The following is a 43,147-nucleotide window of genomic DNA, read 5'->3' on the forward strand; positions in this document are numbered from 1 at the left end:
GGTTTTTACCGTACAGACCTACAACCCATTTTTCATCGTTGGTGTGAATGTCGATGCCTATGTCCAGGATGTCCTGCTCATCAATGTAACCGAAGTTGTCATCGGTGTAGGCAGATTCGTCACGGTAGGCGTACTGGATGCGAGAGGAGGCGTAACCCCAGTCACCCAAGTCCATGTCGTGGGACAGGCCGATGCTGTAGGTCAGCTCAGCGGCACGTGGAATGTCCAGAGACTTATCGATGCTGTCAACCTGGTCGTCACCGTTCAGGTCATAGATAACTTCGTCGTATTCAGAGTCGGTGTAGCCAACAGAGGCTGTCAGGATCAGGTTGTCTGTCAGCCCGTAGGTAGCGTCGATCTCGATCCCCATCAAAGTGGCGTCGGCGGTATTATCGATTCGTTGCTCTACACCGCTAGTATCGCTGGGAATATTGATTTCACGCTGCATGTCCTGAATGTCGGTATAGAAGATGGCTGCATTTAAGCGGCCACGGTCACCCAGGCTCATCTTGTAGCCTAGTTCGTAGGTGTTGACAGTTTCTTCATCAAACGGGCCAGGAGTAACGCTTGTATCTTCCGAGGTGTTTCGCAGGTTATAGCCGCCAGAGCGGTAACCACGGGACCAGCTACCGTAGATGCGGGCATCCATTTCCAGCTCGTACATGAAGCCCAGCTTGGGTGACCAGCTGTTCCAGGTCTCGTCGTCGTCGAAATCAAACTGACAGGTGCCATCAATAATGTTGCATTGGTTTCCAGTAGTAACCCCTGCAATATCGACATTTGCACTTAGATTGGCCACCTGAGCTTCTTTTTCCTCTTTGGTGAAACGAACGCCTGCGGTGAGGGTCCATTGGTCTGTCAGTGCGTAGTCGGCTGCAACGAAAGTGCCCAGAGAAGTAACTTCGTAGTCGCCGCCACCATACTGTTGAACGGCACCACCCCCGAGCAAGCGGTGTTCATCATAGGCGATTTCATTGTTGAAATAGTAAAGACCGGTGGTCAATGTCCATTTCTCGCCAAAAGTACCGGTGTAACGCAGCTCGTTACTGTATTGCTCGGCTTCCATGTCCGCAATAGAGTGAAACAGGAAGGCTGATGACGAATCGATGTCGGTGATGGAGTAGGAGCTAAACTCGCGCCAGCCGAAGATGTTGGTGATGGTACCGTCACCAAAGGCCACGTCTTTATTGAGGGTGGCGCTGAACAGGTTGCTGCGGGTTTCCAGCAGGCCCTCTTCATCGATGGCAAATTTGTGAGAGTTACGGTCGTAGTTGGAGTTTGCACTAGGCACTCCGCGGCCGTTGGTGTGACTTTGACTTGGGGTGCCCTGACCTTCACTTTCCTGATACTCATAGCGCAGAGTCAGGTTGGTGGTGTCATTGATATCCCAGCTTACTACCGGGCGAACCATAAAGGTATCGGTTTTGCCAAAGGCGTCGCCGTCGTATTCGTTTTTGAACCAGCCGTCATCGCGGTTGGTGTACAAACTCAGCTTGGCAGCTACGTTGTCGGTCAAGCCGCCGCTGATGCTGCCCATCAGGTATTTATTGGCTTCTTCGCCGCCAACTTCGTAGATGCCGCGCACGCTGGCTTCAAAGTCTTGAGTCGGGGTTTTGGTGTTAACAAGAACCGCACCGCCGGTTACGTTACGGCCAAACAGGATACCTTGTGGACCGCGCAGCACTTCAATGCTTTCCAGGTCAAACATATCCAAGACAACACCGCCGTTGGTGCCCATATAAACGCCATCGATAAAGACGCCTACAGTTGGGTCGATGGACGGGATGGAGCTGTTGATGCCCAAGCCACGGATTGAGAAGTTGGCGATACCGCGTGTGGTGCCGGCGTCGTCCATGGCAACGTTAGGCATGCCAACAGCCAGGCTACCCAGATCGCGAACTTTCAGTGCGTCCAGCTGGTCAGCGCCATAGGCGGTGATGGCGAGAGGGGTATCTTGGGAATTTTCTGCACGCTTACGGGCAGTAACGACAATCTCTTCCAGCAAAGCGCTTGAGCCCGGACGAGCGACGTCCTGAGCCATTGCTGAGTAGCTGGTGAATGCTGCTGTTGCGCTCAGAACTGCGGCGCTGATTTGCAGCGAAAGGGGTTTTTGATTCAGTTTTTTTGGGCGAGCCATCGGTAGTCTCTCCTATCCATTATGGTTATGGTGTTTTTATTAATAAATTTTTATCGTGGTACTACGCTATCTTTAAACGGAAGCTATGGTAGGGGGCGGGGGGTGTGTTAGGTTATTCTTATCCGGCCAATCGGCTTATCAATTGGCGCCAATGTTTGCTTTGCCTCTGTTGTGTAAAGAATCCATTTCCAGAAAGAGTTTTGCCTTTTTTTTAGTTAACCTTATGATTTTAAAGGAAAATATATTTTTTGGGGCGGGGCGTTCGGGAGAGTAGGCCGTATAGGTCAGGTTGCTTTAAATGAATAGGGTAATTACCTATAATTGGCTATTTCGAGGTGTCATACCTCCGAGATTTTGTCTCTCTCCGGTGCATACAGTTGTGACTGAGTGGTCATGGCCCAAACATAAGATGTAACTATGTCTGAACCTACAGTAATTGGCAGTTGGCTCACGTTGTTTGCTGCTGCACTGGACAGCTATGGCGTGGACAGCCAGGCTTTTTTACTGACCCGCGGGATAGATTTTGAACGTGCCTGCGATCCTGCCCAACGTATTCCGATTATTACCATGAACGATTTATGGGATGAGGCGGTGGTCGAGACCGGTGCTGAGGATTTCGGTTTAACCGCTGGAGCCCTGATGACCCCCAATACGCTGAGCGCTCTGGGGGTGGCGATGTGGAGCGCCTGCACGATCAAAGAGCAGTTGGAGTGCTTTATTCGCAATATGCATCTGGTGGCGAATGTCAGTCAAATGGAAATCGTTGAGCAGGACGGTGTGTTGATTTCAACCACCTACTTTTATCACGATGCCCGCGGTCGGAGTATTATCACGGATAGTTCGCAGGATGCGATTTGTGCCTCTTTACACACGTTGCGTCGAACGCTCTATAAAAGAAATTACAGCCCTCTGAAAGTAGAGCTTACCCGTTCCGTACCTGCGGATAAGGCTCGCTACGAATCATTTTTTGGTTGCGAAGTCGTGTTTAACCAGCCCGCTATTCGAGTTCACATCCGGATGGAGGATGCGATCGCTCCTATTCCGGGTGGTAGCCAATACGTTTCCAAAGCGGCTGAGCGGTTGTTGGAAGATTATGTGGCCCAGTCACAAGCACAACCCGATATAATTGGACAATTGCATCAGGCGCTTACACTGTTATTGCCACAGGGTAAGGCGACCATGGATCAGGTGGTAAAACAATTGCACACCAGCAAGCGAACTTTTCACCGCAAGCTGGAAGAGCAGGGCACCAGTTTCCGTGAACAAATGGAAGATTTTCGGCGTGAACTTGCTTTCCGCTACATGACTCAGGATGAACTGTCTGTGGGTGATATCAGTTTTCTTTTGGGTTTTTCCAGTAGCAGCAATTTTACCCGGGCTTTCAAGCGCTGGACAGGCAGTACACCACAGGATTTTCGCGCCCGGTTACTGGCTACGGATGACGGTGAAGCTGAGTTGAGTGAGGTGTAATCCGATTGGTTTGCGGTGCATCGAAAGCATTTGGTTCAATACCAAAAGAATCCAGAGATTTTTGAAGGATTTTCTCTACTTCACCCTGTTGTCTCATTTGTTCTAGTTCTTGGCACAGTTGGATTAGCTCCGGTTTTGCTTTTAAGGCCTCCCTGGATAGCGCCAAATGGTAATAGATGTCGAACACATTTCTAACGTGCAGAATCTGCTTTTCCAAACCTTTTTGATTTATTCGATAGTGGGTTGAGTAATTTTCGTAAAGTGCGAAATCCACTCTGCCGGCAAGAAGTACCCGCATCATTTGCGTTACGTTTTTGGTGCGCATGATCAGTGAAACGTCCATCCCGAGAATATTGCGCTGAAATTCGGGCAGGCGCGCCCCTGCCATTCGATAATTCAACATCTCCTGCATGGACTCAATTGGTAAATCTTTCAGTTTATCTGCCCGGGTAAACATTCCCACGGTCAAACTGAATATGGGGGGATGGGCAAATCTCAATGGTATCCGGAAATACAGAATCTGGCAGGGTCGGTGTTGTAAAAATAATGGCTCCTTCGATATTGCCTGCGGCCAGTTCGATGTGTTCCCGGGATGTCGGCATGGGTGTTAGTTGCAGACGATAGTCAGTATTAGCAAAGGCAGTTTGTAGAATGCCGGGAAGTATGCAGAGATGGTTCGGTGATGGAGTACAGTAAATGGGGGTACGTGCGGATCGTCAACCGCAATTTTTATGGTTGAGTTGGCGTAGCTGCAGAGGCTGAGCATGTATAAGACACTCAGCGTCAGATTTAAAAGTGGTTTGGCCATCATCCATAGTACTTATGATAGTAAGTTGCCAAGTACATATAGCTTAGGTGAGCAGCTCTCTATTGCAAGGTGGTAGCCGTCGGCGCCAAAGATATTTAAGGACAGCAGCGTGACTTGCTATCTCAACCCTACGTTAAGAGTGTACTGGTTTGGTCTATTGAGGCAGTTGCTGAAGCAGGAAGCGCACCATATTCTCACCCATGACTTTACGGATTTCTTCTTCGGTAAAGCCTGCTTTGAGCATTTCATCCGTGAGAATCGCCAGCTCTGATGTGTCGAAATGAGTACTGACGGAGCCATCAAAGTCTGAGCCCAGCGCTATATGATCGACACCGACGAGGTCAATGCCGTAGCGAATGGCTTTGACGATATTTTCTGGAATGTCGTCGCACACGGCGCCTTTCCAGTATCCGACACCGATCAGTCCGCCTTGTGAGGCAATGCGTTTCATAAGAGTATCGCTGATGTTGCGGGGGCTAGGGCAGTGGCCGTAAAACCCTGTGTGACTGACAATCAGCGGTTGAGTGGAGAGCGTTAGCACATCTTCCACCACTTGTGGAGAAGAGTGCGCAATGTCGATCATAATGCCGAGACGCTCCATTTCTACTATGGCGTCTTCTCCGAATTGAGTAAGGCCGGCATTGCTTTCTCCATGAAGGGAGCCGCCCAAATGATTATCAAAGAAATGCTGCAATCCCATCATGCGATAGCCCGCATTATAGAGTCGCTGAACGTTTTCCAGTTTGCCTTCGAGGGCGTGCGAGCCTTCGGTGCCCAGTAGTGCCCCAATCACCTGCTTGCCTTTGTTTCGCTGATCCAGGACGGATTGAAGATCGTTTGCCGTCAGAATCAGCTTGAGTTCATCCGGTGCGCTTTGGCTGATGTGTTGAATTTTTTCAGCTTCATACAGCGCGCGTTCGGTAAGATTATTCCATGTGCGAATCGGCCAGAGCTGGGCGATGGCCAGCAGTGTGATGTTGTCACTGCTGTCGGTGGCGTTATGGGTATAATTTTGGCCGCGGGGCGATTTGGTGACGCTGGTGAACATTTGCAGTGCGACATTGCCTTCGCGGAGGCGTGGCAGATCCACATGGCCGCGGTCAGAACGCTGCTGCAGGTCTCTGTTCCACAGGGTGCTATCGGCGTGGAGGTCACCAATGATCAGGCTGTCGTGCAGGGTCTGTGTGTGTTGTGAAATGGTGTAGGGCTTATGTTGTGTTACCCGGTTCAGTGAGTTTTCAATCTGAGCGGGTGCGATCAAAAAGAACGCCGTCACCATGCTCAGAAGAATAATAGCGGGCACGACAACTAAGGTGGTGGGAGAAGGTCGCATAATAAGCTCTTTTGTGTGTTTTAGTGTTTTGTTATTGGAGTTCGAAGCAGTTGAAATCAACGAGCCGGTTTATGGTTTGTGACGATCTCTGGCGATAGCATCTAGAGAGTCTTGTCCATAGGTTTGTGCAGGATCCCGGCTTCCATGAATGCGTCGCCGTGTACCTGGTATCCCAGCTTTTCATAAAATCCGAGAGCGCTTTCCTGGGCGTGCAGCCAGACACTTTTTAATCCCGCTCGACGAGCTTCCTCCTCCAGTGCCTCCATAATTTTGCGACCCCAACCGTATTGTCGACTGTTCTGCATGACGGCAACACGGCCAATGCGGCCGTGATCCTCCAGGTCAATGCGTCCGGTGGCGACAGGCTCTCTGTTTAACGTGATCAATGCGTGACAGCAGTGTTCGTCACGGTCATCCAGTTCCATCTCCGCGGGAACATTCTGTTCGACTACAAACACTTGATATCGAACTTTGTAGAGGTCTTCCTGATGCGTGGAAAAACTGGTGATTATCAATTCAATATTCATGAGAGCCTGTATTGGTAAACGCTGATGAGTTAAACATTGATGGGAAATGAGAGTTTAGCACTTCAATCCGCGGTCAGAACGGGTTGAATGGATTTGCGTAAAAACTCTGTGAATAATTGTGAACGCAATGATTGGGTCTTGCGATTACTTGCGAGGTAATACTCTTCCACTGCTGGCAGGCTATCTTCAAACAGGGTGATCAGTTGTCCGTTGTTCAGTTCCCTATGTATTTCCACCCGGTCGGCGAGGGCGATACCGTAGCCAGCTTTGACCGCATCCAGTACCAGAAAAGACTCTTCCAGTATCAGTTGCTTGTAATCTGAGAGTTCATTGGCGCCTGCGATTTCAAACCAGCGGGGCCAGTTGTTGTGCCTGTCACACAGCAACGGGTAGTCGAGTAAATCGAGAGGCTGTCGAATGGGATTGTTACCTGTCAGGAGTTTCGGGTTGCACACAGGCACATAGCGTTCTCTGAACAGTGGAATGATGTCGCGAGAGCTACTTTCGGGAGCCCCGTAGCATATGGCCACATCGACCTGGCTGTCGATCTGCTTGATGCGAGGGGCAATGCTGCGCAGCTGGATGTTGATCTCCGGATACTGTTGAGCAAAGTCACCAATGATGTCCAGCAACCAGGCTGAGGACGCTGAGGGCGTAGCTGCCAAAATCAGGTCGCCATTGATGGAATCCGGATCGAGATAGAGCGCGCCGGTGGTCAGCAGGTCGAGAGCCTGTTGAACTGACTGCAGCAAGCGCTGGCCTGCGTGGGTCAGGCTCAGGCGGTTATGGCTGCGATCGAACAGAGTAACCCCCAATAGCTCTTCCAGTTGCTTTACCTGACGACTGAGGGCGCCATGGGTAACGCCCAGTTCTTCTGCGGCGCGGCGCATATGACAGTGGCGCGCGGCCATTTCAAAGGCGCGCATGGCATTGAGTGGGAGGTTGCGACGATCAAGTTTCATTTTATATAGGGCTTTTAATAGGGCTTCGGAATGGTTCTTTTGCTCACTCTGGTTAGATTAACTCACCATGATGGTAAAAATATATCGATTGTGGTGATTTATTTGACCGCTACACTGAGGTTATTCCAATCAGTCAGTGGCGTTAATCATCCATGCGGGGATAAGCCATACTGTTGATTGATCCTATACCCACCGCTTTTGTCAGAAGGACGACAGCCATGACGCATATGATTTACCCCCAAACCAACCTGAATGCTACAGAGCAACTGATCATCGAACGCGGCGAAGGCGCTTACGTTTACGATAATCAGGGCAAGAAGTATCTGGAGGGGATGGCCGGTCTGTGGTGTACCTCTTTGGGCTATGCGCATCCCGAACTGATGGCCACAGTCAACGAGCAGTTGTCACGCCTCTCTTACAGCCACATGTTTGGTGGAAAGACTCATCCACAGGGTATGGAGCTGGCGGATACCTTGTCGGCGATGGTGCCGATGGACAATGCCCAGGTGTTTTTTGGTAATTCCGGCTCCGATGCCAACGATACCCACATCAAGTTGCTGCGTTACTACTTCAATGCCATCGGCAAGCCTGAAAAGCGCAAGATCATTACCCGTCAGCGCGCCTATCATGGTGTGACGGTAGCGGCGGGTTCCCTGACCAGTCTGCCGGTTAATCTGCAGTACTTCGATGCGCCGGAAGAAGCCTTGGGCATTCTGCGTACCGATCACCCTCATTACTACACCGGCCGTCAGGGCGATGAGACTGAGGCTCAATTTGTTGATCGCATCACCGCCAACCTGGAAGCACTGATTGTGCGCGAAGGCCCGGAAACCATCGCCGCCTTTATCGCGGAGCCTGTAACCGGTGCCAGTGGGGTGATCGTTCCGCCTGCAGGTTACTACGATAAGGTTCAGGCGATTCTGAATAAATACGACATTCTGTTCTGGGCCGATGAAGTGATCACCGGTTTTGGCCGTCTGGGTGAAGACTTTGGTTGTAACGCCATGGGCATTCAAAAGCCGGACATGATGAGTTTCGCCAAGCAGTTGTCTTCTGCCTATTACCCCATCAGCGCATCAGTGATTCGCGGTGACATGATGGAAGCCATTGTGGAGCAGAGCGGCAAAGTGGGGGCGTTCGGACACGGTTATACCTATTCCGGTCATCCGGTGGCCTGTGCAACCGCTTTGAAAGTGTTGGAAATCTACAAGCGCGACAAACTGTTTGATCATGCGGCGACACTGGGTGCGTATATGCAGAACAAGCTACAGCAATTTGCCGACCATCCTTTGATTGGGGAGGTTCGCGGCAAGGGCATGGTGGCAGCACTGGAAATGGTCGCCAACAAAACCACGGGTGAAAGTTTTGCTGATGGCTCTTTGGGCGCTTTCGCCATTGGGCGTCGCCAAGAGCATGGTTTAATTTTGCGTGCAGTCGCGGGCAACAGTCTGGCGGTGTGTCCTCCTCTGATTATTAATGAGGCGCATGTTGATGAGATTTGTTCCGTGTTGGGCAAAGTGTTGGACGAAACCCTGACCCATGCACACAAAAACAACCTGCTTAAAGGCTGAATTTGATTAAAGGCCGAGTGTGGTAAAGGAAAGAAAACAATGTTGAATTTAAAGCGCCCTGAATTATTGGCTGCTGCCTCCTATGTGAATGGCCAGTGGCTAACTGCTGGTGACGAGTTGATTGATGTTCTGAATCCGGCCACGCAAAAAGTGGTTGGCAGTGTTACGGCTGGCGGTGCGGCAGAAACCCGAATCGCTATTGAGGCGGCCGAAAAGGCTATGCCTTCTTGGGCAGCAAAACCCGCGAAAGAGCGTGCCCAAATCCTGCGGCAATGGTTTAACCTGATTATGGCGAATCAGGAAGATCTCGCCAAAATTCTCACCGCCGAACAGGGTAAAACTCTGGCAGAGTCTCGTGGAGAAATTGCCTACGGTGCAAGCTACATTGAATGGTTTGCTGAAGAAGCCAAGCGCATTGATGGCGATATTCTTCCGGCGCCCAGTGGCGACAAACGCATTATGGTGATCAAGCAGCCGGTGGGGGTGGTGGCGTCCATCACGCCATGGAACTTCCCTAATGCGATGATTACCCGCAAAGCGGCTCCGGCACTGGCCGCCGGTTGTACCTTTGTGGGCAAGCCCGCGACGGAAACGCCGTTATCCGCTTTGGCTCTTTGCGTGCTGGCGGAAGAGGCGGGTATTCCTGCCGGGGTCTTCAATATGGTAGTGGGACGTGACTCCCGCGCCATCGGGGGGGAGATGACGTCCAATCCGATCGTGCGCAAGCTGACGTTTACCGGCTCCACTCCTGTGGGCAAAATCCTGATGGCGCAGTGTGCGTCTACCGTAAAGAAAACCTCCATGGAACTGGGCGGCAACGCACCCTTTATCGTATTCGACGATGCGGATCTGGATGCAGCGGTGGAAGGCGCACTGGCTTCCAAGTACCGCAACTCCGGCCAGACCTGTGTCTGTACCAATCGCCTGTTGGTGCAAAGTGGTGTCTACGATGCCTTTGTAGAAAAACTGCATCACGCGGTTTCTCAATTTAGTCTGGGCAATGGTACAGAAGAGGGTGTGACTCACGGCCCCATGATCACCACCAAAGCCGTCAATGATGTGCAAGAATTAGTCAATGACGCCATTGAGAAAGGCGCACAACCGATCATTGGCGGCAAACCGTCTGAACTGGGTGCGTATTTTTACGAGCCGACTATCTTGACGCAGGCCACCACCGACATGCGTGTGTTCAAGGAAGAAATCTTTGGACCTGTAGCGCCAGTGTTTAAGTTCGAATCCGAAGCGGAAGCTATTGCCATGGCGAACGATACCGAATTTGGCTTGGCGTCCTACTTCTATACCAAAGACCTGGGCCGGATTTTCCGGATCGGTGAAGCGTTGGAGTACGGCATTGTCGGCATCAATGAAGGCATGGTCTCCAACGAGATGGCACCCTTTGGTGGTGTTAAGGAGTCGGGCAGTGGTCGTGAAGGTTCCAAGTACGGTATGGATGATTATTTAGAGATTAAGTATTTGTGTTTGGGTGGCCTACAGTGATTTATTGATGGGGCCTCGGGTCAGTTTAAACAACTCCAGCGTCACCATCACACCTGCGAAAATGACCACCACGCCTGCATACTGAAGTAAGGTTGCAGGCTCTCCCAAAATCCCAATAGCTAACAGTAGCGAGACGCCCGGTACAATCGCGCCAAAGAGTGCGCCTTTGCCGGGTCCTAATAAACTGACGGCCTGACTGTAAAAGACCAGGGCGAGGATAGAAGAGAAAACGCCCTGATAGACCGCTTGGCTGGCGAGGGTTTGCCATGAGGCGGTGAGCAGTTGGCTTGCGCCCAAGAACGGACTGTCGCTGAAGAGGAGGTACAGCGGCACACAGAGCAGCATCGATAGGGTTCCCACCACTGCGGTGGCGTGCAGCGGTTCGACTTGCCACTGGCGCAGCGACAGCGTGTAGCACGACCACAGAAAACCACCCAGTACAAACAGCGCATCGCCCTGCCAACTGGACACTTCTGTGTGAAAACTGTCGATGCCCACCAGTATCAAACCACACAACACCATCACGATCCCCAACAAGCGCATAGGGCTGAACGTCTCTTTGAACAGCAGGCATCCGCCCAGTGTTGAGCAAAGCAACATGGTGCTGGGAGTGATGAGGGCAAAGTGTCCGGCGCTGGAAAGTTGTAGTCCGATGTTGACGCTCATAAGGTAGGGCATGCCGGCCCCGCAGACCATGATCAGCAGCCCCAGCGGTGGAATGCCTTTGAAGCCTCGATGCAATAAAACGGGCAGCATCACCAGACCGGCTGTGACGTACCGCAGGATACTCACGTCGACGGCGGTGAGGGCGTCTTCATAACCGATTTTGGTGAAAATGGGGAAAGCCGCCCAGATCAGCACCGTGACGAAACCAAAGACAACCCCTTTGAGTGGGTGGGTGTTTTGCGTCACGGTGTGCTCCTGACGGTGTGCTTGGATTTCACCTGGCGGTACAAGTTTGACTAACTTAGACCGTAGGCCGCTTAGACAATTTAAGCGTCTGGCAGCAAACGGTTCAGCATGTCCTGGTAGATGTCGGTTAACAGGTTGAGCTCTTCGGCGTCGACACATTCATCCAGTTTGTGAATGGTGGCGTTGACGGGACCCAGTTCAACCACTTGCGCACCGGTGGGTGCAATAAAGCGACCGTCGGAGGTGCCGCCCGCGGTGGACAGTTCGGTTTCAAAGCCGGCGACGTGACGAATCGCTTCAACCGCGGCTTCGACCAATGGACCCTCAGAGGTAAGGAAGGGTAGGCCGCTCAGGCGCCAGTCGATATCGTAGTCAACGCCGTGTTTGTTGAGGATGGCTTCGGTGCGTTCGCGCAATTGTTCTTCAGTCACTTCGGTGGAAAAGCGGAAGTTAAAAATCACTTCTGCCTCACCGGGAATCACATTGGTGGCACCCGTGCCGGAGTTAATATTCGATACCTGAAAGCTGGTGGCAGGGAAGAAATCGTTGCCGTTGTCCCAGTGTTCGGCGGCCAGTTCGGCCAGTGCCGGGGCAAACTTGTGGATCGGGTTATCCGCCAAATATGGGTAAGCCACATGCCCTTGGGTGCCTTTGACGGTCAGCCAGCAGCCCAGTGAGCCGCGACGACCGTTCTTGATGGTGTCACCGGTTTTGTTGGTGCTGGACGGTTCGCCCACCACACACCAGGTAATTTTTTCATTGCGCTCTTCGAGCCATTCGATGACTTTGACGGTGCCGTTGTGGGCAGGGCCTTCTTCGTCACTGGTGATCAAAAACGCGATGCGACCGGTGTGATTGGGGTGCTCGGCGACGAAGCGTTCGCAGGCGACGACCATCGCAGCCAGGCTGCCTTTCATGTCGGCAGCACCGCGACCGTGCAGCATGCCGTCTTCAATCACGCCTTCAAACGGAGGGTATTTCCACTGCGCTTCAGGGCCGGTGGGCACCACATCAGTGTGGCCGGCAAAGGCCAGAATGGGGCCTTCGGTGCCACGAACAGCCCAAAAATTATCCACTTCGCCAAAGCGCAGGTTCTCAATATGAAAGCCGATAGCGCGCAGGCGGTCGGTCATCATGGGCTGGCAGCCTTCGTCTTCAGGAGTGACGGAGGGGCGACGAATCAGCTCACGGGCTAATTCCAGGGTGGGGGTCAGGGCAGTCATTGAAAATCGCTTATATCGAGTCGGATTGCAGTGATGAAGCTGAAAAGAACACAGTTCAACCAGAGAATGGCGGCATTTTAGCCTAAAGGGGCTGGAGCTGACAGAGGTATGATTCGGGGAGTTGCATCCTTCGACAGGCTCAGAATGAGCGGAGTTTGGTGAGAAGGCACAGGATTAACGGGGTTTGGGTGGGGATAATCCGTGGCGAAGCAGGCGCTTCACCACGGTTGCGCAAGTACTGCTATCAGTTATTCGCGTGCAGCTCTTCGTTCAGAGCAATGGCAGACTTGTTGGTTTTGCACTCAACCGCGCCATTCACGGAGTTGCGACGGAACAGCAGGTCAGATTTACCGGCCAGATCGCGGGCCTTAACGCTTTCAACCAGTTCGCCCTTGTCGTCCAGTACAGCGACTTTGGTGCCGGCGGTGATGTACAGACCAGCTTCTACGGTGCAGCGGTCGCCCAGAGGGATACCGATACCGGCGTTGGCGCCCAGCAGACACTCGTCACCGACAGAAATGATGATGTTGCCGCCACCGGACAAGGTGCCCATGGTGGAACAACCGCCACCCAGATCGGAACCTTTACCGACGAAAACGCCTGCAGAGATACGGCCTTCGATCATGCCTGGGCCTTCGGTGCCAGCGTTAAAGTTGACGAAGCCTTCGTGCATGATGGTGGTGCCTTCACCGATGTAAGCGCCCAGACGGACGCGAGCGGTGTGGGCAATACGGACACCGGCAGGAACTACGTAGTTGGTCATTTTCGGGAACTTGTCCACGCAGTCTACGTCCAGCAGCTCGCCATTCAGACGCGCTTGCAGTTGACGCCCAGGCAATTCAGCCAGATCTACAGCGCCCTGATTTGTCCAGGCAACGTTAGGCAGAGTACCAAACAGACCGTCCAGAACGGTGCCGTGTGGTTTCACCAGACGGTGGGAGATCAGATGCAGTTTCAGGTAGCCTTCGGGTACAGAACTTGGTGCGGCGTCTTCGGCCAGCAGAGCGGCAACTAGTGGGCGCTTGCTGCCTTGGAAAGATTTTACGATTGCAGCTTGCTCGGCGCTGCCGGCGGCTTCCAGGGCTGAGGCCAGGGCGTCCAGTTTGGCGCTGTCGAGGGCGATAGCCTGATTACCAGCTTCGTAACCGAGTGCGTCAGCAACGGCTTTGGCAACCGCAGGAGCAGGGTTCAGCAATGGCTGCGGGAAGAACACTTCCAGCCACTCGCCTTTGCTGTTTTGAGTGCCTACACCGAGGCCCAGTGCGAAAAGATCAGTCATAGTCGTATTCCAAGTGTTAAATAAAAGAGTGTTGAGTCGAACAATGTGAGCTGTAAATAGGGTTATGCGAACCGCTGTTCATAGTCGGCGGCTTTAAAGCCCACCGAAATGTCACCCGCCTGATCCAGCAGAGGGCGCTTGATCAGCGTCGGCTGATCCAGAATCACGTCGACCACGGTGGTGTCGTTCAGCTGTGCTCTGGCGTTCTCGTCAAGACCTTTCCAGGTGGTACTGCGTTTATTGATCAGATTCTCCCAGCCGAGGGCTGAAACCCAATCTACAACTTGCTGGCGATCCAGTCCGTCTTTGCGGAAGTCGTGAAAGGTGTAGTCGACATTCGTCTGATCAAGCCATTTACGGGCTTTTTTCACGGTGTCGCAGTTACTGATGCCATAGAGCGTGGTCATGATTCTCTCTGTGTGTACAGGCCCTTCCTTTCACCGCTACAGAGGCAGAGAAGTAAAGGCTGGTTGGATGGCGGATTTAAAGGCGGCAAAGCATACCAAAAAGCGGCGATTGAATCATCCGGCAGGTTCTTGGGCTGGCAGGTGGGTTTCTGGACTAAAAAGTATATAACGGCTTTCTTTTGGCGCTTTTTCTTCTATGCTTGTATGTTGTGTCGTATAGAATGCGGCTGTTGACTAAAGTCTGCGGTCATTGACCGTAATTGATGTCAGCAGCAACCATGTTTGCAACCGTTCATTGAGAGTTCAAGAGTTCAAAAGGGAGTTTGGACATGTCTGATTCTACCAACCTGACCTACCGTGTGGTGTTTTGGGGCGATGTCGCTGCGGGGCAGTCCCGTCGGGATGTGGCGCTAAAATTTGCTCATCGGTTTCGTATCCGGGAAACCCGGCAGCTTAAGCGGATTTTCTCTGGTCGTTTAATGACGCTAAAGAAGGATTTGAGTGAGGCTGAAGCGCAGCGCTATTGTCGAGCCATTACCGATCTCGGGGCGAAATGCAGGATGGAGCGTGAAACCCACGCGCTTACCGGTGTGAATTGGGGAGGCGACAGCGACCAGCCCGAGCCGAAAAGACCCCGCCATACGGCGTCTATTCACTTCGATACGCTGGGGTTTGGAATTGAAGACTTTATTCAGGTTCAGGCGGATGCCGATAGCGCGCCTGACGAGGGTGCTATCGAGGGTTCCCGTAACCCTTTCGGCGCTCGTGAAGTGACCGAAACCGAGCACCCACCGGTGAAATACTACGACGGACGTCCAGTCCGATAGGTTATCTCAAGGCTTCTTGTCTGAAGCCTTTCATTTAAGCTTTTTCCTTCAGGGCTTTTTCGCTATCTTCGGGTGTTTGCGGGCGGGATAGCACGTCCTGCAAATCTCACAGACGGTGCCATCGCAACCGCGGGCGCTGCAATACTCTCGCCCGTAAAAGATAATTTGCAGGTGCAGCTTGTTCCAGCTTTCGGCGGGAAACAGGCGTTTCAGGTCTTTTTCCGTCTGCTGAACATTCTTGCCGTTGGTGAGTCCCCATCGCTGTGCCAGACGGTGAATGTGGGTGTCTACCGGGAAGGCCGGAACCCCAAAAGCTTGGGCCACCACCACGCTGGCAGTCTTGTGGCCGACACCGGGCAGCTTCTCCAGGGCTTCCATATCGTTTGGCACTTCACCGTTATGCTCTTCCACCAGCATCTGGGACAAGACCGAGATGGCTTTGGACTTTTGCGGTGATAGTCCGCAGGGGCGAATGATGGCCTGAATGTCCTCAACGGACTGCATGGCCATATCGAAGGGGTTGTCGGCCAGTTCCCACAGCGCGGGTGTGACCTGATTGACCCGCTCATCGGTACATTGGGCTGACAGCAATACGGCCACCAACAGGGTGTACGGATCTTTGTGATCCAGCGGCACCGGCGTTTCCGGATAGAGCTCTTCGAGGCGCTGGTGGATGTAGCTTACGCGCTCGGCCTTGAGCAGGTTTCTGGCAGGGATGGATGTGCTGGACATGACGTGCTCAGTTGCCCTGATGGTTAGTCACAAAGTGCTTGATGCGCTCGGCGGCTTCGACGCATTCATCCACGGTTGCCACCAAAGCCATGCGCACATGGTTTTCGCCGGGGTTGACCCCGTTGGCCTCGCGGGCGATGTAGCGGCCAGGGAGAACGGTGATGTTTTGTTCGGCAAACAGTCGCTGGGCAAACTCCACATCGGTCATGTTGCCGGTCTTGGCCCAGAGGTAGAAGCTGGCATCGGGTCGTTCTACTTCCAGCGCGCCATCCAAAATTTTCAGAACGGCGTCGAATTTGGTGCGGTAGGCATCGCGATTGGCTTTGACGTGGGCTTCATCATTCCAGGCCGCGATGGAGGCCAGCTGATTGGTAACCGGCATGGCGCAGCCGTGATATGTGCGATACAGCAGGAATTTTTGCATGATGTCGGCATCACCGGCGACAAAGCCGGAGCGCAATCCCGGTAAGTTGGAGCGCTTGGAAAGCGAGTGGAAAACCATGCAGCGGCGGTAGTCATCCCGACCCAGTTCGGCGCAGGCTTGCAGCAAGCCGACCGGGGGCTGGTCTTCGTCAAAATAGAGTTCGGAGTAGCACTCGTCACTGGCAATGACGAAGTCGTATTGATCTGCCAGAGCGATCAGTTTTTTCAGTGTGTCTGTATCAATAACGGTGCCGGTGGGGTTGCCGGGGGAGCACAGGAACAGCAGTTGGCAGCGTTGCCAGACGTCGGCGGGTACAGCGTCGAAGTCAGGAAGATAGTCGTTTTCCCGGTCGCAATTGAGGAAATAAGGATCTGCACCGGCGAGAAACGCTGCGCCTTCGTAGATTTGATAAAACGGATTTGGGCTGACCACCAAGGGGTTTTGTGTGCGATCAATGACGGCCTGGGCAAAGGCAAACAGGGCTTCGCGAGTGCCATTGACGGGCAATACGTGGCGTTCGGCGTCGACACTGCCGCCGTTCAGTTTGAAGCGGCGTGTGAGCCACTGGGCGATGGTTTCGCGCAGTTCTGGCAGGCCTTTGGTTGAGGGGTAGTTCACTACCCGATCCAGATTGTCACTCAGTGACTGCAGCACAAAGGCGGGCGGCTCGTGCTTGGGCTCGCCAATGGACAGGGCGATATGAGCTTTGTCCGTGGGGGCGCTGACTTGCGCCTTGAGTGCATTCAGCTTTTCAAATGGGTAGGGCTGTAAACGGTCTAAATCGCGGTTCATGGGCTGTTCGGCCTTGTGTTTCGGGTGGAAGTTTCGGTCTGATTCAGTGAGGCTCTTTTTCAGTGAGACTTTTCTTCAGTGAGACTCTTCCACCTGTTGATCCAGTTGGGTACAAATTTCAGCTTGCAGTGTCTTGCACAGTTCGGGGTCGCTTAAAGGTTCGCCGTCCTCATCGGTAATGAAGAAGATATCCTCTACCCGCTCACCCAGTGTGGTGATTTTGGCGTTACTGAGCTGAATGTTGAATTGTAGGAAGATGCGCGCGATCAGAGCGAGCAGGCCTGGCCTGTCCGGTGAGATGACTTCCAAAATAGTGCTGTTGGTATTGATGTCGTTGCTGATGCTGGTGCGCGTGGGAATGGCAAAGCTTTTCAGGCGACGGGGGACCCGACGGCTGATGGTGTCGCTGTAGTCGTCCACTTGCGCGAGTTCCAGTTGCAGCTCTTTTTTGATGTGATCGCGGTATTTGGGGTCGTCTTTGATGGGCTGATTGTTTTCATCCAGCACGTAAAAGGTATCGATGGTGTAGCCGCCGCGCTCGGTATTGTGGATGCGCGCATCCTGAATCGACAGGTTGAGGTAGTCGAGGGTGGTGGCGACGGCGGCAAAGACATTGCTGCGGTCGCGGGTGCGAATAAAGATTTCGGTCGCGCCCTCGTATTTTCGGCTGGTGGTTTCCCTTACCAGAATCAAATCGTCGGTGCTGTTGTGATCAAGGATCGAGCTGCTTTGCCAGGCGATTTCCTTGGCGTTTTCACGCAGGAAATAGTCTTCATTGAGGTAGCTCCAGAGAGCTTCAACAGAATCCTTGGCGTAGCCATCTTCCAGCAGGAGTTGCAACGCCGTGTCCTGGGTTTCCGCAATCAGATCCTGACGGTCGATGGGGTTTTCCAGTCCGCGTCGCAGGGCGCGGCGGGTTTCGGAATACAGCTGGCGCATGAGGCTGGCGCGCCAGGTGGTCCACAGCGTGGGATTGGTGGCGTTAATGTCGGCGACTGTCAGTGCGTACAGATAATCCAGATGCAGCCGATCGCCCATTTCCGCTGCAAACTGATGAATAACATCGGGATCGGAAATGTCTTGTTTCTGTGAGACTGATGACATCAGCAGGTGTTTTTCCACCAGCCAGGATACCAGCCGCGCTTCGTGATTTTTCAGTCCGTGGCGAATGCAGAAATTTAAGGCATCCACTGCCCCCAGTTTTGAGTGATCGCCGCCGCGACCTTTGGCAATGTCGTGATATAGACCGGCCATGTACAGCAGTTCCGGTTTGGCTAGTTGCTGCATGCATTCATAAGCCACCGGGAATTTCTCCCGGCTTTCCGGATAGCGCAGCATGCGCAAGTTTTTGACTACGGACAGGGTGTGAGCATCGACGGTGTAGATGTGAAACAGGTCGTGCTGCATTTGCCCAATGATGTCGCCAAACTCTGGCAAATAACGTCCCAGAATGTTGTAGCGTTTCATGCGCTTCAGCTGGGTGACCAGGGCGTGTTCACAGTTCAGCAGGTCGACAAACAGCTTGGTATTGGTCGGGTCGTTGCGGAAGTTATCGTCAATCAGTTCACGGTGTTCGCGCAGCAGGCGTATGGTCTCCGGGCGCACGCCATTAATATTGGGGTTATTCCCCATAAGGACAAAAATTTCCAGCAGCGCTGAAGGTTCCTGCAAAAAGACGGCGTTGTGGGTAACTTCAATATAGTTGTCGCGTAGTTGGAAGCGGTCGTTGATGGGGGTGACGGTGGCCTGGTGGGAGGCGTTAAGCACCGCCTCATCAAGAAAGTTCAGCAAGACATCGTTAAGTTCGCCGAGCGACAGGACAACCCGATAATAGCGGTGCATAAATTGCTCCACCGCCAGACCGCTGTCGCAGTCCTGGTAGCCAAATTCTTTGGCCAGTTCCCGCTGGTGATCGAACAACAGGCGCTCTTCCGGGCGCTTGGCTATCTTGTGCAGGCCGTAGCGAACTTTCCAGAGGAATTCTTCACCGGACTGCAGCAGGGCGAATTCTTCCTCGGTGAAAAAATCCTTGCCCGCCAGTTGATTCAGAGTGCGCACCCCAAAATAGCGCTTGGCCACCCAGGCGATGGTCTGAATGTCCCGCAAGCCGCCAGGGGCGTTTTTAATATTGGGTTCAAGATTGTATTCGGTATTGTCGTACTTCTTGTGGCGGGCCTGTTGTTCTTCCTTTTTTGCCTGAAAGAACTCTTCAGCGGGCCACATGTTGTCTGGCTGGGTGAGTTTCTGCAGCTCCAGGCAGGGGCGGTAGCTGCCAACAATGGTGCGACATTCAAGCAAGTTAGTGACAACGGTGATGTCTTCTCGTGCGATCTCGGCGCACTGGGCCAGTGTGCGAACGCTGTGGCCGATATCCAGACCGATATCCCATAACAGCAGCAACAGGCTCTGGGCACTTTCCAAGTCTTCGGGGTGCTCCTGCTCCATCAATAGAAGTATGTCGATATCCGATTTGGGGTGCAGCTCTCCGCGTCCGTAACCGCCTACAGCAATCAGGCTGACCTGGTCGCTCCAGCTGAACTGGTACCAGGCGTAATGAAGGATGCAGTCTATGATCTGGGCACGCTCATAGATCAGGCTGCGAATGTCTTCCCCTTCTTCAAAGCGGGTGTCCAGTTGAACATTGGCGGCGTTGATGGCGTTTTTAAACAGGGGAATGATTTTGCCATTGGCCTGAGCCAGATCCTTCCGAAAACGGGATTGATCAAAGGAAAACAGCGGACGCTCAAAATAAGGGATTTCCATAAAAGGCTCTTAAGATTTGGTGCGCAATGACATCGAATTATGTGTGGTGATGCTGGGATTTGAGGCAGCCCCCGGGTGAGGGCTGTCTGGCCTGATGTTAAAGCCGTTCTTGTTCGGGCAGTACGGTTTAAAACGGCTCGTCCGGACGCTTGGTCAGTACTTCCACGCCATTGGAGGTGACTGCCAGCGTGTGTTCCCACTGGGCCGAGAGGCGCTTGTCTTTGGTTTCTACTGTCCAGCCATCTTTCAGCAGTTTGGTGGCGGCTTTGCCGGCATTGATCATGGGTTCGATGGTGAACGTCATGCCTTCTTTTAGTTCGAAGCCGGTGTTGGGCTTGCCGTAGTGCAGTACTTGCGGGTCTTCATGGAAGGTGTCACCAATGCCATGGCCACAGTATTCTCGCACGACGGAGTAGTAATTTTTCTCGGCGTGTTGTTGGATGGCGTGACCGATGTCGCCAAGGCGGCATCCGGGTCTAACCAGCTCAATACCCTTGTAGAGACATTCCTGAGTAATCTCGATCAGTCGCTGGGCGTGAGGGGCTGCCTCACCCACTGTATACATTTTACTGGTGTCGCCATACCAGCCTTCATAGATAACGGTGACGTCAATGTTGATTATGTCGCCGTTCTTCAGCACTTTCTTTTCGGACGGGATGCCGTGGCAGATGACGTGGTTGACCGAGGTGCAAACCGATTTGGGGAAGCCGTTGTAGTTCAGGCACGCCGGAATCGCTTTCTGCACGTTGACGATGTGCTCGTGGCAGAGGCGATCCAGTTCGGCGGTGGTGACGCCAGCAACAACGTGCTCACCAATCATCTCCAGCACCTCTGCGGCCATACGGCCAGCAACGCGCATTTTTTCAATCTGCTCGGGAGTTCTGATATTGACTGTCATAGATATCCAAAGGTTGTTCTGATAATAGCCGGGCGACCCGCCGCCGGTGGCTGGTGAGTCGGGGTAACAGCCCGCTTGATGGTCACGAAAGCCGCTATTGTAAACCAAGCGGGATATCTTCCATAGTCCACAGGTGGGGCGCAAAGTGATATGGGCTCAGTGGCAGAGCGATATGACCTGACTGTATGGAGACGGAGGGTCGCTCAATCTGTCGCGAAAGCCCGTGTTGAGGGGGTTTTGGCTTTCTTTGGTGTGGTGAATATGGTATAAAGCGCGCCCTGATGGCAAAGCAGCTCTTCGAGACTGGTTTGTCGTCAGGATAAACTACTTATATGAATGTCACACATATACCGGCACATCGTTCTGGGTGCTTCTTGTTTTTTCTTTGAAAATCAAGAGGTTGAGCGGTGGGGTATATGGAGGCTCAACCCAAGGAAACTCAGTTATGCCAAACGTAAGCATGCGCGATATGCTGCAAGCCGGTGTCCACTTCGGTCACCAAACCCGTTACTGGAACCCGAAAATGGGCCAGTACATCTTCGGCGCTCGCAACAAGATTCATATCATTAACCTGGAGCACACTGTTCCTGCGTTTAACGATGCTCTGCAAATTGTTCAGCAAATGGCCTCTCAAAAGAAGAAGGTCTTGTTTGTAGGTACCAAACGTGCCGCTTCCAAGATCATCAAAGAGCAGGCAGAGCGTTCAGGTCAGCCATTCGTTAGCCACCGCTGGTTGGGTGGTATGTTGACCAACTACAAAACCATCCGCGCTTCCATCCGTCGTTACCGTGAGCTGGACGCCCAGTCCGCCGATGGTACTTTCGACAAGCTGACCAAAAAAGAAGCCCTGATGCGCACCCGCATGAAAGACAAGCTGGAGCTGTCTATCGGTGGTATTAAAGATATGGGCGGCCTGCCTGACGCACTGTTCGTTGTTGATGTTGAGCACGAGCGTATTGCTATCCAGGAAGCCAACAAGCTGGGTATTCCAGTAATCGGTATCGTTGATACCAACAGTGATCCTGCCGGCATTGATTACGTTATTCCGGGTAACGACGATGCTATCCGTGCAGTTAAGCTGTACGTGACCGCCGTTGCTGATGCTTGTCTGGAAGGTGCTGCTAATGCGCAGAACGCTCCTAAAGCCGGTGAGTACGTAGAAGAGCAAAACGACCAGGCTGCAGCTGAGTAAGTCGCAGTTTGTCATATTGCCCGTTTAATGTGTTAAGCGGGCGGCAAAAAAGGGGGCGGGGCCCCCTTTTTTGGAATTGAATCGTCGAATTATCAAGAATTACTGAAAGAGGATATTGTCATGGCAGCTGTTTCTGCTTCTATGGTTAAAGAACTGCGTGAGCGTACCGGTCTCGGCATGATGGAGTGTAAAAAAGCTCTGAAAGAAGCCGACGGTAGCATCGATGTGGCTATTGAGAATCTGCGTAAGGCTTCTGGTCTGAAAGCTGAAAAGAAAGCCGGTCGTACGGCTGCTGACGGTGTTGTGGCAGTTAAAGTCGCTGAAGACGGTTCTTACGGTGTTGTGGTTGAAGTGAACTCCGAGACTGATTTTGCTGCTCGCGACGAAGGCTTCCTGGCGTTTGTAAATACAGCTGTTGAAGCTGCTTTTGCCGCCAAGAGTAACGATGTTGCGGCTCTGTTGGCAGATGGTCTGGAAGAAACCCGTCAGGCGCTGGTTCAGAAGATCGGTGAAAACATCGGTCTGCGTCGTGTAGAGGTTGTCGAAGGTGGTGTGTTGGGTGCTTACGTACACTCCAACAACCGTATCGCGGTTATTGCTCAGCTGGAAGGTGGTTCTGAGGAAGTGGCAAAAGACGTGGCTATGCACGTTGCTGCGGTTAACCCTCGCGTTGTAAATACTGCTGACATGCCTGAAGAAGAAGTGAACAAAGAAAAAGACATCATCAAGGCTCAGCCTGATATGGAAGGCAAGCCAGAGAATATTGTTGAAAAGATGATGGTTGGTCGTATCAACAAGTTCCTGAAAGAAAACAGCCTGACTGAGCAGCCGTTTGTGAAAAACCCTGAAGTTACTGTGGGTCAGTTGGCTAAAGATGCAAGTGCTACCATCACCAGCTTTGTGCGTTTCGAAGTGGGTGAAGGTATCCAGGTTGAAGAAGCTGACTTCGCTGCAGAGGTTGCTGCCCAGGTTGCTGCCAGCAAGCAGTAAGCTGACGGCCAGGGCTGCTTTATGATGCTGTGTTGTATCATGAGGCTATTAAAAAGGCGGGGGTGATACCTCCGCCTTTTTGCTGTTACACTTTCTGGAATTTATGCGAGCGTTGGTTCGGAGGATAGTTATCCCGGCTGGCGCTCAGCTGCATGCCTGTGAGTGGCGTGCACCAACTTTAACCTCTTAAGCTAACCCTATGTCGGAGATGGCGTTGATGGCGATGAACCCTGGGCGGGACAAGAAATACAAGCGTATTCTGTTGAAGTTAAGTGGTGAGGAGTTGATGGGGGCTGAGGGGTTCGGAATTGACCCCAAAGTTCTGGATAAAATGGCTCTTGAGATCGGACAGTTGGTCGGTATCGGAGTTCAGGTTGGGCTGGTTATTGGTGGTGGCAACCTGTTTCGCGGTGCCGCTCTGAGCAAAGCCGGTCTGGATCGGGTCACTGGTGACCATATGGGCATGCTGGCGACCGTTATGAATGCACTGGCGATGCGCGATGCGCTGGAGCGCAGCAATATTTCTTCCCGGGTGATGTCTGCTATCCCCATGAGTGGGGTTGTTGACCACTACGATCGCCGTAAAGCGCTGCGCTTTCTGGAGCAGGGCGAGGTCGTTATTTTCTCCGCCGGTACCGGCAATCCTTTCTTTACCACAGATTCGGCTGCTTGCCTGCGTGGCATTGAGGTTGAGGCCGATATCGTGCTGAAGGCCACCAAGGTAGATGGTGTCTACAGCGCTGACCCGATGAAAGATCCCTCGGCTACCCGCTATGAACGTCTGACCTATGATGAAGTTCTCGATAAAAAGCTGGGTGTCATGGATCTGACCGCCATTTGCCTGTGTCGTGAGCAGGATATGCCATTGCGGGTTTTCCGAATGGACAAGCCGGGCGCGCTGCTTAAAATTGTCAAAGGCGAAAACGAAGGTACCCTGATCGAAGAGGCTGTGCCAGTCAGCTAACCGATGAGTGTGTCGGTTGTATTGGGTATAATCAGGTAATAAATCAGTAAGTTTCAGAGGATGCGAGAGCATGATCGAAGATATTAAAAAAGATGCGCAAGAGCGTATGGGCAAAGCTGTTGATGCTTTGGGCAACAATTTCAACAAGATTCGTACGGGTCGTGCTCACCCGAGTATTCTGGATGGCGTCACTGTCAATTATTACGGTGCAGATACTCCTCTGTCTCAAGTGGCTAATATTTCCGTGCTGGATGCCCGTACTCTCTCGGTCAGCCCGTGGGAAAAGCAAATGACGCCCGAAATCGAAAAAGCCATCATGAAGTCCAGCCTGGGACTGAACCCAGTGACTACGGGCGACTTGATGCGCATTCCTATGCCACCTCTGACTGAAGAAACCCGTAAGGGCTACATTAAGCAGGCTCGCGGTGAGGCGGAAAATGCTCGCGTCTCAATTCGTAATATTCGTCGTGACGCGCTGGGTGACGTGAAGGATCTGCTGAAAGAGAAAGAAATCAGCGAAGACGATGATCGTCGTGCGCAGGATGATATACAGAAGATTACCGACAAGTTTGTGGCTCAGGTTGATACCGCTCTGGCTACAAAAGAAAAGGATCTGATGGAAATCTGATTCTGGCAGTCTGTTTCGGGCGGCCCACTCCTGTTTTGGCAGGGTGGGCCGTTTTGGGTTTACAGGGATGGTATTGCTGGCAGTTAATAACAACGAAAATGGTCTGAGGGCGAGCAGTGGCGGTGATTTCTCTATTGTGTCGCTTGCATTACCGCTGTCTCAGGGTAGGATTACCCCCTTTGCAGATTGACGGGTCGGGAGTTGGGAGTGAGTGGTAACGCATTGCGCCATATAGCCATCATTATGGATGGTAATAACCGCTGGGCAAAGCAGCAGGGCAAGCCCGGTCCGCAAGGGCATAAGGCGGGTGTTGAAAAGATCCGCGAAGTGATGGAATCCTGCCGTCGTCATGATATTGAAGTGTTGACTCTATTCGCCTTCAGTTCCGAAAACTGGAAGCGCCCGCCCCTGGAAGTGGAAGCTTTAATGACCCTGTTTCTCAGCTATCTCAAGCGAGAAGCGAAGAAGCTAAATAAAGAAGGGGTTAAGTTGAAAGTGATCGGTCGTCGTGACCGGTTTAGCCCTAAAATTCAGAAGGCCATAGCCGAAGCTGAGTCCCTGGCGCAGGAAGGTGCCACTACTCTGGTGATCGCTGCAGACTACGGCGGTCAGTGGGATATGGCCAATGCCGCCCGGCAACTGGCTGAAAAGGTCGCCGCAGGCGAAATGACCCCCGATGAAATCACCACTGACAGCATTCAGGACCATATCAGTATGTCCGATTTGCCGGCACCGGATCTGTTGATTCGCACCGGCGGTGAGCATCGTATCAGTAACTTCCTCTTGTGGCAGGCCGCTTACAGCGAGCTGTATTTCTGCGATCTCTATTGGCCTGATTTTGACGCCAAAGCACTGGATGACGCCGTCGCTGACTTTCATCAACGTCAGCGCCGTTTTGGCAAGACGTCTGAGCAGGTGTTGAAACAGGGAGAGGCGAGTGCTTAAGCAGCGAGTCATTACCGCAATCGGATTGGCCCTGCTGTTTTTGGGTGTTTTGTTTTTTCTCTCGATCACGGGTTTTGCTTTGGCTATCGCCGCCGTTGTGCTGCTGGCAGCATGGGAATGGGGCAATATGGTCGGTCTTAAAGCTCAGTGGCAACGGGTTGCCTACGCCCTTGGCGTGGCGGGCGCGATGGCGCTGGCTGGCGGGTATACAGAGTTTTTAGCGGGCGATGTTCTGAATGAGGCATCGGTGCGGACGGTATTATTGGTCGCATGCACCTGGTGGGCGGTGGCGTTGTTGTGGGTGCAAGGATACCCTTCCAGTTCGGTGCTGTGGGCGCACCCTGTCGTTAAAATCCTGATGGGTTTTCTGGTGCTTGTGCCAACCTGGCTGTCGCTGGTTTTCCTGCGCAGTGAGCCTTCAGGGGAATGGCTGATCCTGTTGGTGGTTCTGGTGGTTGTCTGTGCCGATATTGGCGCCTATTTCAGCGGCAAAACCTTTGGTAAGCGCAAGTTGGCTCCCGAAGTCAGCCCCGGCAAGTCCTGGGAAGGCTTTTGGGGTGGCTTTATCTGTTGCTTGTTGCTGGCGTTGATTGTGGGCTTTACCTTTGGCGGTGGCTGGATGCTGCTGGCGGTGATCGCGCCGACCGCCCTGGCATCGGTGCTGGGCGATCTGTTGGAAAGCATGGTGAAGCGCCAGCGCGGTCTGAAAGACAGCAGTCAGCTGCTGCCCGGCCATGGGGGTATTCTGGATCGCGTGGACAGCATCACCGCGGCAGCCCCGGTATTCGCTCTGGCCGTTTTGTTGAGTGGCTGGCAAGTGCAGTGAGCGCATGATTCTACCTGCTCTGACTGGCGATAATTACCGAGAGATTCTTTTTTGATGAAGCAAAACTTAACCGTCCTCGGGTCTACGGGCTCTATTGGGGTCAGCACGCTGGATGTCGTGTCTCGTCATCCTGAGCGCTATAGCGTCTATGCCCTGACGGCCAATACTCAGGCTGAAAATCTTGCGGAGCAATGCCTTCGCTATCACCCGCGGTTCGCAGTTATGCGCGATGAACAAGCGGCTGAGCAGCTGGAAGGCCTCCTGCGCGCAGCGCAATGCGAGACTGAGGTCTTGGCTGGAGAGTCTGGCCTGGTGCAGGTTTCGGCCGCGGCCGAGGTGGATGTACTGATGGCCGCCATTGTTGGCTCTGCGGGACTGGAGCCGACGCTGGCGGGCGTCCAGGCCGGAAAAAAAGTGTTGCTGGCGAATAAAGAGTCGCTGGTCATGGCCGGGGGCCTGTTTATGGCCGCCGTCCGAGACTCCGGAGCTACCCTGTTACCCATCGACAGTGAGCACAATGCCATTTTCCAGTGCCTGCCAATGAGCTATCAAGGCATTGAGGCGGCGGGCATTCGTCGCATCCTGTTGACGGGGTCCGGAGGGCCTTTTCGCGAAACCCCGCTTGCTGACTTAACTTCTGTGACCCCGGATCAGGCCTGCGCGCATCCAAACTGGTCGATGGGGCGGAAAATCTCGGTGGATTCCGCCACCATGATGAACAAAGGGCTCGAGTTTGTGGAAGCCTGCTGGCTGTTTGATGCCAAGCCGGAGCAAATCGAGATCGTGGTGCACCCTCAAAGCGTCATCCATTCGATGGTAGAGTACAGCGATGGCTCGGTACTGGCGCAGATGGGCAACCCCGATATGCGTACACCCATTGCACATGCATTAGCGTGGCCGGAGCGTATTGAATCCGGTGTGGCCAGTCTGGACTTTATGGCAACCTCGCGACTCGATTTTGAGGCTCCGAGTTTTGAGCGTTTCCCGGGACTGCGCCTGTCCATAGAGGCCGCTAAGGCGGGCGGCATCATGCCTGCGGTCCTCAATGCGGCCAATGAGGTTGCTGTGGAGGCTTTTTTGGATGATCGGGCCGGTTTTACCGATATCCCGCGGGTTATTGAATCGGTACTCGAGAAAACCAGCCAGTTCGAACCCAACGATCTGGCTGTGGTCAAAGAGGCCGATACGCAGGCGCGTGAATTAGCTTCGGCATTGATCCGTTCGCTTTAGTTGTTTTTCTGCAATATTGAGATGGGGCAGAGCTGGCTCCCCGCTAGCGGGCGGGATAAACTGGGCGCTGAACTGAATGGTTTGAACGCTGAATTTGATGTCGTATGGATGAGGTGCTGGCGAAGGCTGCACGGCGACCTGAGTAGAGGTTTTACTGGTGGATAATATTCTGACAATCGTGTGGTTTCTGGTCGCCCTTGGCGTACTGGTGACGTTTCACGAATTTGGCCACTTTTATGTGGCGCGCCGCTGTGGCGTGAAAGTTCTGCGCTTTTCCGTCGGCTTCGGCAAGCCGTTATACACCTGGCGAGGCAAAACCGGCACCGAGTACACCCTGGCCTGGATCCCGCTGGGTGGTTTCGTAAAAATGTTGGATGAGCGTGAAGGCGAGGTGCCTGAAGAGCAGTTGGAGCAGGCCTTCAATCGCAAGAGTGTCTGGCAGCGTATGGCTATTGTGGTGGCGGGGCCGCTGGCCAATTTCATTCTCGCGGTTCTGTTGTTCTGGGTTATGTTGATGCCAGGAACTACCGATATCGCGCCCGTTATCGGCAAAGTCGAAGCGAATTCAGTTGCCGCGGAAGCCGGATTGGAATCGGGTCAGGAGATACTCTCCGTCGATGGTCAGAGGATCAATACCTGGCAGGATCTGACACGTCAGTTGATGCGCCGTCTGGGTGAGTCCGGCACCATCACGTTTACCGCCAAGTATCAGAACTCCAGCCTCGAATACCAGTCGGAAGCGACTCTGGATAAATGGTTGCAGGGTGAAGAAGAGCCCGATCCTACGCAGGGGCTGGGTATAACCTTGTGGCAGCCGCCGTTTGACGCGTTGCTGGAGCAGGTGATGCCAGACAGTCCAGCGGAAGCAGCCGGTTTGCAAGCCGGAGATTTGCTGTTGGCGGCAGATGGTCAGGCGCTGGATGGCTGGAAAGGGCTGGTGGAATATGTTCGGGCGCGCCCGGGTGGCACCATGCAGCTTGAATATGAGCGCGACGGAGAGCTGCAATCCACCACCCTGACCGCGCGTTCTGTCGAGGCTGAAAACGGTCGTCAAGTGGGCCAAATCGGAGTAATGCCGGTGCGTCCCACATGGCCTGAGTCCATGTTACGCAAGCAGGAGTATTCCCTGGCCGGAGGTTTTGTTAAGGCGGTTCATAAAACCTGGGAAACTTCTGGCTTTGTTTTGTTGTCTCTTAAGAAGTTGATTCTTGGGGAAATTTCCACGAAAAACTTGAGTGGGCCCATCACCATTGCTAAAGTGGCGGGCGCCTCAGCCAAAGCCGGCATGAGCTATTATGTAGGCTTTTTGGCGCTATTGAGTATCAGTCTGGGTGTTTTTAATCTATTGCCGATTCCGGTGTTGGATGGGGGGCATCTCTTTTACTACCTGATTGAGGCGGTAAAAGGCAGTCCGGTACCCGAAAAAGTGCAAATGGCCGGATACCAGGTTGGTCTGGTGATGGTTATGGGGTTGATGGTTCTGGCTCTCTACAACGATGTTATGCGTCTTTGACGGTATGTCTGTTTGAATGAATGTCAGAGCCCTTGATTCAGTGACTTTACAGTTTTGAGCTTCAGCCTGCTTGGTGGGGGAGTTCCTGTTGTGTCGTTATGTGTATCGCGGGATGCTTTTTGCCCGTGAATAGTGGTTTATTGCTTACACACAGGAAAATCACTCAGGCAGGTCGGTGTGAATTGCCCGCTAACCTATTGTCGAACAATAAAACTAGAACTCAGTATATGATGCGTTTTCGCCTACTTTTTATCAGTCTTATCCTTTTACCTCTCACTGTCTTCGCCCAAAGTTTCAGGGTTAATGATATTCGCCTGGAGGGACTGCAGCGCGTCTCGGCCGGGACAGTCTTTGCGGCGTTACCCGTCCAGATTGGTGAAACCATGGACTCAGTGGCTATTCGGGATGCCACCAGAGCACTGTTCCGCACTGGATTCTTTGAAGATATCCAGATGGGACGTGATGGCAATGTACTGGTCATTACAGTCGAAGAGCGTCCAGCCATCAGCGAGATTGAGATTGATGGTAACAAAGCCATCAAAACTGAAGATCTGATGAAGGGAATGAATGACAACGGGTTGTCCGAAGGTCAGATTTTCAAGCAGGCGACACTGGAAGGGCTGACTCAAGAACTGGAGCGTCAGTATGTCGCTCAGGGTCGCTACAGTGCGACGGTTGATGCGCAGGTGATTGAGCTGCCTCGCAACCAGGTGAAATTAAAAATTGATGTGGATGAAGGCTCTGTCGCCTCCATCAAGCACATCAATGTTGTGGGTAACAAAGCCTTTAGCGATGAAGAGCTGGGCGACTTGTTTGAACTGAAAACTACAGGCTGGCTGTCCTGGCTCAACAGTAATGACCGCTATTCCAAAGAAAAGCTGACCGGTGATTTGGAGCGTTTGGAGTCTTACTACCTCGACCGTGGTTATTTGAAATTTAGCATTGATTCCACACAAGTTTCTTTGAGCCCTGATAAAGAAGCGGTTTATATCACCGCGAATATTACGGAAGGCGATATCTATACCGTCAGTGACGTAGAGCTGGCGGGTGATCCGGTCGTGCCGGAAGAACAGGTCAAACGTCTGTTCCTGCTTCGTAAAGGACAAACCTTTTCTCAAGTATTGATGACCACCACTTCGGATTACATTACCCGTCGTCTGGGCAACGAAGGTTATACTTTTGCTGAAGTTCGCGGCATTCCTGAACTGAATGAAGAAGACAGCACAGTAAAAGTGACCTTCTTTATGGATCCGGGTAAGCGCGCTTATGTGCGTCGTATCAATTTCCGCGGTAATACCAAAACGTCAGATGAAGTCTTGCGTCGTGAAATGCGCCAGATGGAAGGTGGCTCTGCGTCTACTGCCCGTATCGAATCCTCCAAGGTTCGTTTGGAGCGTCTGGGCTTCTTTAAAGAAGTGACGGTTGATACCAAAGAAGTACCGGGAACCTCTGATCAGGTTGATGTGGATTACACCGTAGAAGAGCAGCCGTCCGGCAGCATCGGCGCCAGTCTGGGTTTTGCTCAGGGTTCGGGTCTGGTTCTGGGTGCCAACATTCAGCAAAACAACTGGTTCGGTAGTGGTAAGCAAGTTGGCTTTAATGTCAGTACGTCTACTTACCAGACCGTATACAGCTTTAATTACACCGACCCATATTTTACACCGGATGGTGTGAGTCGTGGTTTCAACGTGTTCTACCGCGAGCGGGATTTTGAAGAGGTTAACGTATCCAGCTATACCACGGACTCTTTCGGCGGGTCGATGAACTTTGGTTATCCGATCTCAGAGACTGAGCGTCTCAACTTCGGGCTGGGTTTCACCAATATTTCTATCGAAACCGGCGATTATGCGGCGAAAGAAATTATCGGTTCTCCACGCTTGTTTGAAGATGATTTTTATCAGCAGGACTATATCGACGAATCAGTCTATCAGGGGCTGAGCAGTAGTCTGGTTGGTCCTACCGATCCGATTTTTCCTGTGACGGACTCTGAATTGGTGGCGTCTCCAGATGGTTGGATCGATGAAAACGGCGATGATTTCAATATCTTCAATGTGAATGCCAGCTGGCGCCAATCGACACTGAACCGTGGGCGACTCGCAACTCGAGGTTCTTCACAGTCTCTGTCTGTGGAGCTGAGTCTCCCTGGTGGTGATTTGGAGTACTACAAATTCACCTACTCGGGTCAGTACTTCCAGCCACTGACCAAAAGTCTGACCCTGCGTCTGCGCACCAAGTTGGGTTATGCTGACTCTTACGGGGACACCACAGAGTTACCATTCTTTGAGAACTTCTACGCCGGTGGCTTTGGTTCTGTGCGTGGCTTCAAGCGTAATACCCTTGGGCCTCGTGCGACTCCGGCAGAAATCTACAGAACAGCTGCTTATGACAATAACGGCGACGGCGATGTTGATTCCTTTATTTACCGTAGAGGCTCCGACGGCAAGTTGATTACCCAGACTCTGGATGACGATGACGATCCATTCGGTGGTAATATCCTGATTGAAGGTAGTGCAGAGATTCTGTTCCCAATGCCATTTATTAAGGATCAGCGTTCTTTGCAGTCGGCGTTCTTCATTGATGCAGGTAACGTGTTTGATACCAGTTGTGGCGAAGGTCAGCTCAACTGCTTCAAACCGGATCTTGGCCAGCTGAGTGTGGCTGCCGGTGTAGGTGTGACGTGGATTACCGGGTTTGGTCCATTGACCTTCAGTATTGCCAAAGCCCTGAAAGAAAATGAATACGACGATACCGAGTTCTTCCAGTTCTCACTGGGTACCGCCTTCTAAGTATTATCAATGTGTACCAGGGCCGTTTGAGCGTTTTTCACAATTAATTCAGTAGCCAGCGGCCATATTTAAGTTAAAGAACATCAAGGGAGTCACAACGTGAGCCATATTATGAAGAAGTTTTCCATTGTCCTGATCGCGGTCATGTTTTCCGCGTTTGCCACAGCAGAGGGCAAGGTTGCCGTATTTAACATGCAGGCGGCTATCGTGAACACCGACATGGCCAAGAAACGGTTGCAGTCACTGGATGCCAATCCGGACTTTGCTGCGATGAAAGCCAAGTTTGAAAGTCTGCGCTCTGATCTGGTCAGCATGGAGAAAGATGCGCAGACCAATGGCATGACCTGGACTGCGCAGCAAAAGGCAGAACAGCGTAAAAAAGCAGAGTACAAAAGCGCTGATTTGAAACTGGCCGCCGAGAAGCTGAAAGCCGAGCGCAACGAAGTGTTGCAACAAATCATGCAGCAAATGGCTCCCAAGGCGAAAGAAGCTCTGGAATCTATCGTAAAATCCGGCGATTACAGTTTGGTGCTGGATAGCAGTGTCGCCTACTGGGCTGACAAAGGTTATGACATTACGCCTGACGTGACTAAAAGACTGAATAAGTAATGCCGCTAAGCCCGTTTATGTACTTTTTACATGGCGGGCTTTGATTTCTCTCCCCTCTGTCATATTGCAGCGCCCCTGCTGAGAGCTGATTGTTTGGCTTGATGACTCCGTTACGGTCTCCTCTAGTCGTTCGCAGTGCACATTATTGACAGCATAAATTAAAAGGCCCGCTCTGATTGGTGCATATTCCGGCGGAGCTTGTTAACATTCCCCCCAACTTTCAAATCGCCTATCCAGCGGGATACCCATGACTTCGAATCGTGTATGGACCTTACGGGCTTTGGCTGACTTGATAGGCGCTGAGCTGCAGGGTGATGAGAGCTGCGAAATTGCAGGTCTTAATACATTACAGAGTGCGGGTTCGGGCGAATTGGCATTTCTGGCTAATTCCGCTTATCAAAAGCATCTACAGATCACATCTGCCACAGCCGTGATTTTAAAGCCTGATATGGCCTCGGCCTTTAGTGGCAACAAGCTATTATTGGATAATCCCTACCTGGGATATGCAAAGCTGACTTCGTTGTTCGATCCTGCGCCGGTAGCTGAGCAGGGTGTGCATCCGACGGCATTTGTTGACCCTACCGCAGAGTTGGGTTCTGGGGTCAGTGTGGGGCCCAATGCCAGCGTGGGAGCTGATGTAATCCTGGCCGATGATGTTGTTGTCGGGGCTGGTTGTGTGATTGGTGACAATACCAGTATCGGTCGCGGGTCTCGTTTACACGCCAATGTAAGCGTTTATCACGGCGTGACAGTAGGAGCTGACACCACGCTTCACAGTGGCAGTGTGATCGGAGCAGATGGTTTTGGTTTTGCGCCTGGGGCAGAAGGCTGGGTAAAGATACATCAGCTAGGAGGCGTTACCATCGGTGATCGGGTTGAGGTTGGAGCCTGTACGACCATTGATCGGGGAGCGCTTGATGATACTGTGATTGCTGATGGTGTGATTATTGATAATCTGGTCCAGGTCGCTCATAACGTCAAAATTGGCGAAAATACCGCTATAGCTGGCTGTACTGGTATTGCAGGCAGTGCCACGATTGGACGAAACTGCACTATTGGCGGGGCCTCATGCATTAAAGGTCATCTCACCATTGTGGATGGTGTCAATATCAGTGCGACCTCCTTTGTAAACAAGTCAATTTTGGAACCCGGTTCCTTTTCGTCGGGGACGGTGGCAACCGCCACCAAAACCTGGCGAAAGAATGCCGTTCGGTTTGGGCAGCTTGATCAGATGGCGGGCCGTCTGACTGCTTTGGAAAAAGTGTTTGCTTCGCATAACGAAGACAAGCAGTAATATTTAGGACGAGACCCATGATGGATGTCAGAGAAATTCGCGAGTATTTACCGCATCGCTACCCGTTTTTGTTAGTAGATCGTGTTGTTGAGTTGGTTGAAGGTGATGTGATCCATGCCTACAAAAACGTCTCAGTGAACGAAGATGTATTTAATGGTCATTTCCCACAGGCTCCCATTTTTCCGGGTGTGATGATCGTCGAGGCGATGGCTCAGGCTGCGGGCATTCTCGGGTTTAAAACCTTGGGCAAAAAGCCAGCAGATGGTTCAATTTATTTGTTTGCCGGAGCTGATAATGTGCGCTTTAAGCGTCAGGTTATTCCCGGTGACAGGCTGGATCTGGAAGCCAAAGTGGTATCTGAACGCCGTGGTATCTGGAAGTTTGAGTGTCGTGCTACAGTAGAAGGCACTCTGGCTGCATCAGCAACCATTCTGTGCGCTGATCGCGTCGTATAGCAGAGCTGTGTAAGGCTTTGTGGAAATTGGGCGCTGCAAAAGGAACCTCCATTGATTGATCCAAGAGCTATTATAGATCCTTCAGCCAGACTGGCAGATGATGTCAGTGTTGGTCCGTGGTCTGTTATTGGTCCTGACGTTGAACTTGGCCCGGGCACCATAGTTGAGTCCCATGTGATTATCAAAGGGCCAACCCGCATTGGTAGCAATAACCATATCTTTCAGTTTTCCTCCGTGGGCGAGGCGACCCCTGACCTGAAGTACAAGGGCGAAGAAACTCGTCTGGTGATTGGTGATAACAACGTTATCCGCGAAGGGGTTACCATTCACCGTGGCACGGTGCAGGATCGCAGTGAAACCACGATCGGCAATGACAATCTGATCATGGCGTATGTCCATGTCGGGCACGACAGTGTTATCGGCAATCATTGTATTCTTGTCAACAATGCCGCGCTGGCGGGACACGTGCACATTGGTGATTGGGCTATCCTCGGTGGCTATACACTGGTTCACCAGTTTTGCAGTATAGGTGAACACTGCTTTACCGGTATGGGCAGCGCTATTGGTAAGGATGTACCCGCTTACGTCATGGTAACGGGCAGTCCGGCAGCCGCAAAAAGCATCAACTCAGAGGGGCTGCGTCGCCGCGGATTCACCAAAGATGAAATCGCGGTAATCAACAAGTGCTTTAAGCTGGTTTATCGCCGTGGCCTCACGGTTGATGAAGCTCTGCAAGAGCTGGAACAGCTGGCGGTGAATTGTGAGCCGGTTAATTTACTGATCGAATCACTGCAGGGCTCTACCCGCGGTATTGTGCGGTAGTAACTGCTGGCCAGAGTCTAATCGTAGGCTCTGGCGACGTTATCAATGACGTTTATATTCCATAGCTTTACACTCCCCAAATAACTCCCTATGAGCAGAACCCCTGGATGAGCAAAATCTCTGGCGCTACCGCATCTCCACTGGTTGATGGACCTGTCCGCATTGGCATTGTGGTGGGTGAGGCTTCTGGCGATATTTTGGGAGCCGGTTTGATGGCAGCTTTACGTCGACGTTACCCCAATGCGATTTTTGAAGGCATTGGCGGAGAGCGGATGTTGGCTGCAGGCTTCAACAGTTTTTTCCCCCAGGATCGGCTTGCGGTCATGGGGTTGGTGGAACCGCTTAAGCGCTTGCCGGAGCTGTTGCGCATTCGTAAGTCTGTGATTAATCATTTTATTGATAATCCTCCGGATGTGTTTATCGGGATCGACTCGCCTGACTTCAATCTGACTATTGAAGAAAAGCTTAAAGCGCAAGGCATCAAAACAGTACATTACGTCAGCCCTTCCGTGTGGGCCTGGCGGCAAAAGCGCATCGTAAAAATTGCCCGTGCTGTGGACTTGATGTTGACGTTGTTGCCTTTCGAGGCGAGCTTTTATGAGCAGCATCAGGTACCGGTATGTTTTGTGGGCCATCCATTGGCTGATGAGATCCCACTGCAGCCGGATCAGCCCGGCGCTCGGAAACAGCTGGACATTGCTCCGGATGCGAAAGTGATGGCTTTGATGCCTGGCAGTCGCGGAGGCGAAGTGAAGTTGTTGGGGCCGGTATTCTGGCAGACGGCACGATGGTGTTTACAGCAGGATCCATCGCTGCAGTTTATTGTGCCGGCAGCCAACTCCCAGCGCCGAGAGCAAATAGAGTTACAGCTGTCTGAGCTGGATAAATTACCTATCACAGTGGTGGATGGACAGTCCCATACGGTGATGGCGGCGTCCGATTGTGTTCTGATGGCCTCGGGAACCACTACACTGGAAGCGATGCTGTTGAAGCGTCCGATGGTGGTTGCCTACAAGTTTGCCTGGTTGTCCTATGTGATACTGAAGCGGTTGGTGAAAAGCCCGTATTTTTCTCTGCCCAATTTGTTGGCTGAAAAAATGCTGGTACCTGAGATTCTTCAGGATGATGTCACGCCTGAAACGCTGGGTCAGTCTATGATGAAATACTTCGCTGACCCGCAGCAAACTGAAGAACTGCAGCAACAGTTTACCGATATTCATCAGCGTATTCGCTGCGATGCCAGTGAGCGCGCGGCTGGCGCTATTCAGGCGTTAATCGCCCCTTAGCCGATCGACCTCTAAATCACATTCAGGAATGACTATGGAACCGTTTATCAGCTGTTATACCGGCCTGTTGGGCGCTGGCGTGGATGAAGTCGGGCGTGGCCCGCTAGCGGGCGATGTGGTGACGGCAGCAGTCATTCTCGATCCGGAGAATCCCATCGAAGGACTGAATGACTCGAAAAAACTGACCGAGAAAAAACGGGACAGGCTGTTTGACGAGATTCAGCAGAAAGCGAAGAGCTTTTGCATTGCCCGCGCCAGTGTGGCGGAGATCGATGAGTTGAATATACTGCAGGCCAGTCTCTTGGCGATGAAGCGTGCGGTAGAAGGCTTGCCGATTCAACCTGAACACGTTTGGGTGGATGGCAATAAGATCCCTCGCTGGAGTTACGAGGCCGAAGCGGTCGTCAAGGGCGACAGCCGTGTGGCCGCCATCAGTGCGGCATCAATCTTGGCGAAAGTGACTCGTGACCGGGAAATGGTAGCTTTTGATGGTATCTACCCTGGCTACGGATTCGCAGGGCATAAAGGCTATCCGACCAAGGTTCATATGGAAGCGGTTGATCGATTGGGGGTGACTCCGATACACCGGACGTCCTTTGGGCCCATTAAGGCCAAATTGGAACAATTGGCTCTGTTTTAAAAGTTTTAGCTTGCGGATTCGCCGTTAAAACGGTGTATTCTTGTGCCAGTCGAGTCGCCGAACGGCTCATCAGTGACGTTATTAAGCAGACCGTCAAGTTTATCCAGGGGAGGTTTTCGTATGGCAGGGACTAAAGTGTTAATCAGTAATATCGAAGTGGTACCGGGTAAGCGGATCACTCAACATCTCGGTCTGGTTCAGGGCAGCACCGTACGGGCAAAACACGCCGGTAAAGACATCATGGCAGGCTTCAAGAATATCTTTGGTGGCGAGCTGAAAAGTTACACCGATCTGTTGCAGGAATCCCGTCAGGAAGCGATTGATCGTCTGACTGAACAGGCAGAACATCTCGGTGCCAATGCGGTGATTAATGTGCGTTTTGCCACTTCGACCATTGCCGCGGGCGCCTCCGAAATTTTGGCGTACGGCACAGCCGTGGTGCTGGAGGATCGCTGATGGGAGCCCTTATTCAGCTGGGAGTGTTTGTCTCTTTGCTGTTGTGTGGTTATGTCTTCGGTCGCTTTGCGGAACGCAGACACTACAACAGTATATGTCAGCGGGAAGATGAGCTACGCCATATTGTGGTGACGACTGAGCGGATGCCCGAGCCTGAGTTGATGCGCTATCGATTCAATCTGGTCAGCGGCAACGTGGTGATTTCAGTGGATTATTTCAAGGTGGTCGCGGCGGGTCTGCGCAGTCTGGTTGGCGGTCGTATCAGCTCCTACGAATCCTTGCTGGATCGCGCACGTCGCGAAGCGCTGTTACGCATGCAGGCCCAAGCCCATGAGCAGAATGCAGAAATGGTCATCAATACCCGATTTGAGACCAGCCGAGTCTCCGGTAACGCGGGGAAGGGAATTGGTTCCATGGAGGTTCTGGCTTACGGAACGGCCCTGATACCGCCTTCTTCTGCAAGCTAAACTGTCCGTCACCCACCGCGTTCAACATTGAGGAGCGTCGATTTGGCCAGCAGGCTGCGCAGCAATCCCAAATTTCCTGAAGGGATTAACCGCTCCAATGAGCATCCGCTGAAAGAGTTTGCGTGGCTGTTGGCAGGCGTCACCGTTGCACTGATGATTGCGGTATTTACCCTCAGCTTGTTGGTCGGATGGTTGGCGCCATCCATTCCCTTCCGTTGGGAGCAGCAATTGACAGGTTGGTATGAGCAATCGCAAAACGAATCTATTTCTCAAGACTCCACCCACGGAGCGTCACCGCTGCTGGATGGCGCCGAGCAGGCCATAGAGGAGCTGGGAGCCACTCTTGTCGCGACTCAAATGGCTGTTGACGGGGCGGTGGATGATGAAATTCAGTACCACTTCCATCTGTTGTCAGACCCGAGTCCGAATGCCTTTGCCACGCTGGGCGGCCATATCTTTGTCACCACTGGATTGCTTCATCAGGTACACAGTGAAAACGCACTGGCGATGGTGATGGCCCATGAGATGGCTCACATTTCAGCGCGTCATCCTGTGCAGGCGCTCAGCCGCGGAGCTCTGTTGCAATTTCTGATGTTGATGATTGTTGGAGGGCAGGGGGCCGATGCGGTTTCCGGGGTTCTTGGGCAGGCGGGGCTGCTGACCGTCCTTAGCTTCAATCGCGATATGGAGCGGGAAGCGGATGGTTCCGCCATGGATCTATTGCTGGCTCATTATCATCACCTTCAAGGCGCTGATGAATTCTTTCAGAATATGCTGAATCGGCATGGGGACATTCGCTGGAGTGAGTGGGCTCAAACTCACCCGGGTGTTGGAGAAAGGCTGGCGAGTATTCAGAGTCGCAGTCGTTCCGGTGAAACCGACGATCAACTGACGCCACTGGATCAGCGTCTGACGGCCTGGTTACAGTGGGACTCTGATCAGAAAACAGAGGAAGTTTTACCTGCTTCAAACTGATCAGAACTGTTCAGTCATAGACGCTTAAAAAACCATAAATACTTAAAAGTCATAGACGCTCAAATTCCACGGCGTATTGTCCGGGGATGATCCGTCCCTGAAATATTCGTGTGCGTGGGTAGCGTTCTTTCAGTAGTTCCAGCAGTTCGCGTTTGATGGCTGCCGGTGTACAGGCGCCAAAGTAAACGGCGTTCACTTCACTGGGTTCAAATGGCATGTCGGTGTACCAGTCCTGAGCGGGTCTGCCGGCATCCCCCACCACTTCGCGCAATTTGTGAAAACATCTCCACTCGTCTTCGGCAGAGCAGTGTGGAGGCTTGTAGGTAAATTTGGCTTCAAAATATCCTTGAGGTTCGGAATAGTCCTTTGCCACATAGGGTTCGCCCCCCATGATGACGGACATCTCTTCCCTCAGCGTTGAAATCTCGGGGCGTGCTCCGCGGTAGTCCATTTTCACCGGGTGAGGATGCGTGGTGAACTCGCCCACCTGAAAGCGTATGGCGATGCCCTGATGTTGTTCGGCGAATTGTTGCCAGGCGATCAGGTTGTCTGCCTTGCCGCTGAAGCTGCAAATACGTAATGAACGCGCGTATGAGCGCCAGTCACTCATCAACTCTTCCAGAACGTTCAGGCGTTGATCCACCACTCGGGAGAGCAGTTCCTTCAGTACGTCATAGGCTTCTTCGGGCGAGGCAAAGCGTTCTTCCTTGCGCCAGCGCCGAATGGCATTGATCAGTGGTGTGCTGCCCCTGGGGTCATCTTTTGCAAAGATCATGGCGGTGGCCATTTTTATGGCTGCCTGAAGAAGCATCTGAGGCTCAAAGTTCAGGTGTGATTCGTGGTTCAGCTCAAAGGGATCCTTGAACAGATGGGGAGAGCTCCAGCGCAGGGCGCGAGCTTCCAGAATCCGCTTGCCGCTGGCGGCACCGCAATATTTGACCAGAGTTTCCGGGGATTGTGAGGCCACTCGTTATTACCTTTTATAACCAAATCATTGATAGCTATGCTATCGGCAGGGAGCGAAAATCTTTGAGCTTTCAGTGAAGCAAGCCTCAAATTGCGATGGTGCAAAGGCGCTGCCAGAGATACAATAAGCCCCGTTTTTCAACCGCGATCTTGAGGAATATCATGGATTTTACCGGCGCACATATCTTGTCTATTAAGCAATTTGAGCGGGCGGATATTGAGCGGGTGTTCAAGGTCGCTGACTCCATGGAGCCCTACGCCCAGAGGCGTCGTGTGACTCGTGTCCTTGAAGGCGCCATTCTTGGCAACATGTTCTTTGAACCCAGCACCCGGACTCGGGTCAGCTTTGGCTCAGCGTTCAATCTGTTGGGTGGGGAAGTGCGGGAAACGACCGGTTTCAAAAACTCTGCTATTGCCAAGGGTGAGTCACTCTACGATACCGCTCGCGTGCTTTCAGGTTACAGTGATGTGATCTGCATGCGTCATCCAGAGTCGGGTTCTGTGGCCGAATTTGCTGGGGCCAGTCGGGTTCCTGTGATCAACGGCGGTGACGGTGCCAATGAGCACCCCAGTCAGGCTTTGCTGGATCTGTACACCATTCGCAAAGAGCTGGCCGATCGAGGCCGTTCTCTGGATGGGTTGCGTATCGCCATGATCGGCGACCTAAAGCATGGGCGTACCGTGCACTCCCTGTGCAAGCTTCTGTGCCTGTTTGATAATATCCATGTGACTCTGGTATCACCGCCGGAGTTGGCGATGCCTGAGGCGGTAACCGAAAACATGCGTGAGGCGGGGTTGAAAGTGGTGGTGTCGGAAGATCTGGCGCACGGCATTGGCCATGTCGATATCGCTTACGCGACTCGTATTCAGGAAGAGCGGTTTACCTCCAAAGAAGAGGCCAATCTCTACAGGGGCCGCTTCCGTCTTAACCAGGCTATTTACACTCAGTACTGTGAGCCGAATACGGTAATTATGCATCCGCTCCCCAGAGATTCACGGGAGGATGCCAACGAGCTGGATAACGACTTGAACCTGAACCCTAATCTGGCGATTTTCCGGCAGGCGGATAACGGCGTACTGGTGCGTATGGCGCTGTTTGCTCTGATTCTGGATGTCGTGGATCAGGTGGATGCCTGCGCTCGCGACGTGAACTGGTACTCCGGCAGTCGCTAATTGTTTCTGATTCCAGATTCTTTCTGATGACTGCTCTGCACAATTACAGTTCGGAGCGGATGCAAAACCACAGCAGGCAGTGAGTATTCGGCGCAGCGTTTACGGAGTTGCTGTTTTGGTAAGAGTGCACTTCCCCACGGCTTAATGTGCCGTCACCATCGCTGTCATATGTACTGAACAGACCGACAAAAGAAGCGTATTCGGCTTCGCTGACCCTGCCATTCTTGTCCTCATCCAGCTTGCTGAAACGTTTTTTCAGCAGAGCCTGACGTTTTGCCTGATCAATGGTTTCGTATTCACCAAAGCTGATGTGGCCGTCGCGGTCATGATCCAGTTGAACGAACAGCGACTTTTTCTTTTCTGATACTTCTTCCAGTGTGATCGTCGTGTCGCCGTTGAGGTCATATTTCGCCAGTAGCCAAGGCTGCTGTTGTGTATGCTGCGAAGATTGAAGCTGAGAAGATGTGAGCTGTATGGAAGGGGGCTGAAGAGGCGATGTGTCAGCCATCAGGCCCTGAGAGACAAAACCGGTGAGCCAGATAAGGCCGGCGGCAGCCAGGTGTGCTGTGCCTTTTAAGCTTTTCATGGTACATCCCCCAAGATGATATTTCCCCAACAGGACATTTGTTAAAGCAGCGTGTTGTCGGAATTTTTTGTGACTGGCCAAGTATTTTTGATAACAGTTTAGGGGGGCGTGTTGGCGCGTACTGCAACGTTTATCACAAAATCAGACTTTTTCTGGTCTCGAACGGGAAGAATGTAGACTTTACGCTCAAGCTTTCCAGGCGCATATAGCAAATTGCTATCAATTCGATGGAGGGCGGGGCTTAAGAAAGGTAGGGCTGGATGTATTCAATGACGTGTTGCGCGCTTTCGGGTGTGGGTAATACTCGATCGGCACCTGCCTGCCGCGCTTGTGATACCAAGTCGTCACCTTGGGAGTCTGACATCAACAGTATGGCTTGTGGCTTGGGGGGCTGTGGTTGATCTGGTTGATGTGATTGATCCAGCTGACGGAGTTGCTCACAGACTTTGATACCAGCCATGTCGGACAGATCCATACCCAGCAACAACAGTTCAGGTTGCAGACTTTGAGTCAGCTCCAGACACTCCTCGCCAGATTCCGCGGTCACAATGTTGAACAGTGGGCGCAGTTGCGTGCTGATCATCTCCAGCAGCTCATGGTCATGGTGAGCGACGAGCAGGGTTTTGTCGTGACTGGTTTCTTCCTTGCTGACACGGTTTCGTCCCAGCGTTTTGGCGCGATAAAGCTGATTGTCTGCCTGCTGTATCAAGTCACTCAGTTTGCTGCGGTTGGTTTGTTGGCAGGTAGCGATACCGGCACTGGCCGTAACAACAGTGGCCGTCGCAGAGGACTTGTGAGGAATCTGTAATTCAAAAATTGCACGGCAGATGTTTTCACCCACCAGTGTGGCGCCATCAAGGTCGGTATTGGGAAGCAGGGCAATAAACTCTTCCCCGCCATAGCGGGCGAGAAGATCCGTCGGGCGTCGCAAGCTGGACTGCACTGCGTCTGCGACTTTTTTCAGGCACTCATCACCGACGGGATGACCGTAGGTATCGTTGAACTGTTTAAAGTGATCAATATCCAGCATCACAATCGATAGCGGCTTCTGTTGGCGTTTGGCCAGTGCCCACTGTTGTTCTGCCAATTCGTTAAACGTGCGGCGATTGTAGAGGTAGGTGAGGCTGTCCCGCTGGCTCAGAATTTCGAGCTGATCGTTCATGGCGCGCAGCTGGTTTCGCATGCCGACAATGCGTTGCATCGCCCGGATTTTGGCTTTTAAAATGATGGGACTGACAGGCTTGGTGAGGTAGTCGTCGCCGCCGACTTCAATACCTTCTTCGACACTCTGGTCATCTGTCTTGCCGGTGACGAAAATAATGGGAACCCAGTGCTCGCCCAGCCATTCACGCATCAAGCGGGTGGTTTCAAAACCGTTTAGCCCGGGCATTTCCACGTCCATAATGATCATGTCAAAAGGCGTGTGCTCGATCATCTGCAGTGCCGCTTCGCCGCTGGAGGCGACGACAGGCTCGTGGCCGGCATCGCGGATATAGCCGCTCATGGCATACCTAAGGGTCGCGCTGTCCTCCACCAGCAGTATCCGCAGTGTGGTGGCTGGTGAATTTTTAGAAGGGCTATACATGGCAGGTATGACTATCCATTAGCTGTCAGGCTATCTAATAGAGCTTTGCTTTCTGTTGGAAATTGGCTTCCTATTAGAACTTTTTTCCTATTAGGGCTTCCCTTCGTCATGTAGATCATTGCTTTCTCATGGCGTTTTACGTGACATCACTTTACCCCAATACCCGCGGGGTGCAAGGCGTTTTGGCTTCAATGCAG

At 52.5% G+C, this 43,147-nt stretch carries 39 protein-coding genes; 23 read left to right on the top strand and 16 right to left on the bottom strand.

Going from position 1 to position 43,147, the window contains the following annotated elements; translation table 11 throughout:
- Window positions 1–2,137: TonB-dependent receptor (locus tag ACTG33_RS03905; protein WP_439133878.1), on the bottom strand; the 2,137-nt coding region annotated here is incomplete at its 3' end.
- A gap of 417 nt (window positions 2,138–2,554) precedes the next feature.
- On the opposite strand from ACTG33_RS03905, the gene ACTG33_RS03910 reads away from it, so the two are divergent.
- Window positions 2,555–3,607, top strand: a complete 1,053-nt coding sequence (locus ACTG33_RS03910) for an AraC family transcriptional regulator (protein WP_439133879.1) — start codon at window positions 2,555–2,557, stop codon at window positions 3,605–3,607.
- Here ACTG33_RS03910 and ACTG33_RS03915 read toward each other — a convergent pair.
- From ACTG33_RS03915 to ACTG33_RS03930, 4 genes are all read right to left on the bottom strand, one after another.
- Window positions 3,570–4,070 (bottom strand): hypothetical protein, encoded by a 501-nt coding sequence (locus ACTG33_RS03915; RefSeq protein WP_439133880.1) that lies wholly within the window; start codon window positions 4,068–4,070, stop codon window positions 3,570–3,572. The genes ACTG33_RS03910 and ACTG33_RS03915 overlap by 38 nt on opposite strands.
- A 499-nt stretch (window positions 4,071–4,569) precedes the next feature.
- The gene (locus ACTG33_RS03920) at window positions 4,570–5,748 is read right to left on the bottom strand and encodes a dipeptidase (RefSeq protein ID WP_439133881.1); all 1,179 of its coding nucleotides are present in this window, start codon (window positions 5,746–5,748) and stop codon (window positions 4,570–4,572) included.
- Window positions 5,749–5,849: 101 nt separating this feature from the next.
- A complete protein-coding gene (locus ACTG33_RS03925) occupies window positions 5,850–6,275 on the bottom strand; it encodes a GNAT family N-acetyltransferase (RefSeq protein ID WP_439133882.1) in 426 nt (141 codons plus the stop codon).
- A gap of 62 nt (window positions 6,276–6,337) precedes the next feature.
- Window positions 6,338–7,237 (bottom strand): LysR substrate-binding domain-containing protein, encoded by a 900-nt coding sequence (locus ACTG33_RS03930; protein WP_439133883.1) that lies wholly within the window; start codon window positions 7,235–7,237, stop codon window positions 6,338–6,340.
- A 218-nt stretch (window positions 7,238–7,455) separates the two neighbouring features.
- Here ACTG33_RS03930 and ACTG33_RS03935 point away from each other — a divergent pair, with 218 nt between their 5' ends.
- Window positions 7,456–8,808 carry an aminotransferase gene (locus tag ACTG33_RS03935; protein WP_439133884.1) on the top strand — a complete coding sequence of 451 codons (1,353 nt, stop codon included), beginning with the start codon at window positions 7,456–7,458 and terminating at the stop codon, window positions 8,806–8,808.
- 39 nt (window positions 8,809–8,847) lie between these two features.
- Window positions 8,848–10,305, top strand: a complete 1,458-nt coding sequence (locus ACTG33_RS03940) for an NAD-dependent succinate-semialdehyde dehydrogenase (RefSeq protein WP_439133885.1) — start codon at window positions 8,848–8,850, stop codon at window positions 10,303–10,305.
- Here ACTG33_RS03940 and ACTG33_RS03945 read toward each other — a convergent pair.
- The 4 genes from ACTG33_RS03945 to ACTG33_RS03960 all read right to left on the bottom strand — a co-directional run bounded on the left by ACTG33_RS03945 (window position 10,297) and on the right by ACTG33_RS03960 (window position 14,126).
- Window positions 10,297–11,217, bottom strand: coding sequence for a DMT family transporter (locus ACTG33_RS03945; protein ID WP_439133886.1), 921 nt, complete (start codon window positions 11,215–11,217; stop codon window positions 10,297–10,299). The two genes, ACTG33_RS03940 and ACTG33_RS03945, sit on opposite strands and share 9 nt — an antisense overlap.
- A gap of 80 nt (window positions 11,218–11,297) precedes the next feature.
- Window positions 11,298–12,431, bottom strand: a complete 1,134-nt coding sequence (gene dapE, locus ACTG33_RS03950) for a succinyl-diaminopimelate desuccinylase (RefSeq protein ID WP_439133914.1) — start codon at window positions 12,429–12,431, stop codon at window positions 11,298–11,300.
- A 253-nt stretch (window positions 12,432–12,684) separates the two neighbouring features.
- A complete protein-coding gene (dapD, locus tag ACTG33_RS03955; protein WP_439133887.1) occupies window positions 12,685–13,719 on the bottom strand; it encodes a 2,3,4,5-tetrahydropyridine-2,6-dicarboxylate N-succinyltransferase in 1,035 nt (344 codons plus the stop codon).
- A gap of 62 nt (window positions 13,720–13,781) precedes the next feature.
- Window positions 13,782–14,126, bottom strand: a complete 345-nt coding sequence (locus tag ACTG33_RS03960; RefSeq protein ID WP_439133888.1) for an ArsC family reductase — start codon at window positions 14,124–14,126, stop codon at window positions 13,782–13,784.
- A gap of 329 nt (window positions 14,127–14,455) precedes the next feature.
- On the opposite strand from ACTG33_RS03960, the gene ACTG33_RS03965 reads away from it, so the two are divergent.
- Window positions 14,456–14,953 carry a hypothetical protein gene (locus ACTG33_RS03965; protein WP_439133889.1) on the top strand — a complete coding sequence of 166 codons (498 nt, stop codon included), beginning with the start codon at window positions 14,456–14,458 and terminating at the stop codon, window positions 14,951–14,953.
- 48 nt (window positions 14,954–15,001) lie between these two features.
- Here ACTG33_RS03965 and nth read toward each other — a convergent pair whose 3' ends face one another.
- The 4 genes from nth to map all read right to left on the bottom strand — a co-directional run bounded on the left by nth (window position 15,002) and on the right by map (window position 20,562).
- Entirely contained in the window at window positions 15,002–15,685 is a 684-nt protein-coding gene (gene nth, locus ACTG33_RS03970; RefSeq protein WP_439133890.1) for an endonuclease III, read from the bottom strand.
- A 7-nt stretch (window positions 15,686–15,692) separates the two neighbouring features.
- Window positions 15,693–16,901, bottom strand: coding sequence for a succinyldiaminopimelate transaminase (dapC, locus tag ACTG33_RS03975; protein ID WP_439133891.1), 1,209 nt, complete (start codon window positions 16,899–16,901; stop codon window positions 15,693–15,695).
- Between the two features lie 75 nt (window positions 16,902–16,976).
- A complete protein-coding gene (locus tag ACTG33_RS03980) occupies window positions 16,977–19,664 on the bottom strand; it encodes a [protein-PII] uridylyltransferase (protein ID WP_439133892.1) in 2,688 nt (895 codons plus the stop codon).
- Between the two features lie 127 nt (window positions 19,665–19,791).
- Complete coding sequence (map, locus tag ACTG33_RS03985; protein ID WP_439133894.1) at window positions 19,792–20,562, bottom strand: type I methionyl aminopeptidase; 771 nt, start codon at window positions 20,560–20,562, stop codon at window positions 19,792–19,794.
- Between the two features lie 445 nt (window positions 20,563–21,007).
- Here map and rpsB point away from each other — a divergent pair, with 445 nt between their 5' ends.
- The 18 genes from rpsB to ACTG33_RS04075 all read left to right on the top strand — a co-directional run bounded on the left by rpsB (window position 21,008) and on the right by ACTG33_RS04075 (window position 38,640).
- Window positions 21,008–21,754: a 30S ribosomal protein S2 gene (gene rpsB, locus ACTG33_RS03990; protein WP_439133895.1), complete on the top strand. Its 747-nt coding sequence runs from the start codon at window positions 21,008–21,010 to the stop codon at window positions 21,752–21,754.
- Between the two features lie 120 nt (window positions 21,755–21,874).
- Window positions 21,875–22,744 (top strand): translation elongation factor Ts, encoded by an 870-nt coding sequence (gene tsf, locus ACTG33_RS03995; RefSeq protein ID WP_439133896.1) that lies wholly within the window; start codon window positions 21,875–21,877, stop codon window positions 22,742–22,744.
- A 223-nt stretch (window positions 22,745–22,967) separates the two neighbouring features.
- A complete protein-coding gene (gene pyrH / locus ACTG33_RS04000; RefSeq protein ID WP_439133915.1) occupies window positions 22,968–23,708 on the top strand; it encodes a UMP kinase in 741 nt (246 codons plus the stop codon).
- A 70-nt stretch (window positions 23,709–23,778) separates the two neighbouring features.
- Window positions 23,779–24,336 (top strand): ribosome recycling factor, encoded by a 558-nt coding sequence (frr, locus tag ACTG33_RS04005; protein ID WP_439133897.1) that lies wholly within the window; start codon window positions 23,779–23,781, stop codon window positions 24,334–24,336.
- Between the two features lie 243 nt (window positions 24,337–24,579).
- Window positions 24,580–25,281 (top strand): polyprenyl diphosphate synthase, encoded by a 702-nt coding sequence (gene uppS / locus ACTG33_RS04010; RefSeq protein WP_439133916.1) that lies wholly within the window; start codon window positions 24,580–24,582, stop codon window positions 25,279–25,281.
- Complete coding sequence (locus tag ACTG33_RS04015; protein ID WP_439133898.1) at window positions 25,274–26,107, top strand: phosphatidate cytidylyltransferase; 834 nt, start codon at window positions 25,274–25,276, stop codon at window positions 26,105–26,107. The genes uppS and ACTG33_RS04015 overlap by 8 nt, the downstream gene beginning before the upstream one ends.
- Window positions 26,108–26,161: 54 nt before the next feature.
- Entirely contained in the window at window positions 26,162–27,337 is a 1,176-nt protein-coding gene (gene ispC / locus ACTG33_RS04020) for a 1-deoxy-D-xylulose-5-phosphate reductoisomerase (protein ID WP_439133899.1), read from the top strand.
- Between the two features lie 157 nt (window positions 27,338–27,494).
- Window positions 27,495–28,850 (top strand): RIP metalloprotease RseP, encoded by a 1,356-nt coding sequence (rseP, locus tag ACTG33_RS04025; protein WP_439133900.1) that lies wholly within the window; start codon window positions 27,495–27,497, stop codon window positions 28,848–28,850.
- 230 nt (window positions 28,851–29,080) lie between these two features.
- Complete coding sequence (gene bamA, locus ACTG33_RS04030) at window positions 29,081–31,636, top strand: outer membrane protein assembly factor BamA (protein ID WP_439133917.1); 2,556 nt, start codon at window positions 29,081–29,083, stop codon at window positions 31,634–31,636.
- Between the two features lie 99 nt (window positions 31,637–31,735).
- Complete coding sequence (locus ACTG33_RS04035; protein ID WP_439133901.1) at window positions 31,736–32,245, top strand: OmpH family outer membrane protein; 510 nt, start codon at window positions 31,736–31,738, stop codon at window positions 32,243–32,245.
- 247 nt (window positions 32,246–32,492) lie between these two features.
- Window positions 32,493–33,539 carry a UDP-3-O-(3-hydroxymyristoyl)glucosamine N-acyltransferase gene (lpxD, locus tag ACTG33_RS04040; protein ID WP_439133902.1) on the top strand — a complete coding sequence of 349 codons (1,047 nt, stop codon included), beginning with the start codon at window positions 32,493–32,495 and terminating at the stop codon, window positions 33,537–33,539.
- A 17-nt stretch (window positions 33,540–33,556) separates the two neighbouring features.
- The gene (gene fabZ / locus ACTG33_RS04045; RefSeq protein WP_439133903.1) at window positions 33,557–33,994 is read left to right on the top strand and encodes a 3-hydroxyacyl-ACP dehydratase FabZ; all 438 of its coding nucleotides are present in this window, start codon (window positions 33,557–33,559) and stop codon (window positions 33,992–33,994) included.
- 51 nt (window positions 33,995–34,045) lie between these two features.
- Complete coding sequence (gene lpxA / locus ACTG33_RS04050; protein WP_439133904.1) at window positions 34,046–34,816, top strand: acyl-ACP--UDP-N-acetylglucosamine O-acyltransferase; 771 nt, start codon at window positions 34,046–34,048, stop codon at window positions 34,814–34,816.
- A gap of 107 nt (window positions 34,817–34,923) precedes the next feature.
- On the top strand, window positions 34,924–36,102 hold the full coding sequence (lpxB, locus tag ACTG33_RS04055; RefSeq protein ID WP_439133905.1) for a lipid-A-disaccharide synthase: 1,179 nt from the start codon (window positions 34,924–34,926) through the stop codon (window positions 36,100–36,102).
- A 34-nt stretch (window positions 36,103–36,136) separates the two neighbouring features.
- Window positions 36,137–36,742 (top strand): ribonuclease HII, encoded by a 606-nt coding sequence (gene rnhB, locus ACTG33_RS04060; protein WP_439133906.1) that lies wholly within the window; start codon window positions 36,137–36,139, stop codon window positions 36,740–36,742.
- A 120-nt stretch (window positions 36,743–36,862) separates the two neighbouring features.
- The gene (locus tag ACTG33_RS04065; RefSeq protein WP_439133907.1) at window positions 36,863–37,198 is read left to right on the top strand and encodes a YbjQ family protein; all 336 of its coding nucleotides are present in this window, start codon (window positions 36,863–36,865) and stop codon (window positions 37,196–37,198) included.
- Window positions 37,198–37,665, top strand: coding sequence for a YbjQ family protein (locus ACTG33_RS04070; protein ID WP_439133908.1), 468 nt, complete (start codon window positions 37,198–37,200; stop codon window positions 37,663–37,665). The genes ACTG33_RS04065 and ACTG33_RS04070 overlap by 1 nt, the downstream gene beginning before the upstream one ends.
- 42 nt (window positions 37,666–37,707) lie before the next feature.
- Window positions 37,708–38,640 carry a M48 family metallopeptidase gene (locus tag ACTG33_RS04075; protein ID WP_439133909.1) on the top strand — a complete coding sequence of 311 codons (933 nt, stop codon included), beginning with the start codon at window positions 37,708–37,710 and terminating at the stop codon, window positions 38,638–38,640.
- A 49-nt stretch (window positions 38,641–38,689) separates the two neighbouring features.
- Here ACTG33_RS04075 and ACTG33_RS04080 read toward each other — a convergent pair whose 3' ends face one another.
- Window positions 38,690–39,607 (bottom strand): DUF2971 domain-containing protein, encoded by a 918-nt coding sequence (locus ACTG33_RS04080; RefSeq protein WP_439133910.1) that lies wholly within the window; start codon window positions 39,605–39,607, stop codon window positions 38,690–38,692.
- Window positions 39,608–39,768: 161 nt separating this feature from the next.
- On the opposite strand from ACTG33_RS04080, the gene ACTG33_RS04085 reads away from it, so the two are divergent.
- Window positions 39,769–40,779 (top strand): aspartate carbamoyltransferase, encoded by a 1,011-nt coding sequence (locus tag ACTG33_RS04085; RefSeq protein ID WP_439133911.1) that lies wholly within the window; start codon window positions 39,769–39,771, stop codon window positions 40,777–40,779.
- A 43-nt stretch (window positions 40,780–40,822) separates the two neighbouring features.
- On the opposite strand, the gene ACTG33_RS04090 is transcribed toward ACTG33_RS04085, so the two are convergent.
- On the bottom strand, window positions 40,823–41,365 hold the full coding sequence (locus tag ACTG33_RS04090; protein ID WP_439133912.1) for an EF-hand domain-containing protein: 543 nt from the start codon (window positions 41,363–41,365) through the stop codon (window positions 40,823–40,825).
- Window positions 41,366–41,606: 241 nt separating this feature from the next.
- Complete coding sequence (locus ACTG33_RS04095; RefSeq protein ID WP_439133913.1) at window positions 41,607–42,950, bottom strand: diguanylate cyclase; 1,344 nt, start codon at window positions 42,948–42,950, stop codon at window positions 41,607–41,609.
- Window positions 42,951–43,147 lie beyond the last annotated feature (197 nt).

Origin of the sequence: Pseudomaricurvus sp. (assembly GCF_965662505.1) — a bacterium.
In the GTDB taxonomy this organism is placed as follows: domain Bacteria; phylum Pseudomonadota; class Gammaproteobacteria; order Pseudomonadales; family Cellvibrionaceae; genus Pseudomaricurvus.

Coding starts and splice junctions, on each gene's coding strand:
- frr (WP_439133897.1), top strand. CDS start 23,779: ATGATCGAAGATATTAAAAAAGATGCGCAAGAGCGTATGGGCAAAGCT.
- ACTG33_RS03965 (WP_439133889.1), top strand. CDS start 14,456: ATGTCTGATTCTACCAACCTGACCTACCGTGTGGTGTTTTGGGGCGAT.
- ACTG33_RS04090 (WP_439133912.1), bottom strand. CDS start 41,365: ATGAAAAGCTTAAAAGGCACAGCACACCTGGCTGCCGCCGGCCTTATC.
- dapC (WP_439133891.1), bottom strand. CDS start 16,901: ATGAACCGCGATTTAGACCGTTTACAGCCCTACCCATTTGAAAAGCTG.
- bamA (WP_439133917.1), top strand. CDS start 29,081: ATGCGTTTTCGCCTACTTTTTATCAGTCTTATCCTTTTACCTCTCACT.
- dapD (WP_439133887.1), bottom strand. CDS start 13,719: ATGACTGATCTTTTCGCACTGGGCCTCGGTGTAGGCACTCAAAACAGC.
- ACTG33_RS03910 (WP_439133879.1), top strand. CDS start 2,555: ATGTCTGAACCTACAGTAATTGGCAGTTGGCTCACGTTGTTTGCTGCT.
- tsf (WP_439133896.1), top strand. CDS start 21,875: ATGGCAGCTGTTTCTGCTTCTATGGTTAAAGAACTGCGTGAGCGTACC.
- ACTG33_RS03960 (WP_439133888.1), bottom strand. CDS start 14,126: ATGACCACGCTCTATGGCATCAGTAACTGCGACACCGTGAAAAAAGCC.
- ACTG33_RS04095 (WP_439133913.1), bottom strand. CDS start 42,950: ATGTATAGCCCTTCTAAAAATTCACCAGCCACCACACTGCGGATACTG.
- nth (WP_439133890.1), bottom strand. CDS start 15,685: ATGTCCAGCACATCCATCCCTGCCAGAAACCTGCTCAAGGCCGAGCGC.
- ACTG33_RS03920 (WP_439133881.1), bottom strand. CDS start 5,748: ATGCGACCTTCTCCCACCACCTTAGTTGTCGTGCCCGCTATTATTCTT.
- map (WP_439133894.1), bottom strand. CDS start 20,562: ATGACAGTCAATATCAGAACTCCCGAGCAGATTGAAAAAATGCGCGTT.
- ACTG33_RS03925 (WP_439133882.1), bottom strand. CDS start 6,275: ATGAATATTGAATTGATAATCACCAGTTTTTCCACGCATCAGGAAGAC.
- ACTG33_RS03940 (WP_439133885.1), top strand. CDS start 8,848: ATGTTGAATTTAAAGCGCCCTGAATTATTGGCTGCTGCCTCCTATGTG.
- fabZ (WP_439133903.1), top strand. CDS start 33,557: ATGATGGATGTCAGAGAAATTCGCGAGTATTTACCGCATCGCTACCCG.
- lpxB (WP_439133905.1), top strand. CDS start 34,924: ATGAGCAAAATCTCTGGCGCTACCGCATCTCCACTGGTTGATGGACCT.
- ACTG33_RS03930 (WP_439133883.1), bottom strand. CDS start 7,237: ATGAAACTTGATCGTCGCAACCTCCCACTCAATGCCATGCGCGCCTTT.
- ACTG33_RS04085 (WP_439133911.1), top strand. CDS start 39,769: ATGGATTTTACCGGCGCACATATCTTGTCTATTAAGCAATTTGAGCGG.
- ACTG33_RS03935 (WP_439133884.1), top strand. CDS start 7,456: ATGACGCATATGATTTACCCCCAAACCAACCTGAATGCTACAGAGCAA.
- ACTG33_RS04070 (WP_439133908.1), top strand. CDS start 37,198: ATGGGAGCCCTTATTCAGCTGGGAGTGTTTGTCTCTTTGCTGTTGTGT.
- lpxD (WP_439133902.1), top strand. CDS start 32,493: ATGACTTCGAATCGTGTATGGACCTTACGGGCTTTGGCTGACTTGATA.
- rnhB (WP_439133906.1), top strand. CDS start 36,137: ATGGAACCGTTTATCAGCTGTTATACCGGCCTGTTGGGCGCTGGCGTG.
- ACTG33_RS03980 (WP_439133892.1), bottom strand. CDS start 19,664: ATGGAAATCCCTTATTTTGAGCGTCCGCTGTTTTCCTTTGATCAATCC.
- rpsB (WP_439133895.1), top strand. CDS start 21,008: ATGCCAAACGTAAGCATGCGCGATATGCTGCAAGCCGGTGTCCACTTC.
- ACTG33_RS04065 (WP_439133907.1), top strand. CDS start 36,863: ATGGCAGGGACTAAAGTGTTAATCAGTAATATCGAAGTGGTACCGGGT.
- ispC (WP_439133899.1), top strand. CDS start 26,162: ATGAAGCAAAACTTAACCGTCCTCGGGTCTACGGGCTCTATTGGGGTC.
- uppS (WP_439133916.1), top strand. CDS start 24,580: ATGGATGGTAATAACCGCTGGGCAAAGCAGCAGGGCAAGCCCGGTCCG.
- pyrH (WP_439133915.1), top strand. CDS start 22,968: ATGAACCCTGGGCGGGACAAGAAATACAAGCGTATTCTGTTGAAGTTA.